Source organism: Arthrobacter bambusae, assembly GCF_022606295.1.
GTDB classification, from domain to species: Bacteria; Actinomycetota; Actinomycetes; order Actinomycetales; family Micrococcaceae; genus Arthrobacter; species Arthrobacter bambusae_A.
The window spans coordinates 57,672-113,145 of the sequence record NZ_JAHHZS010000004.1 but is presented as its reverse complement, the minus strand read 5'-3'; the positions used below and the strand labels follow the sequence as shown (position 1 = coordinate 113,145).

Sequence of the window (55,474 nt, the reverse complement as noted above, 5' to 3'; positions counted from 1 at the left end):
CGGCCAACCCGAGTCCGCCGTCGAACTTTCATCGGAACCAGCCGTCGATGCCAAAGCAGGCACCGCCGAACCAGAGGAGTCCTAAGTGAACCCTGCAGCCAAACTCTCCCGGCCACAGCTCTGGATCATGCGTCACGGCGAGACCGAATGGTCCAAGAGCGGCCAATACACCGGTTTGACGGACCTTCCCTTGACGGTCGAGGGAGAGCAGCAGGCCGTGGAAGCGCGCAAAATCCTGGAAGGCATCGACTTCGACCTGGTCCTGACATCGCCGCTGCGCCGGGCCCGCCGTACCGCGGAATTGGCGGGCTTCCCCGACGCCGTTCATGAGCCGCTGGCTGTGGAGTGGAACTACGGCGATTACGAAGGCATCAGCTCGGATCTCATCCGCAAGGACAACCCGGATTACCTCATCTGGACCGACGGCGTTCCCAACGGCGAGACACTCGACTCTGTGGCGGCCCGGGCCGACAAGATCATTGCCCGCGTCCTCGAGTCCGGAATGGACAACGTCCTGATTGTCGCGCACGGCCATTTTTCCCGCATCCTCACGGCCCGTTGGCTCGAATTGGACGCGAGGGAAGGACGCCACTTTGTCTTGGGAACGGCCAAAGTTTGTACCTTGGGATGGGACAAGCGGACGCCGGCCATTCTCCGCTGGGGATTGTAAGAATTAATTTCTAAATTGTTTGTAATTGGCTGGTCAACAGTGCGATTCATGGTGTAACTTTATTTTTGATCCCAGAGCAATCTGCCGGGATTGAGGCGTGCGCTACCCAGTCAGTCATCTGCGGTAGCGCCAAAACAGAAAAGGAGGTTGGGAAAATGATTACTTTGACTAGCGGATGGAAGATGACCGTTGCTGGCACCCCGGCCTTCGCTGTTCGACGCCGTCCTGCGGCCTAACTTCTCCTGATTTCCTTCTTCCCCCTGATGTTTCAGGGCTGATCAAGGGGCAATCAGGCTCCGAGTTGGGCCTGCCATTGAGCGGTATCACGCGATTGACGTGGTGCGCAGTTTCCTCATAGTTCGGAACCAGCTTCTTGTTGGGGACGGCTGCCCCTGGATACCCCTATCGGAGTTCCATGCTCCGGTACGGACACGGTCGTTCGAGAAATCCGCTTAATCCACCCCTCATTGCCTGGCATTCACGCGCCTAATTCCGCCGCTGTTTTCTTCGAATTCAGGGGGCTTAATTGTCATGCCTGAATTCCGGCAATTCTCTTCAATAACGAAAGGAGGTGAACCCTTGGCCAAGCGCCTCAGGGACTTGATGGTCTTCAACAGCAAGCCCGTCGTCAAAGACAAGACCCTCTTCAACGGACAACTGTTGGATCAACGCCGGGAAGACGTCTACGTCGTCCTGCATCAAATGGGCATCATCCGCTGAGTGTCCCCACCACTGCACTACAGGAGGGACTGATGGCACACATCGGACCGTTCGCCCCGGAAGCCCGCGCGGCTACGCGTGGGCTTCCGCCCTTTAAAGCGGGGGCTTAGGGAGGAGCGCCCCGTGCCTGAAGGTAAGCTCGATTCCATGCAGGAGACAAAGCCGCACATCCAGCAAAAGCGTGCGCGCTTTGTGGTTCCCAGCCGTAGTGATTACTTGCTCAGGAACTTCACCGAGTTGATCGGGGGACCCCTCGGACGGCGGTCCTCCCCCGGGGCCATCTCCCCCGGATTCTTCACCGTGGAGCGGGTCCTGGTCATCCTCACGATCGTCGCCGCCATCGTGTCGATCATGATCAAGGGCTATTGCCGCGTCAACGGCTGGCACACCCCACAGCAGTTCTATGCCACCTGCTACTCGGATTTCCCCGAACTTTTCAGCAGCAGGGGCTTCGCCGACGGCGTCTTCCCGTTCCTTGATCCGAAAAGCATGTTCGAATATCCGGTGATCATCGGGCTGATAGCCGGTGCTACCGCACGGTTGGTCCCGGGCCATGGCGCCACCCCCGATCGGATCCTGGGCTACTTCGACGTGAACGCCACCCTGATTGCGGCCATGTGGATCGTGGTGGTTCTGGCTACCGCGCGCATCAATCGTCGCCGGCCTTGGGATGCGGCAATGGTGGCCCTCGCGCCCGGGATTGTCCTGGCCGGAGTCATTAATTGGGACATGTGGGCAGTTGCCATGCTCGCCGTGGGGATGTACTTCTTCTCGAAGGACCGTCTCGTCATGGCGGGCCTGTTCATCGGCCTCGGAACGGCCACCAAGCTTTATCCGCTGCTTATCCTCGGCGCGATCCTCCTGCTCGCCTTGCGAAGCGGCCGCCTGCGGGGCTTCTTTGTGACCACCGTGTCAGCCGCGGTCGCTTGGCTGGCAGTCAACGTCCCGATCGCGGCCATCAACCCAGCCGGTTGGCGCTACTTTTTCGATTACACCCGTGATCGCCCCGCGGGGTACAGCTCCTTGTGGTTCGCGTATAACCTCGTTGCCGAACGCCTCCGACTGGCCAAACTTGGCCCCGACGCCATCAATGCCTTGGCGATGGACATGTTCCTCCTTGCGTGCGTTCTGATTGCCGTATTGGCATTGGCGGCGCCGCGGCGCCCGCGGCTTGCCCAGTTGACCTTCCTGATCGTGGCAGCCTTCGTGCTGAGCAATAAGGTCTATTCCCCGCAATATGTGCTCTGGCTGGTGCCCTTGCTGGCATTGGCCAGACCCCGCTGGCTCGACTTCCTGGTCTGGCAGGCAGCTGAGGCGTTGCATTGGGCTGCCACCTGGATGTATCTGGGTCAGGTCAGTAGCGGCGGGGCGGCGCAGAACAACATCGATATGCCGTACTACGTCATGGCCGTGGTGCTGCATATGGCCGTAACGGCATATTTGATGTTGAGGGTTGCATGGGACATCTGGGATCCACACCTTGATCCCCTCCGGGTCCAGGGTGTGGACGATCCCCACGGTGGCCTGTTCGATGGCGCGAAGGATTGGTTTCGGGTGGACCTCAAGAATCCGACGGCCTCGGTGCTCCCCTGGCGGCGCGTTGAGGTGAACTCCGCTGAGGACCGTTCCGGGCGCGAGCCGCAATCCGGGCGCGACACCTCCGGAACTCCCCGCGACTCAGTGAGCTCCACGCAAGGCGACGGCGAACGCCATGGCTGAGGTCGCCGTCGTCGGCTCCGGACCGAACGGTTTGGCCGCCGCGGTAGTGATGGCCCGGGCGGGCCTGGCTGTCCGGGTGTACGAGGCCGCCGAGACGATCGGTGGTGGAACGCGGACGACTGAACTGCTGGAGCCGGGGCATATCCACGACGTCTGCTCCGCTGTGCACCCCATGGCGCTGGCTTCGCGTTTCTTCCGGGATTTTGAGCTCGAACGGCGTGTGGAGCTGCGTTTGCCGGAGGTCCAATACGGAACACCGCTCGACGGCGGCAGGGCAGTTCTCGCGTATCGCTCGCTGGAGCGGACGGCTTGTGAACTCGGGGCCGATGGAGCAGCATTTACCCGCCTCATGGGACCGTTGGTGGAGCATCTGGGCGGCGTTCTTGACGTGACGCAGAACCAGTTGCTGCGGATGCCGGCCCGTCCGATCGCCGCGCTACGCCTCGGCCTGGCAACCTTGGAGCAAGGTTCACCGTGGTGGAACCGGCGGTTCATCGGGGATGCGGCGCCCGCACTGCTGACAGGTGTGGCGGCGCATGCTTTGTCTCCCCTTCCTTCTCCCACAGCCGCAGGGGCGGGACTCCTCCTGGGTGCGCTGGCCCATGCCGGTGGCTGGCCCATTCCGGTTGGTGGATCCGTGGCCATAGCGGACGCGATGGTGCGGGACATCGAGGCCCACGGCGGAGTGGTCGAGACCGGTGTGCGGATCGATTCCTTGGAAGAGCTGCGTCCCGCGAAGGCCATCCTGCTGGATGTCGCACCACCAGGACTGCTGCGCATGGCGGGCGCCGCGCTTCCCGCCCGCTATAGGAAGTCGCTGGAAACATTCCGTTTTGGGAATGCGGCATGCAAGGTGGATTTCATCCTGTCCGGGCCGGTGCCTTGGACGGCTCCAGGTTTGGCCGACGCCGGGACGGTGCATGTGGGCGGCACGCGTGCCGCCATGGCGGAGGCCGAGAACCTTGTAGCTGCGGGCCGGCATCCCGCGAAGCCGTATGTCCTTGTGGCCCAGCCATCCATAGTGGATCCGGGGCGCGCTCCCGTAGGGCGGCACATTCTCTGGTCCTATTGTCATGTTCCCAAAGGTTCCACGGTGGACATGGCCGAGGCGATCATGTCCCGGATCGAGGAATTTGCGCCGGGTTTCCGCGACGTGGTGGTCGGCTGGAAGACGACAACGGCGGCGGGCTTGGCCGACTACAACGCGAACTACGTGGGTGGCGATTTTAGCGCGGGGACCATGGATATCCGAGGACTGGTACAGCGTCCCGTGCTCTCCTCAGTGCCGTGGCGGACGCCTCTGCCAGGGGTGTACCTGTGTTCCTCGTCTACGCCTCCAGGACCTGGAGTAACAGGAATGCCCGGGTACCATGCTGCTGAATATGCCCTGAAAGACATGTTCGGCCTGCCGATACCCGGGCTTGGCCTAGGCGCATGACCCCTGCGACGCCCGCTCACTTATGTCGCCAAAATCCGAAACGCTCGCTCACTTGCGTACAGGAGCGGCCCGCGTTTTCCGTCAGAGGTGAGCGGGTGTTGGTGAATGTGCCGTCATAGGTGAGCGGGCGTTGGGCTAGTTGGCTGCCGTGAAGCGTGCCCGGCGGTGGGCAGGAGTTTCGATTTCGTCCAGCATGGCCACAGCGTAGTCCTGGGTGGAGATGGTGTTGCCGGCCGGAGAATCCTTTGCAGTGGAGTAGTTCCCGGTGCGCTCACCCGGCTGGATGACCGGCGCAGGTGCGAGTACGGTCCAGTCCAGGCTCTCGGGAGCTTCCTTGACGGCGGCGAAAGCGGCCGCGGCCGTGGTTGCTTCGGCCTTGTATGCCTCAGGGAAGTCGGGCGAATCGAGGAGGCGGACGCCGTCGATCTCCAGGGTGCCTGCGCCGCCGACGATCATGAGACGTGTACCTTCCGCGTTGCTGTACGCGGTGTCCATTGCCGCCAGCCACTCCCCGTGGTCTCCGCCGGTGCGGCTGGGACCGGTGGCGAGGATGACGGCGTCGTGCTCTTTGGCGACCTCCGCGAAGCTCTGGCCATCAGCGAGGTCGGCGGCGAGGGCCTTCGCTCCAGCAACCTCCGAGCCCTTACGGGAGATCGCGGTGACTTCGTGGCCGCGGGTGAGGGATTCGTTGACGATCTGGCTTCCGACCATGCCTGTTGCGCCGTAAACTGCGATTTTCATGACTCTCCTTGGGTTGCTATTCTTGCGATATCAAAACAGTATCTAATTGATACTGATAGCTTCAAAGGAACTTAGTTACCTCATGGATACCAGCGACCTGCCAGCAAACATCCTCGACCCGGACTGCCCGTCGCGGGTGATCTTTCAACGCATCGGCGACAAGTGGGCTTCGTTGGTGGTCCAGGTCCTCGCGGACGGCCCGATCCGGTTCTCCGAGCTTCGCAAGATGGTCCATGTAGTGACGCCGAAGGTGCTCACCCAGACCCTTCGAACCCTGGAGCGGGACGGTCTCATCACCAGGACCGTCCACGCGCAGGTACCCCCTCGCGTCGACTATGAACTGACCGAGCTCGGAGCTTCCTTGCTGGAGCCCTTGACCCTTTTGCGTCTCTGGGCGGAGGATCACGTGCCCAGCATTCTCAAGGCCCGCGACGCCTATGACGATGCCCAGGACGAGGCCGTGATCCGGGACTGACCCTTCCGGCCTTCGCCAACTGGCTCGCAGTAAGTGTCGTTTTGAGGCCTCAGAACGACAACAAATGCGAGTCAGTTGGGTGTGCCGACAGGGACGCGCGCACTGAGGCGCCCGTCCCGCATAGTGGCGACGGAGTCGGTGAGCGGGAGGAACTCGGTGTCGTGCGTGACCATGACGGTCGCCGTCGCGAACTCGTCGGTGACTTGACGCAGTAGCCGCACGATCGATTCACTGCGTTCGTGATCCAATGCCGCGGTCGGCTCGTCGACAAGCAGCACCCGGGGTTGGCCCATGAGCGCCCTCGCGATGTTTACCCGCTGCCGCTGCCCTCCGGAGAGCTGGTGCGGCCTCTTGTTGAGCGAACTCCCGAGCCCGACGACGTCGAGCAGTTCCGTAGCGCGCTCACGTGCCGCTTTGGCAGGCTTTCCCCGGAAGTGGTCGCCGATGATCAACTGCTCGACGGCGGTCAGCGACGGCAGGAGGTTGGGTTGCTGGAAGATGATGCCCACTTTTTCCCGGCGCAGGGAAGTGAGTTCGGGGTCCTTGAGTCCAGTGGCATCCGTGCCGTCGATGATGACGAGCCCGGAACCCGGCCGAACGAGTGTTGCCGCCACGGCAAGAAGCGAGGACTTCCCGGAGCCCGACGGGCCCACGAGGGAAAAGAACTCGCCGGCGTCCACGCTGAGATCCACGGCGTCCAGGGCCTTGAGGGTGGAGTCTCCGTCCGGGTACTCCAGGGTGGCGTTGACGAGGTTCAGTACGGGGTTCATTGATATGCCTTTCATGGAATATTAGGTTTTGGCGTTGGCCTAGTTGCCGCCAAGGGCGATGAGCGGATCCACCTTGGTGATGCTGCGTACGGCCAGCGCCGCACCGCCAAGCCCGAGGATCACGATTCCGGCAATCGGGACGAGCGTCGTCAGTGGAGTCACGAGGAACGGGGCAGCCTTGGCAGCAAAGAAGCCGCCAACCACGCCAACGCCGCCGCCCAGTCCCGCCCCTGCGAGCAAAACGATTCCCGCTTGGACCAAGGCGTCGCGCACGACGTAGCCGGACGAAGCGCCCATGGCTTTGAGCACCGCGATATCGCGTGTGCGCTGCACAGTCCAGACGGTCAGGAACGCCACGATGACAAGCGCCGAGATACCGTAGAGGAAGGCCTGCATCAGCATGAGGGAGCCGTTTTCGCTCTTGTAGGAACCGAGGGCCTGGAACGAGCCACTAGGCGTGGCGCTCACCGTGCCGGCTGCTGCGTTGGCGGCGTCGGGGTCCACGGAGGCTCCGGCGTCGTAGGTCACCGCGAGGACCGTCCCAATCGATTCCCCGGCAGGAATATGTGCGAGCTTTTGCCACGTCGCCCGGGAAGTCCAGACAACCCCGGTGTGCGAATACCACTCATCCTGGGTAACGGCGGAAACCGTCAGGCTGGTACCGCCCACGGTCACGCTGCTCCCGGTACTCAGCGCGAGTTCCTTCGCCAAGGCCTCCCCGACCACCACCTCGCCGTCCCTGACCGCCACTGGCGAGATGCCGCCGTCGGCCCCGAAGACCGCGACGTTGGCAGTGCCGGCGGCATTATTGGAGGAATCGAGGGATTGGAACCGCGTCTGGGTGATACCCACCGCTTCGACAGAAGCAACACCCGGCTGGTTCCGCCAGGCTTCAAGCTGCTTGTTGGAGACTTCCGATTCCGTGTAGGAGGCCTTGGCCTCGCCCCCGGCTGGGGCGCCGAAGGCGATTTGCTGCGCCGGAAGGGCTGAGATGGCCGACGTGGACTGGTCACCGAGGCCCGCGGTCAGTCCGGAGAGCATGACGAGGAGGAGTGTGATGAGGGCGACGACGCTTCCCATGAGGGCGAAGCGGCCCTTGGCGAAGCGGATGTCGCGCACTGCGAGAAACATGGAATTCCTTTGGTTCGGAGGCGATTTTCTGGTCCTGCTTCAACTTTCCCGGCAGTTGGCGGCTGAAGCATCGTGAAGTGGATGGACCCATCCGATCGCCTTGGTTGACCGCGGGATCAACCGTTTGGTTGATTGGAGCCGAATACGGCGGAACCGGGGCAAAAGTGTCGGAGGGCGAGGCTACGCTGGAGGGCATGCAGGGAGACGATTCGCAGCAAGTCGCCGCGCCGCCTGCGCCGCGGCAGCAAACAGGTGACACGGCGCAGCCCAATGACACGCAGCCCATTGGTTCCGCCGTGATTTTGCGTGTCCTGCGCGTCAGCCTGCACGTCGGTTTTGCGGTGCTCTTGTTGGTGGCGGTCGTCAGGCTTGCAGTCGCGGGCCTTTCGCCTTTCGCCACCGGGGCAGGCCTCGGCCTGTCGCTGCTACTGACTGCTGTCTACCTCGCAGGGACGGTTCTCGAGAAGCGGCACGCCGGCCATTCCGAGCGTTTCAATCCGAAGCCATACGCGCGCTGGTGGCTCGCCGTCGTCGGATTCCTATGGCTGCTGCTCATGCTCATCAGTCCGGACTTCGCGTGGATAGCTTTCCCGCTGTTCTTCCTGCAGCTGCATATCCTGCCGCGGCGTTTCGCTCTTCCCGCGATCGCTGCCAGTACCGCGCTCCTGATCGCGGCGATGTGGTTCCATAACCGGGGTGCCGGGGCGGATGCCCTGCAACTTGCCATGGTCCTCGGGCCTGTTTTCGGGGCCGCCTTCGCGGTTGTCACCGGCCTGGCTTATCGGGCGCTTTACGTCGAGGCGGAGAACCAACGCCTTGCCGCCGAGGAATTGCGCCGAACCCGGGCCGAATTGGCACGAAGCCAACACGACGCCGGTGTGCTGGCAGAGCGCGAAAGGCTCGCCCGCGAAATCCACGACACCCTGGCGCAGGGATTCTCGAGCATCGTCCTGATGGGGCGCTCGGCGGAGAAGGCCCTCGACGCCGGTGACAACGCCGCGGCCCGCGACCGGCTCAGGACCGTCCGTGAGACAGCAGCCAGCAACCTGGCGGAGGCTCGCAACTTTGTCCGCGGTCTTGGATCCCCCGAACTGGATGAGTCTGAGCTGGCGGACACCCTGCGGCGCCTCTGCACCAAGACCGAGGCCGAGGCTTCCGCCCGGGGAGCCACGCTGCGCTGCCGCTTCGAGCTCCAAGGCACGCCGGTGCCGCTGCCCAACCCTTACCGGACCACCCTGTTGCGCGCGGCTCAGTCTTCCCTGGCGAACGTGTGGGCGCATGCCCAGGCGGGCGCCGCCGTCGTGACCCTTTCCTTCCTGGACGCCGAGGTGACCATGGATGTGTTCGACGACGGTGCGGGCTTTGATCCCGAAGCGGCGGCTGCCGCAGCAACCCGCGACGACGGAACCGGCGTCGGGCTCAAAAGCCTGCGCGAGCGGCTCGCTGCCCTCAACGGAACGCTCGACGTCGAGTCGGCTCCCGGGGAGGGGACCGTGGTGGCAATCCGGCTGCCGCTGGGGACCGGCAACGCAGCCCTGGAGGGGACCCCGTGACCACCATCAGGGTCCTGCTTGTTGACGATCATCCCGTGGTCCGCGCTGGGCTCCGGGCCATGCTTTCCGACTTCGAAGGCGTCCGCGTGGTGGCGGAAGCCTCCGACGGCACCGCCGCATTGGCGGAACTATCGAAGCTCCACACCCTCGGCGAACCCGTCGACGTGGTTCTCATGGACTTGCAAATGGGCTCGGGCATGGACGGCGTCACCGCCACGGGCAAGATCAAAGCCGGGGAAGCCGGGACTCCCCCGCCGCCGGTCCTGATCCTGACCACTTACGACAACGACGCCGACATCCTCGCCGCGGTAGAGGCCGGTGCCAGCGGATACATGCTTAAGGACGCGCCACCTGAGCAAATCCGGCAGGCCGTGGTGTCTGCGGCGGCGGGTCAGACGGCCCTTGCACCCGAGGTTGCCGCCCGGCTCATGGGGCGGATCCGCAATCCGGTGAACGCCTTGAGTGCCCGTGAAGTGCAACTCGTGGAGCTCCTCGCCACTGGGATGAGCAACCGTGCGATGGCGAGGCAACTCTTCATTTCCGAGGCAACGGTCAAGACCCATTTGGTGCACATTTACGGCAAGCTGGGCGTCGACAACCGGACCGCGGCCATCGCGGCGGCGACGCAGCGCAGGATCATCCGCAGTCAGTAGAGTCGGCGCGCGCACCCCGGGTGCCTCGCGGACCCAAATGACTGGCAGTAGGTGTCGTTCTGGGGGTCGAAAACGACACCTACTGCGCGTTACTTGGGGAAAGTGGCTACGCGCTGTTCTCGAACCCCTGAAGCATCACAAAAGCGCAACGTGCTGTGATTTGGATCATTCCTGTCGGTCCAAGAAGGCATAATGGCGCGAATGGGGAAAACTAAAAACATTGTCCTGGGGCTTGCCGCCCTGATGATTGCCGGGTCGCTGACCTCTTGCGATGACGGCCGCTCCGGGGCGGAGGGCGCGGCCAAGCAGCTCGCCTCCTCTTTGGCGGCGTTCGACGTCGGATCGCTCGCCGTTGACGGCAAGGATGCCTCGGCGGCAAACGAGCAGCTCAAAGCGGTGTTCGCGGCCCTTGATCCGGCCAAGCCTTCCGTTGAGAGCGGCGCGGTGACGCTCGACGGCGACAAAGCGTCCGTCCCGCTCAACTTCACATGGAAGATCGGGACCGCGGAGTGGAAGTACACCTCCCAGGCTGCACTGAAGAAGTCCGGCGACAAATGGGCGGTCCAATGGAATTCGGCACTCCTGGAGCCGGACCTTAAGGACGGCGAGGTCCTGGACAAGACCGTCAATTCGCCATCCAGGGCCGACATCCTCGGCGCAGGGGACGCGAAATTGGTCAGCTACCGTCCGGTGGTTCACGTGGGGATCGACAAGACAACGATTGGATCGGCCGATCCTGCAGCGTCCGCGGCGAAGCTCGCGCAACTGGTGGGCGTGGACGAAGGCGCGTATGTGAAACAGGTCCAGGCTTCCGGCCCGCAGGCCTTCGTCAGTGCCATCACGCTGCGCGAGGACGGCAGCCGGACGGTCACAGACCAGCAGATTGCCGCGATTCCCGGCGCCCGTGGCATCCGCGATTTTCTGCCTTTGGCACCAACCCGCACCTTCGCCCGCGCCGTCTTGGGGACCGCGGCCGAGGCAAGCGCCGAACAGATCCAAAAGTCCGGGGGCGCCCTCAAGGTGGGAGACACCGTCGGATCCGGTGGCCTGCAGGAGCAATATGACACTCAACTCCGAGGCCAGGACGGGGTCTCCATCAAAGCCCGGCCGCAAGGCATGACAGACGACCAGATCAAGGCAGCAAATCCGGATCCGCGCCGAGTGCTTTTTGCCGTCGATGCGAAGCCCGGCGACCCGTTGAAGACCACCCTGGATCCGCGCTTGCAGCAGCTCGCCGAAGACACCTTGGCCGGTGTTGGGCCGGCCTCGGCAATTGTGGCACTCCGTCCCTCCACCGGCGCCGTCCTCGCAGCGGCCTCCGGTCCCGGCAGCAACGGCTACAACACGGCCATGCTCGGCCAGTACGCGCCGGGGTCCACGTTCAAGATCGTCGATTCCCTCGCCTTGATCCGCAATGGAATGACGCCGGATTCCAAGGTTGAGTGCACGCCCACAATCACGGTGGATGGCCGGACCTTCAAGAACGCCGAAGGCTACCCGGCGTCGTCCCTGGGTTCTGTTGAATTGCGGGACGCTTTTGCGCATTCGTGCAACACGGCCTTCATCAGTTCCCGCGACAAAGTGAGCCAAGCCCAGCTCGAGTCTGCGGCAACCTCGCTGGGGGTGGCAGTCCAAGCCCCGAAGCTGGGGGCTGACGCCTTCCTGGGCTCCGTACCGGGAAACGCTGATGGCACCGAGCACGCAGCTTCGATGATCGGCCAGGGCAAAGTGCTTCTTTCGCCGCTCGCGGCGGCCATCATGGCAGCATCGGTGGCCCACGGCGCGCCGGTGTCGCCGCAACTCGTCCTGAACCCCGGCGCAGTCCCGCCCTCCGCAGGTGCCACGCCGACGCCGTCCGGCCCGCCGTCGTCGGCGTCCCCCGGTGCCTCGGAGTCCCCCATCGCGGCAGCGTCCGACAAACCGGTCACCCCGGCTGAGGCAGCCGCGCTGACCGACATGATGAGGGCGGTGGTGACCTCCGGCCATGCCGGTTTCCTGGCGTCAGTGCCAGGGGCGCCCGTTGGCGCGAAGACCGGAACGGCCGAATTCGGAAATGACAACCCGCCCAAGACTCACGCCTGGATCGTTGCAGTGCATGGAGACCTGGCGGTCGCAGTGTTCGTGGAAGACGGCGGCCTCGGTGCGACTACCAGCGGTCCGCTGCTCAAATCGTTCCTGACCGCCGCCGGCTGAACTCGCGGCCCGCAGACCGCTGGTGTTCGTCCTCTGGATGGACGTGTTCTCAGGCTGTCCCGCCGCGCCTTCTGCTGGAAGGTAAAGCCAAAGAGCAACAGCATCAAGGGGAACCCACGTCGACGCCGCAGCAAGGATTTCAGCCCCGCTTACCCACCACCGTCCGATCGCGCCCCCGTCAGCATGGGGCAGTTGCAGCGGCCCAGGAGGGAAAGATTCTCGGTTGGTAACGTGGCTCGGTATGTGAGCGGGCGTCGCAGCCTCTGGACACGACCGCGAGGCGGGTGCACACTTAATTCAACGCTTGTTGAATTAGTTGCGGAATGAAGTTCAACTCCGGGAGTGGCCATGGACCAGCCTGAAAGCACCACATGCGTCATCGCGGGCGGGGGACCCGCCGGGGTGATGCTCGGACTCCTCTTGGCGCGGGCCGGCGTCGAGGTCACGATCCTTGAAAAGCACGCCGACTTCCTGCGCGACTTCCGCGGCGACACCGTCCATGCCTCCACCATCCGACTGTTGGATGAGCTTGGGCTGGGCGAAGGATTCCGGGCCTTGCCCCAAAGCAAGCTCGGCAATTTCAAACTCCCCACGGGCGGCAAGGAGGTCACCCTGGCCGACTTCGACCGCCTCAAGCCACCCTACGATTACGTAGCCATGGTTCCGCAGTGGGACCTCCTGAACTTCCTGGTGGACGCCGCACAGCAAGAGCCGGAGTTCACGCTCCGGATGAACACCGAGGCCACGGATCTGCTGTACGACGACGGCGGGAAAGTCGCCGGGGTGGCGTACCGCACCCGGGACGCGGCGTCCGGCGTCGAAATCGGAACGGGGGAGCTTCGCGCGACGTTGACGGTGGCATGTGACGGCCGCAGCTCGGTGCTCCGGCAGAAGGCGGGCCTCGTCCCCCGTGAGTTCCCCGTGCCGTTCGACACGTGGTGGTTCAGGCTGTCCCGGCGTGCGGATGAACAGGAACAGTTGGCTTCGATCGTGCCCCGCTTCTCCGGCGTCGATGTGCTCCTCAGCCTGACCCGCAAGGACTTCTACCAGATCGCCTATATCGCGGAGAAGGGCAAGGATCCGAAATTGCGGGCCGAAGGGGTGGAGAGTTTCCGTGCACGCGTGGCCCGCATCCGCCCGGACCTGGCGGACCGCGTGGACGAAATCAGGTCCATGGACGATCTCCATTTGCTCGACGTGAAGCTCAACCGGATCAAGCCATGGCACAAACCCGGGCTGCTCCTCATCGGAGACGCGGCCCACGCCATGTCGCCCGCAGGCGGTGTGGGGATCAACCTGGCCATCCAGGACGCAGTCGCGGCAGCCCAGCGCCTTGCCCGCCCTTTGCTTCAGGGCACCCTGGGCGAAGCCGACCTGGCCTCGGTGCAGAAGCGGCGATGGTTCCCCACGGTGGTGATCCAGAATGTTCAGCTCCTCATCCAGAAAGCCGTTTTCGGCCCCGCAGTGAAAGGCCAGTTGATGGGCCCGCCCAGTCCGGTGGTCTTTATCGCCCGCCACGTGCCGTGGTTCCGGAAACTTCCAGCCCTCATGATCGCTTTCGGGCCGCGGCCGGAACACGCCCCGGACTTTGCGCGCCGGAAGGCCGCCGCGAACCGGAAATCGCTGTGAACAGAGGGCGGCGGCCCGGACGCGTGAGCAGCCGGGACGCGGTTCTCAGTGCGGCTCGCGAACAGTTCAGCCGTAAAGGATATGACGCCGCGACTGTCCGGGCCATCGCGGCGGAGGCCGGCGTGGATCCGTCCATGATCAACCACCATTTCGGAACCAAGGAGCAGCTGTTCATGGCTGCGCTTGAGTCCCCCGTGGACCCCAAGGACCACATCACGGCGGTCCTCAGCGGTCCGCCGGAAGGGGTCGGGGAGAGGTTGGTAATGCGTGTCCTGACCGTGTGGGACTCGCCCGCGGGGGCAGCCGGCGTCGCGGTTCTGCGGACGGCGATGCAACATGAGTGGAGTGCCGCGCTGGTCCGCGAGTTCATCCTCAACCGCGCCATCAACCCGCTTCTGGCCGGCCTCGGGGTGTCCGCGGAAGAGGCGTCGTGGCGCGGAAACCTGGTGGCGTCGCAGATTTCCGGACTTATCCTGACCCGCTACCTGATCAAGCTGGAGCCGATCGCTTCGACGCCGCACGCCGTCGTCGCCCGAGCGCTGGGGCCGACCATCCAGCGATATCTCACTGGTGCCGTCGGTGCGGACCACCTGGGCGGCTGAGGAGCCCCCCGCGGTCCGTGGGAAGATTGAACGCGTGGCCCATATTGACGTTTCAGGCATCGACTACTTCCTCTCCGACGGCACCCAACTGCTCAACGGCGTGACCTTCAAGGTCCCGGACGGCAGCAAAACAGCCCTGATCGGGCCCAACGGAACGGGAAAGACCACCCTGTTCAAGATCATCGCCGGCGATCTCACGCCTGACGAAGGAGTGGTGGGACGCTCCGGCACCATGGGCATCATGCGCCAATTCGTCGGCCAGGTCCGCGATGAATCAACCGTGCGGGACCTGCTCGTCTCCGCCGCGCCGCCAGCTCTCGCCGCCGCCGCGAAGGCGGTCGAGGACGCCGAGCTCGCCATGATGGAGCACGACGACGAGCCCACCCAAATGCGGTACGCCCAGGCGATCGTGGACTGGGGAGACGCCGGAGGATACGACGTCGAGACCGTCTGGGACGAAGTCTGCATGGCAGCGCTGGGCATCCCCTTCGACCGCGCGCAGCACCGACCGGCGTCGAGCCTTTCGGGCGGCGAGCAAAAGCGCTTGGTGCTCGAGGCACTGTTCTCCGGACCGGATCAGCTCCTGCTCCTCGACGAGCCGGACAACTACCTCGATGTTCCGGGCAAGCGATGGCTCGAAAGCAAGCTCAATGAATCCAAGAAGACGGTCTTCTTCATCAGCCACGACCGCGAGCTGCTCAACAACGCCGCTGGCCGCATCGTGACGCTGGAACCCGGCATCAACGGCGCCGGGGCCTGGGTGCACGGCGGCGGCTTCGGCACCTACGTGGACGCGCGCATCGACCGCAACGCGCGCTTCGAGGAACTGCGCAAACGCTGGGACGAGGAGCACTTGAAGCTCAAGGAACTCGTCATCATGTACAAAACCAAGGCGGCGTTCCGCTCGGACATGGCCAACAAGTACCAGGCTGCCCAGACGCGGCTCGCCAAGTTCCTGGAGGCCGGGCCGCCCGAGGCCTTGCCGCTGGAGCAGAACGTCAACATGCGCCTCAAGGGAGGCCGGACGGCCAAACGAGCGGTGGTGGCTGAAAAGCTTGAACTTACGGGCCTGATGAAGCCGTTCTCCACCGAAATCTGGTTCGGCGACCGCGTGGGCGTGCTGGGTTCCAACGGTTCGGGCAAGAGCCACTTCCTGCGGCTCCTCGCCGCTGGCGGCACCGACCCGGAGCGCGAGCACTTGCCCGTTTCCGACGTCGAGATCGCCGAAGTTCCGCACGAAGGAACCGTCAAACTGGGTGCCAGGATCCGTCCCGGATTCTTCGCGCAGACCCATTCCCGCCCGGACCTCATCGGCCGGACGCTCCTGGACATCCTGCACCGGGGTGACGAACACCGTTCCGGGCTGGGCCGCGAGGCTGCTTCCGGCGCGCTCGACTCCTACGGGCTGGTGGGCTCGGCGGAACAGAAGTATGAGTCGCTCTCCGGCGGCCAGCAGGCGCGTTTCCAGATCCTGCTCCTCCAACTGTCGGGCGCCACGCTCCTGCTCCTCGACGAACCGACGGACAACCTGGACCTGCACTCGGGCGAAGCCTTGGAACGTGCCATCGACGCGTTCGAAGGCACCGTCCTGGCTGTCACCCACGATCGCTGGTTCGCGAAGTCCTTCGACCGCTTCCTCGTCTTCGGATCCGACGGCAAAGTCTACGAGTCCGCAGAGCCCGTCTGGGACGAGTCCCGGGTAGAGCGGGCGCGCTAGCCTCCAGGCGCCACCGACGCCCGCTCACCTTTGGTGGTTTTTTCGGGAACGTCCGCTCACGTCTTGAATGGGTGAGCGAGCGTCAGCTTGAAACCCCGCATAGGTGAGCGAGCGTCTACCGGAAGTGCCGCATAGGTGAGCGAGCGTCTGAGCCGGTGTCACGCAGGGCGAGTTCCACATCCACTCCGCGCCCCGCTCTCGCGCCGGGCACGTCCAAACCACTCGCCCATATGATCACGACTGATGATTAAATGCTCATTCTTGGATAGCATATGAGCATGAGAACTGCTGACCGCCACCGGCTCATTGGCGAGCTGCTGCGTGAGCGTGAAGAGATCACGGTTGACGAGCTCGTTGCCGAATGCGGAGCCTCGGGGGCCACTATTCGGCGCGACCTGGAAATCCTCGCTTCCCACGGCGTCCTGCGCCGCGTGCATGGCGGGGCCCGCAGCCTCGTGGACCGCGGTGACAACCCGGGCTATGGGCAGCGCGAACTCGAGGACCAGGACGCTAAGGAGAGAATCGCCGTCGGCGTCGAACGGCTGCTCCGCGACCGCGATCACGTGTGGCTGGACAGCGGTTCCACGGCAACGGAAATCGCGCGCCGGCTCGCGCAGCGGGAACTGACCATCATGCCGATGTCCCTTCGTGCGGTGGAATTCCTGGCCGCCGACATTCCCTCTGGACGGCGTCCCGGTCTCTTGTTGCCTGGCGGCAGCCTGGTTCCCGGCGAGCAGTCGTTCCGTGGGCCGATGGCAGAGGCCAACATCCGCTCCTTGCGTTTCGACGCCGCAATCGTCACGCCCTGTGCCATCAACCTCAAGGACGGCCTGCTGGCGCACGATCTCGAGGACGCCGCGATCAAACGGGCAGGCCTGGAATCGGCCGGCCGGGTAATCGTGGCCTGCACGGGAAGTAAATGGAATGCACAGGCCGTGGCTCTGGTTGCAGCCATGGATGCGGTAGATGTCATTGTGACGGACCGGAAGCCAAGCACTGAAGAACGCACCCTACTTGAAAATCTCTCCGTGGAAGTTGTGACCGTATGACCACCAGCACCCGAACCGCCCCGAACGTCAAAGCCGCAGCAATCGCCACCTTCCTGGTCTTCGGAATGAACGGGCTGGTTTTTGCCAGTTGGGCGGCCCGGATACCCGCCGTCACCCAGACCCTGCACCTGACGTCAGGCCAGATGGGCACCCTGCTGCTGTGCACCGCCGTCGGGTCCCTTGTGGCGCTGCCCTCCGCGGGGTGGGTTGTCGGCAGGATCGGTACGGCCGATACCGTCCGCGCTGCCGGTCTGCTGGCCGCCTCTGCCGGAGCGGCCATCGCGTTCTCCTTGATGGCCGGCTCCGTGGCCGCCACCGCGCTTGCGCTGTTTTTCTTCGGCGTGGGGGTCGGGCTATGGGATGTGTCGCAGAATATCGAAGGGGCCGACGTCGAACATCGCCTCGGGCGCACCATCATGCCGCAGTTCCACGCGGCTTTTAGCGGGGGCGCCTTTGTGGGTGCGGTGGTTGGTGCGTGGCTTTCCCAGATCGGCGTTGGACTTCCGGAGCACTTGCTGGTCATCGCCGGCGTCGTGGTTCTTCTCACCTTGATCGCACCCCGTTACTTCATGCCCCACGAAACCACGGGAACGATGCCCGACGACGGCGCGCCCGCCGTGAAGGGCCCCTCGGCCTGGCGGGACTCCCGCACCCTGTTGATCGGCGTCGTGGTCCTCGGGGCGACCCTCACGGAAGGCGCCGGAAACGACTGGATCGCCAAGGCGTCGGTGGATGGCCTGAATGCTTCCGAATCGACGGGCGCTCTTTTGTTTGCGCTCTTTGTGGCCGCGATGACACTCATGCGTTTCTTCGGCGGCCGCGCGATCGACAGGTTCGGGCGCGTATCCGTGCTGCGGGTCAGCATGGCCGCCGCTGCAGTGGGCCTGACGCTCTTCGTCTTCGCGGGAAACCTGGTCCTTGCCGGGGCGGGTGCGGCCCTTTGGGGCATCGGCGCAGCCCTGGCCTTTCCGATGGGCATGTCCGCTGCTGCGGATGATCCGAAACGCGCAGCCGCACGCGTGTCGGTGGTCTCGACCATCGGTTATGTCGCGTTTCTCGCCGGTCCGCCGCTCCTCGGTTACTTGGGCGACCACACCGGAATCCACATGGCCCTGCTTGCCATCGGTGTTCCGATCCTGATTGCCCTGTGGTTGGCAGGCGCCGCGAAGCCCCTCGGTAAAAGCAACTGACTCGCAGTTGTTGTCGTTATGAAGCGTCAAAACGACAACAACTGCGAGTCAGTTGGGTGGCTACGGCGGCGGTAGTTACGGAGCCGAGGTGGCGGGTGCCGAAGGAATGGCGGTCGGCGATGCCCCGTTGGTCGGAGCGCCGCTCTGCCGGTTCCGGCCCTGGCCGCCGTTGAAGTTCTGGAACTGGCCGCGGCCGGGACGGGCCTGGCCCGCGTCCATTGCCTTGGTGACGCCGACGCCCGCAAAGAACCCGACGGCAACCAGCAGCACTGCAAGGAGGATCTGCGTCAAGCGACCCATCTTGAAGCGCTTCTTGGGCACGAACGGCTCCGACGGCTGGGGCTGGCCCCAGCCCTGTCCGCTGGGTTCCTGGCCGGTGGCTTGCAGGACCGCGGTCGGCTGTCCGGCGTGCGGCTGCTGGGTGTAGGGCGGCTGGGGTTCCGGCTGGTTGGTGGTGCCGGGCTCCGGTGCTGAGTAGGACATTTAGGGATCTCCTGTTTGGCTGTTTTCTTTAGTTGCTGGGGAGTGGAACTGTGGGCGGCTATTCGTACCGCAGGGCGTCGATCGGCCGGAGTTTCGCCGCCTTGTTGGCCGGGTAGATTCCGAATACCAAGCCGATCGCCGCGGATACCAGGAACGACAGCCACACGGTCCACCACTGGACTTCGGGCTGTGTTCCCAGCAGGGGGAAGGCGCTGCCGATATAGCCGGCGGCGATTCCGAGCACTCCGCCGATCAGCGAAATGATGAGCGATTCGATCAGGAATTGGCTCACGATGCTGCCCCGCGAAGCTCCGATCGCCTTGCGGATGCCGATTTCGCGGGTACGTTCGGTGACCGTGACGAGCATGATGTTCATGACGCCGATCCCGCCCACCAGGAGCGAAATGCCGGCCACGGCTCCCAAGAGCACGGTCAGCGTCGCCGTCGTGGTGGTGGCGGTCGTGAGGATCTGCGCCTGGTTCCGCACTTGATAGTCACGGTTGGCGGAGGTGACGTTGTGCCTGGCATCGAGGATCATTTGAACCTCGTTCTGGGCCTGGTTCATCACGTCCGCTGACTTCGCCTGGACCGTGATCGAGGCGAGGGACGGCGAGTACCCCGTGAACTTGTCCTGGGCTGCGCTGTAGGGGATTACCACAATGTCATCCGGATCGTTGAGGCCCGAGGACCCCTTTTGAGCCAAGACGCCGGAGACCACGAAGTTCTGGCCATTGAGGGCGATGGTCTGCCCCACGGCCGAGGTCACCGAGCTGCCCACCAGGTCCTGCGCCACGGTGTTGCCGATCACGGCCACTGCGGTGCCGCTGCTGGCGTCACCATCGCTGAAGTAGGATCCCGCCGCGAGCGTGTCGTTCGAAATGGAAAAGTACGACGGCGTGGTCCCCACGAATGTTGCGACCGCGTGGGTTGCGTCCTGGTAAGTACCCGTGACGTTCTGTGCCGTGACCACCGGCGCCGTTGCGGCGACGTCGGGGGCCATCACGGGATCCGTCAGCGCTGCCATGTCCTGGAGCGTGAGGTTGGTGCCACGGGACCGCGGACCGGTGACGGCTTGTCCGCCTGCGGCTCGGCCGCCGGCTGTCGTCTGGCGGCTCACGGTAAGCACGTTGGTTCCCAGCTTGCCGATCTGGGTCTTGATGGCGTTGGAGGTTCCGGCGCCTACGGCCAGCAGGATGATGACGGATGCGATGCCGATCAAGATGCCCAACGTGGTGAGGATGGAGCGCATCTTGTTGGCCATCACCCCTGTCAGGGCGAAGCGGACGGATTCGGCGATCATCATGCCGGCACCGCCGTGGCTACCGGGTGGGCGTGGACGTCCCGAAGCCGGTGGTCCTCAATGATGTGTCCGTCCTGGAATCGCACAACACGGTTGGCCCGCGCCGCGACGTCCGTCTCGTGGGTAATCATCACGATGGTCCGGCCGTTGGCGTGCAAGGACTCGAAGAGATCCAGTATTTCGTGCGAGGACTTGGTGTCCAAGGCTCCCGTCGGCTCGTCGGCCAACAACAATACGGGGTTGGTCACAAGCGCCCGGGCGATGGCAACGCGCTGCTGCTGTCCACCCGAGAGCTGCGAAGGCTTGTGGTCGGCGCGTTCCGCCAAACCCACCGAAGCGAGCACTTCCAGGGCCCGCTCGCGCCGTTCCTTGCGGTGCACCTTTGCGTACGCGAGCGGCATGGAGACGTTGTCCACGGCCCGCGTGCGCGGTATCAGGTTGAAGTTCTGGAAGACGAAGCCGATCTTCCGGTTGCGGATCTGGGCGAGCTGGAATTCGTCCAAGGTCCCGGTATCGATGCCGTCCAGGTGATAAGTCCCCTGGGTGGCGCCGTCGAGGCAACCGATGATGTTCATCATGGTGGACTTTCCGGAGCCCGAGGCACCGATGATGGCTACGAAGTCGCCCCGGTCAATGGAGATGCTGACGGAATCAAGCGCCCGTACTTCGGCCTCCCCTTTGCCATAGATCTTGCTCACGGAGTCCAGTTGGATGACAGCGTCGTTCACGGCTGATTACCCGCCATTTCCGCGTGTGCCACCGGTGCCGCCGCCCGTAACTCCGGCGCCGCCTGTTCCACCGAATCCACCCGTGCCGCCGAATCCGCCCGCACCGGTTCGTCCGGTGGTGCCGGTGGTGTCAAGAGTTGAGGAGATGGCCGGGAGCTCAATCTGATCGCCCGCGCTGAGCCCGGTGAGCACCTGGGTGCGGCCGTTGTCCGTGATCCCGGTGGTGATGGTCACCGCCGTCGTGGTCCCGTTCTTCATGACATTGACGGTCTGCTTGGTTCCGGTGGTGGTGATCGCCAGCGAAGGCACCGCCAAAGCGTTCTTGGCGGTCGCCGTGGTCACGGAGATATTTGCGCTCTGGCCGAGCCGGAGGTCAGCCGGGGGGTTCTTGATGGAGATCGTCACGGGATAGCTGACAACGTTGTTGGTGGTTGTGGCGTTCTGGGCGATTGCCGTGATGGTACCGGTGACCGGTGCCGCGGACGGGTCGGTCTTGAGTGCCGGGAAGGTGAAGGTGGCCGAGTCGCCGGTCTTCATGGCGGCGATGTCCGATTCGGCGAAATTGGCGATGACCTGCAGGTGCGCCGTGTCGCTGATCGTGATCAGCCCGGAGGACGAGGTGCTCGCGGCGCTTGTGGAAGCGCTGCCGGAGGAAGCGGACGCCCCGGAAGAGGAGGATCCGGAAGCGGATGAACCGGAGCTGCCACTACCGGCGTTGCCTCCGACGACGGCGTTCACGGCGGTGACCGTACCTGAAACCGGGGCCGCGAGTGAGCAGGCCGCCAGGTTCTTGGTCGCAGTGTCGACCGCAATCTGGGCAGAAGTCGTGTTGGACGTGGCGCCGCCGCCGCTCTGGGCGGAATTGAGGGCGGTCGCGGCCGAGGCGACCTGCTCTTTGTCCTTGAGGGCCGAGCTGGCTTGCTGGTTGGCTGCCTGGGTCAGTGCTTGGTTGTCCTTCGCCAGCTGGGCCTGTGCAGCGCTGAGGGCGGATTGCGCGGGTTGGCTTTTCGGCTGGGCACTGGCGGTGGCCTGCGCAGAAGCGACGGTTGCATTGTCATTGTTCACGGCCGTCTGCGCGGCGGCCACGGCACTGGCTTGCTGGCTCGCGTCCAGGTTGGCCGTTTGCTGGGCGTTGGTGAGGCTTTGGCTCGCTGAAGCTACCTGGTTGCTGGCTGAGGCCTGCTGTTGGTTTGCCTGCGCCGCGGCGGAATCCAGCTGGGCCTGCGCAACCGCCAGGGCGTTTTGCGCGTTCGTCGGATCAATGGTGACGAGTACCTGCCCGGCCGTGACCTGCTGGCCTGTCACCGCGGAGACCGTGGCGATGGGCCCGGTGCAGTTCTGCGCGTTGATGACCGTGGTGCTCGCGGGCGAGACGTTTCCGCTTGCGGTAGATACTGCGGTGAGGTCCGCTGCGCTGACCGAGACCGTGCGGGCGGTGGTGTCTGAAGCCGTCTGCGGCACGCCGTTCAGCACGAAGAAGGCACCGGCGGCAAGGCCGACAACGACCACCCCGATGCCGCTGTTGATGAGTTGAGGTTTTGAGAGCATGCCCGAAGACTATGGTGGCTGTCTTGGAGCATGCCGAGTGCTACCTGATGGTTTACCCTATGTGACGCCCTGCCAGGCGTGTCGCTTGAGCCATGCCCGCGGGGGGCTGCGAGACGCGTGCACGGGTAAATGACCACCGGCCATCCCACCAGACTATCCGACCCGCCGATAGTCTGGTGGGATGCGAAGCATGCTGCGATGGGGGCCGGACCGGATAGCGCGATTGGATCGGGCGGCGGTCCGGGCGGTCTCGCGGTGGCCGGAAGGCCCGCATGACGACGTGTGGAAAACCCTCTCGCGGGCCGCAACCAAGGGCAAGCTCTGGTTTGCCGTGGCTGGCGTTTGTGCGGCATTTCCGGGGAAGCCCCGCAACGCAGGGATCCACGGACTCCTGGCCCTCGGCATTGCGTCGGCGGTCACCAATCTCGGGTTCAAGGCGCTTCTTCCGCGGACGCGTCCATTGCCCGAACTCCTTCCGGCATTCCGGTTTGTCAATCCGCAACCCACAAGCTCCTCGATGCCTTCGGGCCATTCGGCGTCCGCGGTTGCGTTCACTCTTGGCGTCGCGCTGGTGAGCCCCCGCCTCGGAGCGACCTTGGCTCCGGTTGCGGCAGGTGTGGCGTATTCCAGGGTTCATACCGGCGCCCACTGGCCCTCCGACGTGATGCTCGGCTCGGCAATCGGCGCAGGAGCGGCGCTGCTCACGCGAAAGTGGTGGCCTGCCCGGCCCCCGGTTCCGGACACGGACCGTTCACCGGCCGACGCGCCTGCAGTCGGCGACGGCGAGGGGCTCAGCATTGTGGTCAACGCACTTGGCGGTTCCTACTCGCCGGAGACCGAGGCCCAGCTTCGGGAAATATTCCCCAAATCGCATATAAGACTGATTTCCGACGGCGACGATGTAGTTGCCGAAGTCCGGGCCGCGGCAGGGCGCCCCGGGACGAAGGCCCTGGGCGTGTGGGGTGGTGACGGAACTGTCGGCGCCGCCGCTGCCGCCGCCGTCGAGCACGATCTGCCCTTGCTGGTGCTGCCTGGCGGGACGCTCAACCATTTCGCGCGCGACGTGGATGCCCGATCCCTCGAAGGGGCCCTCAAGGCTGCCAAAACGGGAGCAGCAGCATGGACGGACCTGGGCCATGTGAGCGCGGGCCGCGGCATCGACGGCAAGGACGAAACCGCCGAACTCATCATGCTCAATACCGCGAGCGTCGGTGTCTACCCCAACCTGGTGCGACGACGCGAACGGCTGCAGCCCGCCTTGGGGAAGCCCCTGGCGGGACTCGTCGCCGGCTTGCGGACGTTCGGCGCGGCACGGCCCACCACTCTCCGGATCAACGGTGTCCCCCACAAGTTGTGGATCCTCTACCTGGGCCGCGGCCGTTACTACCCGCGGGACCTGGCGCCGCTGACCCGTCCCGTGCTCGACGACGGGGTGCTGGACATCCGCATGGTGACGGCCGATGAGCCTTTCGCACGGTTGCGTCTGCTGTGGGCGGTCCTCACCGGAACCGTGGACACGTCCAAAGTCACCCATCTCAGCGAAGCGGCGGAGCTCAGGATCGAGGCGTCCGGAGAACCGCTCGTGATCGCGGTCGACGGCGAGCCGTTGCCCGGCGTGCGGACCGCCGACTTCACCGTGAAGCGCCGGGCGCTACGGGTGTATTCACCGCTTTACTAATGCTTTCCCAGCGGTGGGATCCCTGGCCCAAGCCGGAGTCATCCATAGGGACTACCCTGAGTGACCCCTGAATCATCCCTGAGACCGGCGAATTCGGCCCTCCCGGTAGCTAGCGTTGTACCTACAGTCACCACCTAGCTGCAGCAAGCGGAGGGAACGCTTCCATGATTGAGGCAACAGGCTTGAGGAAGGTCTACGGCGCAAAGACAGCCGTGGACGGAATCAGCTTCACCGTACAGCCCGGGAAAGTCACGGGCTTCCTTGGCCCGAACGGCGCCGGCAAATCCACCACCATGCGCATGATCATGGGCCTGGACCGCCCGACCTCGGGCGACGTCATCGTCAACGGCCGGCACTACTCCCAGCACAAAGCCCCGCTCCACCAAGTGGGAGCGCTGCTCGATGCCAAGGCGGTGCACACCAGCCGCAGCGCGTACAACCACCTGCGCGCCATGGCCGCAACCCACGGGATTCCGAACTCACGCGTCGAGGAAGTCATCGAGATGACCGGCCTCACCGCGGTAGCCAAGAAGAAGGCCGGAGGGTTCTCCCTCGGCATGGGCCAGCGGCTTGGCATCGCCAACGCACTCCTCGGTGATCCCCAGACGCTCATCCTCGACGAACCGGTCAACGGACTCGATCCCGAAGGCGTCCAGTGGGTCAGGAACCTCGCACGCTACCTGGCAAGCCAGGGCAAGACCATCTTCATCTCCAGCCACCTCATGTCCGAGATGGCCCAGACCGCGGACCACCTCATTGTGATCGGTCGCGGCAAGATCATCGCCGACACCACGGTGGATGCGCTGATCGAGAGCCAGTCCCGCAAGCGCACTTTGGTCCGTACCTCGGAGACGACGCGCTTGTCCGAGTTGCTGGCACGCGACGGTGTCCGCGTGGAACAGAACGAACGGGAAACCCTGGAGGTATACGGGGTGGAGCCGCTCCGCATCGCCGAACTCGCCCTCGACAACCGGGTGCTGGTTTACGAGCTCACGCCGCTCACGTCGTCGCTGGAAGAGGCCTATTTCCAGCTGACCAAGGACGAGGTGGAGTACCACTCGCACATCACCGGTGGACCGACGGCACCAGGCGGGCCGCTGGACGCAAACCCCGCCGGCGTCGGCGCCACCCCCGCTGCCACCATGGAAGGGATCCAGTCATGAGCACCACCACCGTCAGCAAGAAACATGCGGTCCCGTCAGCCGGGACCGGTGGCGTCACTTTCCTCAGGGTGTTGAACTCCGAAGCCATCAAGTTCCGGACCCTCATGAGCACGAAACTCCTGTTGGTCCTGACCTTCGTGGCCATTGTCGGCATCGGCCTGCTGTCCGCCTTGGTCCGCTGGAACTTCATCAACCAGATGGTCGAAGTCGGCCGGCAGGGTCACAAGGAAACGGTGCAGCAGGCCGTTGACTCCTTCCCTCCCGGATCGGGGTTCAGCCTGTACAACCTGCCGAACGCCGGACTCAACATCGGCATCCTGGTCATGGGATCGCTGGCCGTACTCTTCATCGCCTCTGAGTACGCCACCGGCATGATCCGGTCGACCATGAACGCGGCTCCGGGCAGGCTCTCCACGTTCGGCGCCAAGGCCGTGGTCCTGGTTGTGGTCTCCTACGTCCTGTCGGTCGTGGCCGGCGTGGTGACCTTCCTGTTGGCGTCACCCATGTTCGCCAACTTCTCCCTTGACCTCGGCTGGAACACGGACGGCGTCCTCTACAGCGTTTTCACCGGCGGCCTGTACGTCTCCGGTGTTGCGCTGATCGGCCTCTCCCTCGGAACACTGCTGAAGAACCCGGCCGGCGGAATCACCGTCCTGGTGGGCATCATGTTCGTCCTCCCGTTCGCCGGCCAGTTCCTCAGCCTCGCGCCCGGTGACTTTTGGAAGTACGTCCCGCAGTACCTGCCCAGCGAGGCCGGTGGCCGCTTCCTGTCGATCGGCCACGTAGACGGCACCCTGGATCCGTGGGCGGGCGGCCTCGTGTTCCTCGGCTACGTCATCCTGTTCATGGTTCCTGCCCTCATTGCCCTCAAGAAGCGCGACGTCTGATTCGCACTTCAGGGACACCCGCTCAAGGCAAGGCCACTAGGCTCAAGCCATGAGTGAAGAGTTGCCAGCACAGGACGCGTCGGCCCACGGAGCCGACGCGTCCTTTGCTGAAATCACGCTGCGCCGCCGTGGCAGGATCCGCCGCTATCTCTTCGAGCACCCGCGGGTCATGGACGCGGTGGTGGTGCTTTGCTATTCGTTGCTGGCACTGGCCACGTTCATCAGCTCCATCGTGGACGGCAAGTGGTTCGCCGCACTGCTCCTCGTTGCCATCGCCGCCATCCTGTTCCTTCGGCGCCGCAATCCGCTCAGTGTCACTGCGGCCGTTGCGGTCCTCGAAGTGGCTGTGACGCTGCTGAATCCATGGGGTTCGAACGTCTCGGCGGGACTATGGTTTGCGCTATATTCCGTGGCCGTGGGGAGGGCGCGGACCTTCGCGTTGATAGTGTTTGGCGCCGCAAGCCTGCCGCTGACCCTCGTGTACCTTTTCATGTGGACCAGCCCGGTTGCCCCGTCCAATGGAGAGGCGATTCCGGAGAACTTCCACCTCATCAGCAACATCGCGGCCGCGGTCAGCATATTGTTGTCCAACCTGATCGCCACCGGCATCGGCATTTCCGTTCGGCAGCGACGTGAGCATGAGAGCGAAATCAGGGCGTGGGCAGCCCGCACGGCCCGCCTGGGGTCGGTCACCGAACGGAACCGGATCGCCCGGGAGATGCACGACGTCGTGGCCCACTCCCTGACGGTCATGATCAGCCTCTCGGACGGCGCCGCCGTCGTGGTCAAGAAGGATCCGGAGCGCGCCGGCGAGGTGCTTGGCGAACTGTCCCGCACCGGCAGGACTGCGCTGGCCGATATGCGCCGCGTCCTCGGCGTGCTGCGGGACGACACTCCCAGGTCGGCGCCGCTGGAGCCCTTGGTTTCCGGGCACGACCTGAGCAAGCTGCTGGATGGATTCCGGACGGCGGGGTTGCCGTTGCACTATTCGCACACGGGACCAGCCCTTCCTGAAGACCCGGCGTTCCAACTCACCGTGTACCGGATCGTGCAGGAATCCCTGACCAACGTGCTCAGGTACGGGCGCTCCTTAAGCCAAGTGGAGGTGCGGATCGTGCGGGAGGGCGACTCGGTCACCATCGACGTGCTCGACGACGGCCGGGGCTCCCGGGATCCGGGAACCGAAGAGGCGGCGCTGGGAACGGGCCAGGGAATCGCGGGGATGCGTGAACGTGCGGGAATTTATGCTGGATCCGTGGATGCCGGTCCCGGCACTCCCGGCGGGTGGCGTGTCCATGCGGAACTGAAGTGGAACGGCGACAAGGTGAAATCATGAGTGACAACGCTCCCACCAGGGTTCTGCTGGTGGACGACCAACCCCTGCTGCGCATGGGATTTCGGCTCATCCTGGAAGGCGAAGGCGACCTCGAGGTGGTGGGCGAAGCGTCGGACGGCGCCGAGGCTGTGCGGAAGGTGGCGGAACTGGAACCGGACGTGGTGCTCATGGACGTCCGGATGCCTGCCATGGATGGAATCGAAGCCACGCGGCGGATCACGGCTTCGGCCTCCAATGCCCGGATCATCATCCTGACCACTTTCGACCTCGATGAATATGCGTTCTCCGGCCTGCAGGCAGGCGCCTCCGCCTTCCTGCTCAAGGACGTTGCGCCTGCCGAGCTCGTCCAGGGCGTCCGGCTCGTGGCGAGCGGCGATGCCGTGGTGGCTCCGAGGGTCACCCAGCGGCTTCTGGAGACCTACGTCCGCGGAGGCCGTGTGCCCGGCCAGCCCACGGCGCAGCCCCGCGATCCATTGCTCGAAGAATTGACGCCCCGCGAAACCGAGATGCTCGAGGCGATCGCCGGAGGGCTGTCCAACGCGGAAATCGCGCACAAGTTCTTCCTGTCCGAGGCCACGGTCAAGACCCACGTAAGGCGGATCCTCACCAAGCTGCACTTAAGGGACCGGGTCCAAGTGGTGGTCTACGCGTACGAAACAGGGCTCGTGATCCCGAGCAATCCGGATTATTAGGACGCGGATACTGCGTGGCCGGCGTCATCCGCGGCCGCGGCTAGACTCGGAGCCATGCCTTCGAACTCCGCTGCAGAACACATCCAGGACCTCGGCGCGTATGTGAGCGCATCGCCGTCGAGCTTTCACGCCGTCCACGAGGCCGCGCGCCGGCTCGATGTGGCCGGTTTCACGGCCCTTGATGAACTTCAGCCATGGGAAGGCGGCGCGGGCAGCTTCTACGTGATCCGGGACGGCGCCCTCATCGCTTGGGTGACACCGGAAGGCGCCACCGCCACCACCGCATTCAACATCCTTGGCGCCCACACGGATTCTCCGTCCTTCAAGCTCAAGCCCAAGCCGACAACGGGCAAATTCGGCTGGCTCCAGGCGGGCGTGGAGGTGTACGGCGGTCCCTTGTTGAACTCCTGGCTTGACCGTGAGCTGCGGCTCGCCGGACGGCTCGTGATGATGGACGGCACCCAGCACCTCACGGCTACCGGGCCGCTCCTGCGTTTTCCGCAGTTGGCCATCCACCTGGACCGGGCCGTCAATGACGGCCTCACGCTGGACAAGCAACAGCACATGAACCCGGTGTTCGGCCTCGGTGATCCCGATAGCGCGGACGTCCTGGCCATCCTGGCGGACTCCGTGGCCGGGGCTTCCGTGGATCCGGCGCGGATCGGCGGTTATGACATCGTGGTCGCGGACACGCAGGCGCCTGAGCAGTTCGGTGCCAAAGGCGAGCTCTTCGCTTCGGGACGCCTCGACAACCTCTCTTCGACACACGCCGGTCTCGCGACCCTCATTGCGCACTCCGCCTCGGGAGCGCCGGCCGATGGCCCCATCGCGGTCCTGGCCGCCTTCGACCACGAAGAAATCGGCTCCGCCTCGCGTTCAGGCGCCTGCGGACCCATCCTCGAAGACATCCTCACCCGGATCTCCGACGGATTGGGCGCGACGGTGAGTGAACGGCGCCAGGCGTTGTCGGCGTCGTTCTGTGTTTCCGCGGATGCCGGCCACGCCGTCCACCCCAACTACCCCGAGCGGCACGATCCCGCCAACCGTCCCATCCTCAACGGCGGACCGCTCCTCAAGATCAACGCCAACCAGCGCTACGCGACGGACGCTACCGGCGCGGCATTCTGGGCGCGGCTGTGCGGCGACGCGGGCGTCCCCTACCAGGAGTTCGTTTCCAACAACGACGTCCCATGCGGCTCGACCATCGGCCCGCTGACGGCTACCCGCCTGGGGATCCGGACGGTCGACGTCGGAGTGCCTCTTCTGTCGATGCACTCGGCACGCGAGCTATGCGGCGTTGAGGACCCGCGCCACCTGGCCACGGTGGCCGAGTTGTTCTTCCGCACGGCAATCTAGCTCAGGATGCGAGGCTCACCACGAGGTTGATGGTGGTGGCGAGGATCCCGACGCCGAAAACGTAGGCGAGCAGGCTGTGCCGCAAGGCTGCAGACCGCATTGCCCTGGTGGTGATCGACGTATCCGAGACTTGGTAGGTCATCCCGAGGCTGAACGCCATGTAGGCGAAATCCGTGTATTGCGGCGGTTCTTTTTGGTTGAATTCGATGCCTTGGGGCGGATCCGACGTGTAGTACACCTCGGCGTAGCGCAGCGTGAAGAGGGTGTGCACCAGGAGCCACGACGCCACCGCACCGCCCAGGGCCAGCAGGGCGAGCATGAATTTGTCGAGACCGTGCGCATCCTTGGCCCCCAGCATTACCAGGACGAAGGCTGCCAGGGAGCCGACGGCGGCACACAGGATGAGAAGATCGGCGGTGGAGCGCCGCGGATCTTCCTCCCTGGCATGGGTTCTCGTCTGATCGGCCTTCATCGGGGTGATGACCGTCCACACGGAAATGTTGTAGACCGCCGCTGCCACTGCCCAACCCGCGGCCGGCGCGTAGATCCACTGACCCCAGATCCCGGTCGCCACCGCAGCTGCAATGCCGGTGAGGAGCATGAGCCCGAATCGCAATCGGGAGCGTTTGGCACGGGCAGACTTCGGACGCTGGTTCTTTGCTGCGGCGTTCATAGTCCGATCATGGCACGCCCGACTGCGGGCTCCGGCGTCACGCCACGCAGACTTTTGGCAGCCTGTGGGGAGCCGCGTCCCGGAAAACCTGAAGATCCCGACGTCGGACGGTCCCGAAAGTTGCGCGGCGTGACGGCTTAGCTGCCCGGCCGGGGCGCGAACATGATGACGGCGACGCCCAGAAGGCAGATCAGGGCGCCGATGATGTCCCAGCGGTCCGGTCGGAATCCATCAAGGAGCATTCCCCAAGCCAATGATCCGGCGATGAACACCCCGCCGTATGCTGCGAGGACACGGCCAAAGTGTGCGTCCGGCTGGAACGCCGCCACGAAGCCGTAGATGCCCAGCGCCGCAATCCCCAGGCCTGCCCACCACCATGGTTTGGCCTCCCTGATCGATTGCCACACGAGCCAGGCCCCGCCGATCTCGGCGATGGCCGCGAGGACAAAGAGCGCGACGGATTTGAGGACGGTCATGGGTTCAGTCTGCCTGAGCCTGGCGTCGCCGTTCCACGCGGGTTATCCACATACCTGGGTTATCCACATAGGCGATGCGGCTCATTCCACCTTGTCGACACGCCGAATAGGCTTAGACACGGGAAATAGACTAAGATATTGAAGTCTGTGCTGCGCCCTGCTTCCGCTTCTGGAAGCGGTCACCAGCACTGTTCATCGCAAATGAACCTCCTGTTACGGAAATGCCGTAACCGCTTAGCCCAAAGGAGGTGGGTTCACATATGCGTCCTTACGAATTGATGGTAATCATCGACCCCGAGGTCGAAGAGCGTACCGTAGAGCCGTCGCTTCAGAAGTTCCTCAATGTCATCACCACCGATGGTGGAACCATCGAGAAGGTTGACATCTGGGGCCGCCGTCGCCTCGCTTACGACATCAAGAAGAAGTCCGAAGGTATCTACGCTGTGGTGAACTTCACCGCCAAGCCGGAAACCGCCAAGGAACTTGACCGCCAGCTGAGTCTCAATGAGACCATCATGCGCACCAAGATCACCCGCCCCGAAGAGCAGAAGGTCGTTGCTGAGTAATCTCAGCTCCAAGCTTTCATTCTTTACCCCGCAGGAACGAACAAGGAGGCAGTAGATGGCAGGCGAAACCACTATTACGGTCATCGGTAATCTCACCAATGACCCCGAACTGCGGTTCACACCGTCAGGCTCGGCGGTAGCGAACTTCACCATCGCTTCTACTCCCCGGACCTTCGACCGCCAGTCCAACGAGTGGAAGGACGGGGAAACCCTGTTCCTCCGCGCTTCGGTCTGGCGCGAAGCAGCCGAAAACGTCGCCGAATCCCTCACCAAGGGCATGCGCGTGATCGTTTCGGGCCGCCTGAAGAGCCGTTCCTACGAAACCAAGGAAGGCGAGAAGCGCACCGTTATCGAGCTCGAAGTCGATGAAATCGGCCCGAGCCTGCGTTACGCCAACGCCAAGGTCAACCGCACCCAGCGCTCCGGCGGTCAGGGTGGCCAGGGCGGCTTCGGCGGCGGCAACAACAGCGGCGGCTTCGGAGGTGGCGGCGCTGGTGCAAACCAGGGCGGCAACTCCGGCGGAACATGGGGCGGCGGCCAATCCGCACCGCAGGAAGACCCCTGGGCTACCCCGGGCGTCAGCAATGCGGGCGGATGGGGCAACGGCCCGGATTCCGAACCTCCCTTCTAAACACCCATAAAAGCTCGACGCCGGAACCCGCCGACGTGCCGCGAGGCACCCGGGTGGCGACCGCCGTCGGGCACCACCATCCCGTGGATCCATTCCACGGGCTCCATAGAAAAGGAGCTCCACGATGGCTAAGGCTGAACTCCGTAAGCCCAAACCAAAGTCCAACCCCTTGAAGGCCGCTGACATCACCGTCATCGACTACAAGGACGTAGCATTGCTGCGCAAGTTCATCTCCGACCGCGGAAAGATCCGCGCCCGTCGCGTCACTGGCGTCACGGTGCAGGAACAGCGCAAAATCGCCCAGGCAATCAAGAACGCCCGCGAAGTTGCTCTGCTGCCTTACTCCGGCGCTGGCCGCGGCTAAGGAAGGGATTAACTAACATGGCAAAGCTCATTCTGACCCACGAAGTAACCGGTCTCGGTGCTGCTGGCGATGTTGTCGAGGTCAAGGACGGTTACGCACGTAACTTCCTGCTGCCCCGCGGCTTCGCTCTGACCTGGACCAAGGGTGGCGAGAAGCAGGTTGAGTCCATCAAGGCTGCCCGCGCTGCTCGTGCCCACGCTTCGGTTGAAGCTGCACAGGCCCAGGCCTCTGCGCTTTCTTCCAAGAAGGTCAAGCTCGTAGTGAAGGCCGGCGAGTCCGGTCGTCTCTTCGGCACCGTCAAGCCGGCTGATGTCGCTGCTGCAGTTGAGGCCGCTGGCCTCGGCTCCATCGACAAGCGCAACGTTGAACTGCCGAACCACATCAAGTCCCTTGGTTCGTACCAGGCCAACGTCCGCCTGCACGAGGATGTTTCCGCTGTCATCGACCTCGAGGTCGTTGCAGGGAAGTAGTCTCTGACATAGCTCGAAGGACCCCCGTTCCCGGTTTCCGGAGGCGGGGGTCCTTTGCTTTGCTCCCGGGTATGCGGTGGTAGCCTGCAGCGGTGAACCTTGAAACCATGCGCACCAGGCCCTTCTCGCAAGTGGATGTCTTCACGGACGTGCCGTACCTCGGCAATCCGCTTGCCGTCGTCGTCGATGCTGAGGGGCTCAGCGCCGGGCAGATGCAGCACTTTGCCAACTGGACCAATCTGTCCGAGACCACCTTCCTGCTGCCGCCGAGCGACCCCATGGCCGATTACCGCGTCCGGATCTTCACGGGCAGCGAGGAATTTCCTTTCGCGGGACATCCGACGCTCGGCTCGGCGCACGCTTGGCTCGCGGCCGGCGGAGTGCCGAAACAGGACGGGATGCTTGTCCAGGAATGTGGCGCAGGATTGGTCAAGGTAAAGCTCGACGGCGGCCGGCTCGCCTTCGCGGCGCCGCCGCTGACCCGCTCCGGGCCCGTGGGCGAGGCAATCATGGAACAGTTGGCCGCCGGACTCCGCCTGCCCCAAGCGGCGCTCTTGGATGCCTCCTGGCTGGTCAACGGCCCGCAATGGATCGGTGTGCTGCTCGAATCGGCTGAGCAGGTCCTGGGCCTTGAGCCTGACCTTGCGGCGTTGGGGGATCTGAAGGTCGGCGTGATCGGTCCCCATGAAGCGGGTGCCGGCGTCGATTTCGAAGTCCGGACGTTCATTCCCGGAGACGCCATGGTGGAGGACCCGGTCACGGGAAGCTTCAACGCCGGGGCTGCCCAGTGGCTGATCGGCAGCGGCCGGGCACCGGAGCAATACCTCGCCGCGCAGGGGACGGCGCTGGGCCGGGCGGGACGCATCCACGTCAAAGCGGAAGACGGCGACATCTGGGTGGGTGGAAGCTCGGTCATGTGCATCCAGGGGACCGTCCGTCTGTAGCAGGGAATAAAAGGGGATGGGCCACGGTTTGGGAGTATAGATGCAAACGCATGTACTCTGGTTTGAAGCCATCGAACCGCCCAGCAACAGGAGATCGCCATGGAGACCCGCCGCATAACCGTCCTTTCCGCCGGACTTGGCGTACCGTCGTCGAGCAGGCTTCTTGCAGACCAGCTCGCCGCGTCCGCCAAGCGCCAGCTACGGGATGCCGGGTACGAGGTGCGGGTGGATGTCATCGAACTCCGGGACCTGGCGGTGGATATCGCCAACAACTTCGTCACCGGCTATGCCGCACCGCGCCTCGCGGAGGTGATCGCCGGCGTCGAGGATTCCGATGGCATTATCGCCGTCACGCCCGTCTTCAGCGCGTCTTACAGCGGTCTGTTCAAGTCCTTCATCGACGTTCTGGACCCGAAGTCCCTGGACGGCAAAGCGGTCCTTCTCGGTGCCACGGGCGGCACCGATCGGCACCAGATGGTACTCGACTACGCCATGCGGCCGCTCTTCACCTACCTCCGCACCCGGATCACGCAGACGTCGGTTTTCGCGGGACCCCAGGACTGGGGAAACACCGACGACGGCGCGTCGCCGCTGTCGGTCCGCGTGGACCGGGCGGCGGGCGAGCTGGCCCGGCTCCTGAGCGGCGAACAGCCGCACCGCAAGGCGGACGCGATGGAATCCCTGCCTTTTGAGCAGCTGCTCGCGGGGATCACCGCGGGACGCTAGCCGAGCCTGGCCTGCGCACGCTCCTGGCGCTAGTCGTCCAGCAGCTCGATGAACTCCCGGGCCTGCTTCATGCTGATGTCGGAATGCTTGGTGAGGGCCAAGGCTGCCGCTTCGACGTCGCCGCTCTTGGCCAGGGTGCGGATCCGTCCGTAGATCTCGTCGTTGAGCATGTTGCTGCTCACTTCGCGTGTCACGTCGCCCTTGCTGACGATTGCGCGGTAACGGTACGGGAAGTGCTCTGGTTCGTCGTCGTCAGGCATGAGGTCCTGCGGGGCCGGTTCGGGCTTGCGGAAAGGCTGTGGGTGCGCCGCAAGGGCGCCGACGGCGTCCCGTGAGGCGCGCAGGCCTTCTCCGGTGGCGCTGAGGTACAGCTTGATGGCCGCCATGGCCTGACCTTGGGCGATCAGGGAGTACAACTGCCGGTGTTGATCTTCCGTGAGCTTCGCAGCGGCCTCGCGGGCCAGTTCGACAGGGTCCACGGCCGCTTTGTCCGTGGCGGCAGTGCCGCGGAGCTCCGCGGAGCGGCGGGAGAGGACGCGGCTGATCAAGAGCACCCCGACGACGACGGCCGCCAGGATCAAGACCGGAACAAGTAGGGATGACATGCGCTAAAGCCGATCTATATAGTTCTTGGCGGTCAACAAGTCCGAGTGGGTTTGCTGGCGCAGGAGCTTGATGGCCTGAATCTTCTGCCCGCTGCGGACCATGCCCTGCAATTGCAGGGCGAACTGTGGGTTCAACTGCCCGTTGGGCAGGATAGGGGTGTTGTAGCCTGCCTGGCCGACCCCCGGGCCTGCCCCGGCTTGCGCCCTTAGTGCCGCCCGCGACTGGCTGTCCTGCTGGGACTGCTGCTGCGCGTTCTGGCTCGGCCTGGTGGACGCATCGATGCGGGCGCGTGCCGCCGTTGCGGCCTGCACTTGGGCGGCCTGGTGGGCTGCCGAGCGGACAGCCAGCTCCCGTTGATAGCGCTCAGCGTCGGACAACCCGGAGTTACGTGGTTTGAATGCCGCCGTCAGGGCCCAAATCACAGCCACAAGGATGACAACAGGCGTTGCGACCAGCAGTACATCCCCCACAGTGAAACCCATACCTAGAGCTTATGTCAGAACGCAGTTATCCACAGCACATTCCTGCTTTGGCATAGCTTCTGAGAGCCGTCTGTCAAATTCCGGAAGGCATTGTGGGGAGTATCACTTTTCTGGCATATTTACGGCCCTCCGGGCCGTTGGGTACGGGGCCGGGTGTGGATTGCGCATATAGGCCTGTGGATGATCCGCTGAAGAAAATACTTTTGTTCCACATGCAACGAAAAACGTTTTCCCAGCTCAGAGGCTATTTGCGGCCAAAAGAATTTCTCTTTCCACAGGGTCATGCACAGACTGTGCACAAGTAGGGGTACGTATTCCACACTTTATCCACAGGCCCGGCTTGGTGCCCCGGAAAAGCAGGGCTAACGTGGCTGAGTACCTGCTTTAGGTACTTGGAAAACCCCTGTTTCTCATGGACTGCGCGTTGGTGCTGTCGGTAAGCAGCGCGCCCGCGGACCCGTCTGTGGATAAGTTGTGGAAATCTCGGGGAAACCAAAATTGTCGGTGCCTTGAGGGACAGTTTGGACCAGCCGGCATCAACGGCGCGGTCGGAGCAACCCATACCGGGGCATTGGCCTACCGCACCGCCGGAAACAGTTATCTGCCGCGGTACAAATGGAGGACGGCTTTGTCAGTTACGCACTTGGATTCGATCGAGGGCGGCCGGACATCGGACGCCAGCCGCAAACCTCCCCAGGACATTCCCGCTGAACAATCGGTTCTCGGCGGCATGATGCTGTCCAAGGACGCCATTGCCGACGTCGTGGAGATTGTCCGCGGCCACGACTTCTACCGTCCGGCCCACGAAACGATCTACGAGTCCATCATCGATCTCTACGGCCGCGGCGAACCCGCCGACGCCGTCACAGTGTCCGATGAGCTGACCAAACGCGGCGAGATCAACAGGATCGGCGGCCCCGCCTACCTGCACGAGCTCATCCAGACCGTGCCTACGGCGGCCAACGCCGGCTACTACGCAGAAATCGTGGCTGAGCGCGCTGTCCTGCGCAGGCTCGTCAACGCCGGCACCAAGATCGTCCAGATGGGCTACGGCCAGGACGGAGAGGTGGAAGACCTCGTCAACCAGGCCCAGGCCGAGATCTACGCCGTGGCTGAACGCCGTACTGCGGAAGACTACGTGGCGCTCAAGGACGTCATGGAATCCACCGTTGACGAGATCGAGGCATCCGGCCACCGCGGAGAAGGCATGACGGGCGTCCCCACCGGGTTCTACGAACTCGATGAGCTCACGCACGGTCTGCACCCGGGCCAGATGATCGTCATCGCCGCGCGCCCCGCCGTCGGTAAGTCCACGTTCGCGCTTGACTTCGCCCGTTCCGCCGCGATCAAGAACAACCTCGCCACCGTGATGTTCTCCCTGGAAATGGGACGCAACGAAATCGCGATGCGCCTGCTGTCCGCGGAAGCCACCATTGGCCTCCAGGACCTGCGCAAGGGCACCATCAAGGACGAACAGTGGTCCAAGATCGCCACCACCATGGGACGCATGAACGACGCCCCTCTGTTCATCGATGACAGCCCCAATATGTCCCTCATGGAAATCAGGGCCAAGTGCCGCCGCCTGAAGCAGCAGCACGACCTCAAACTGGTGATCCTTGACTACCTCCAGCTCATGAGTTCCGGCAAGAAGGTGGAATCCCGTCAGCAGGAAGTCTCCGAATTCTCGCGTGCGCTCAAGCTGTTGGCCAAGGAGCTCCAGGTTCCGGTCATCGCGCTCTCGCAGCTCAACCGTGGGTCCGAACAGCGCCAGGACAAGCGGCCCATGGTCTCGGACCTGCGTGAATCGGGCTCCATCGAGCAGGACGCGGACATGGTCATCCTGTTACACCGCGAAGACGTCTACGACAAAGAGTCTCCCCGTGCCGGCGAGGCCGACATCCTCATCGCCAAGCACCGTAACGGTCCCACCAAGGACATCGTGGTTGCGTTCCAGGGCCACTACTCCCGCTTCGCCAACATGGCCGGCGAGACTGGCGGCGGGTTCTAGCTCCGCTCGAGTCCTAGTCGAAGTGTTGTGTCGCAGGCGTTCATGAGGGCCTCATCGTGGGTGGCAATAACGACAGCGGCGCCGCGGGCGGCCTCTTGCTGGAGGAAGCCTGTGACGAGGTTCCGGTTATCCAAGTCGAGGGACGCGGTGGGCTCGTCGGCGAAAATGATGTCGGCGGAGCGGAACATCGCCCGGGCCAGGCCGACGCGTTGCTTTTCGCCGCCGCTGAGGGTTGATACTTTCTCCTTGCCGCGGCCGGTGAGCCCTACTCGTTCGAGCGCCTCCCCGACGGCGGCTTTCTGGCGCCGCTGAAGTCCGAGGAGTGAAAGATGTGAGAGGGCGACGTTGTATTCGACTGATTCTTCGTCAATGAGCCCGTAATCCTGGAAGACGAACGCAGCGTGTTGCTGCCAAAAGCGGCGCCTGCGCCGGTCATCCCATTTGGTGGCGTCTTGCCCACCGACGGTTACGCGGCCACCATCGACGCGGAGGAGTTGGCCGAGAACGTTGAGAAGGGTGGTCTTTCCGGACCCGCTAGGCCCGATCAGCGCCAGAGTCTTTCCAGGCAGGCCGTGGGCGCTTTGTCCGTCCAAGACCTTTTTTCCTTCGATGGTGACGGTGACATTGTCTGCTTTGATGTCCATGAGAACCTTTCGAATGGTCGTGGTGGCGGTCAGGCTGCCCGGGAAAGGAGCCGTCTGAACACTCCTCGTGCCGAGCTGATATGCATGGTGAGACTGATGAGCACATAGAGCGGGACGGCGATCAAGGCCCACCAAACGTCCGGACGGGCGCCGGCGCCGAGGGTGAAGTACATGGCGACTGCCAGCACCAGGGCCAGCGCGCCCTCCCACGCCAGGCGGCGGGTGAGGGATTTGAGCCACGTCCAGCCTGAAGTGCGTTGCACGAAGATGCGCCGGGCTTTGGAGAGGGCGTAGACGAGGGCCGAAACCGCAGTGCTCATGGTGAGTGCGAGGAGGACCAGGGTGAAGGATAGTGTCTTCATGCCCGCGGACTGGTTTTGGAGCTGGCTGTTGTAGAGGGCGGCGTCCGAAATGCGGTCCACCGAGAGAACCACGCTCCCCAGGGAATGTCCGGCGAGGTAGTCACGGACCCAGCCTGCGTCGTTGAAGGTGAGATTCGCCGTGGTAAGGAAGCCGCCGATGGTGCTGTTGTTGAAAGTCTTGGCGGGGTCGGCCACGACGATGACGAGAGGGTTCCGGAAATGGGTCATCTCGCCAAGAACGGGCGCAAGTGCAGGGAATTCTTGCTGCCCCGTGTATCGGTAGATTTGGAGCGACTGGTCCAGCCCGTTGAGGTTGTCGCCGGCTCGATTCCACAGTGGGAACTGTCTGGTCAGATAGTCCTTGAGGGTTGCCGGGAGTTCATCGAAGGAAACCTTCGTACCTTGCGCCCCGAGCGGGTCGCCCGTGGAAGGATCAGAAGCGATGAGCGGCGAGATCGCCTTGAGGTAGTTGGGATTTGCGATGACCACTCCGTCGTAGCCGCCGAGGTCGGCCGACCCGGTCTCGTCCTGTCTGACAAGGTATTCGGGCTTGATGGCGTAGGAAAGGGTCAGCTTGCCGGTGCTGGAAGCGGCGTCGGCAAGGTTGTGCAGTTCTGCTTGCCGGCTCTGAAACTCGGCATCCGAACGGACGCCTACGCGCAGTGAGACCTGGTCTTTCAAGACCTCCCACTGGGCGCCTTGGTTTGAAAGGTTCGTCGCCTCGGCGATGGATGCTCCGACGACGGGCAGCGTCACAGTCACCAAGACAAGGGTCGCTGCCTTGAGTAGTTCGCTGATCCGCTGGAAATGTCTCTCGGGAGGCTGGCGCGAAGCGATACCGTCCACGGACGGCCACGTCAACGCACTCACCAGCAGCGCACACAGGACCATCATGGCCAGGGCGCAGCTTAGGAACGCGGCGCTAGTGAGCGTGAAGGAGGTCAGATAGGAGGCCTTGCCTTGGGCAGTAAGGACGACAAGGGCTACAAGGACGCCGACGACCGCGGGAATCGCCACGACCCGGAACAGGGAGAGGAGGTCCTCGAGGACGATCTTGCTGGCGGGGGTACCGCATAAGACCTTCAGTGTGCGTGCCTTGGCACGCAGGACGTACCACGCGATCACCAGGGTAATGAGGAGGACCAGACACGTCAGGAAGGTCAGCCAAGCGCCCGTGCCCAACAGTGCCTGTTGGAGGACACCGACGGTGTCCTTTGCGGAAATGTTGCGCTTCACAAGGTGGGTGTCCAGCCATTGCGTCAGATGCAGCGTCGCGCTCTCGGACCCCGAGTAGACGTAGGGGCCGCTCAGGGAGGCGGTACCGAGTTCATGCGCGGACCGTAGCTGACCATGCATGCCGGGTTTGAACCATTCAAGCTCCTGCGCGGTCAGCGGCGCTTCCTTGCCGAAGGCGTACAGCGATCGTGAATTGAAGAAGTCCTCAGGATCTGCAACGACTTTGGCCAGGTGAAGACCTGTTGCGTCCGCCAGTGAATCCAACTCGGAAATGACGTGGGCTTTGGGCATTTGCACTTGGGAGAAATCAAGGCTCGCCGTAAATTCGGAACCTCGGGGGAATGCTTCCTCGGCTGTCGATATATAGATTCCTGCCAACACCGACAAGAACACGGCTATGCCCAATGAGGTAATTCGTACAAGTAACTTTAACATTTAGGACGGGTCCTCAAAATGGTGGGGAATCCGCCCGGCGGGACGTGGAAGGTCCGCCGGGCGGCCATTAGCCAGGCAGGAATACCTTCCGGTTAGCAGACCCGGTAGTACCAGGAGTTGTGTGTCCAGATGTTTCCGGAGTGCCAAGCGTTCGCCCAGTAACCGCCAGCGGTATTAATACTGCTGTTGTAGCCCCAGTCGTTCCGAACCGATGAGCCATGGCACCGACTTCCGTGCATGTAATCGGAATAGATACCGGTGTTGTAGCCGTAGTTCCACGTGCCGCCTTCGGCGGGATACTGGGTGCCAGCGACCGCAGCTCCTGCCACGGAACACAGCGCACCCGTGAGCGCGATACCTGCCAACGTCTTCTTCAGATTCATACAAATTCCCCCGAATTTATTAATGCGAATGCGAGATGGGGGGAATGTCAACGTTCAGATATATCCCCCACAAAGAAAGCTATCAGGATACTCCCAGCATTCAACCCAAGATCAGTAACGACTCGGTAACAACAATTACTAAGTTTTAAACAGCAAGATTACTATTGCCGAAAGCAATCAATTACTGCGAAGTAAAGGCGTAAAGAATGCGGAGCATGTTCCTGCCTTCACACTCAGGCGTCTCAGCATCGAGCAGGGTAGGCGCCGAAGGTCCAATAAGCTCGACGCCCATGCTGGATGCATCCTGCGACACGGGAAGTACCTCCTCTACTGGACAGCCACAATCGGACAGTGCAACAAAGAGCGGCCGCTGGTCATCAGCGCATATCTTCCAGCACGTTTGTGACCCTCATTCCAACCGATCAATGTCGAGATGGGATCACTTCGACGCCTCGCCCAAGCCCAAGGTCTGACGGGTTCCCGCCCAGGGGCCTCCCGCTCGCACCGCGGATCGCCTACGTCACCGGTCGGGGCTACAAGGGGCACGAGGACCGCTGTCCTCCATACTTGGCGGCCATTCGGCAGGCCCGGGTTGAGTCTCCGGATCGTGATCGCTGACGACGACCCACGGCTTGCCGCCGGGGGTGCCGCGACGGCATTGCTGGAGGGTGCCGACCTGCCTAGCGCAGTGTTTGCGCGCAGCGACGAGCTGGCCCATGGCGTGCGCGAAGCCGCGCGGCCTAGGACGTCGCGGCGCCAGACCCTCGCGGAACGCCTACCCGCCGTTGAGCAAATGATCGGGCATCCGGTTTCCGGGAGCCCGTCCTCGGATCTCCAGGAGTTCGCGGGCGTGGGCGTGAAGGCGCCTGTCCTCGTCGGTTTCCGGCACCCAGGGTGGGATCGGTACGGACGTGCCGGTTTCATCCCTGGCCACCATGACCGTGAGGCAGTACGTGGTCAGGTTCATCTCACGGCTCTTCGGGTTTCCGGAGCGCACGTGCACAGCGATATGCATGCCTTTGTAGCCTGTGTAGACGAGACGGGCTTCTACTTCCACCACGTCGCCGATCAAGAGCGGCCGGTAGAAGCGCACGCCCCCGGAGAACACCGCCACGGTGTCCTTGCCGCAATACCGTGAAGCGCAGACGTAAGCGGCCTCGTCGATCCACTTCATGACAATGCCGCCGTGGACCTTTCCGCCCCAGTTCACATCGGTGGGGGCCGCCATGAAGCGGAGAACAACGCGCTCGGCAGTGCCGGCGTCCGTATATTCCTGCGCGTTCATGGCTTCGACGATTTTCTCCCGCACGGCGATCCGCGCGAGGGCGTTGTCGCGCTGCTCGACTTCCTCCGGCGTCGAGGGCTCGAACTGGGGGACTGAAACCGGGCGGCCGTCGGGACCAACCGCAACGAAGATCACCAGGCACTGGCTGCGCATCGTGGCTGGGCCGCCCTTGGGGTCGCCCGAGGACACGGTGGTCCGGATATGCATGGAAGAGCGGCCCGTATAGACGATGGTCGCTTCGACCTCGACCATGTCTCCGCTGTTGACCGGGTCGGCGAAATGGATGTTGCCCACGTATGCGGTGACGCAATAGGACTTCGCCCAGCCAACAGCTGCCGCGTAGGCGGCCTTGTCCACCCACTCAAGGACTGTGCCAGCGTCGACGGACCCGCTGTGTCCGACGTCGGTGGGAGAAGCAAGGAACCGCAGCGTGACGGAGTGGGAGGGAAGCTCGCTCATGACGAGAGTGTATCGACGGCGCGGATCCCGGCGCGTTGTATGACGGTGCGGACCCGGGTCGGCAGTGTCGGCGCCCCCCGCTAGTCTGGGAAAGTGCCCCAAACAGTGACCCGTCCCACCGCGCCCTCCACTGCCCGCGAGATCCTGCGCCTTGCTGTCCCTGCCTTCGGGGCGCTCATCGCCGAACCCCTCTTCCTCTTGGCCGACTCCGCCATTGTGGGTCACCTTGGAGTGCCTCAACTCGCCGGCGTCGGACTGGCCTCCACCCTGCTGTACACGGCGGTCGGACTTATGGTCTTTCTGGCATATTCAACGACTCCAGCGGTGGCGCGGGCCATCGGGGACGGAAAACTCGCCAAAGCACTGGCCGCAGGCCGCGACGGCGCTTGGCTGGCCTTGCTGCTGGGTGCAGTTCTGGCGGTGGCGGGCTTCCTCGCGGCTGAGCCGCTGGTGGGGCTGCTTGGCGCCAGTGGTGAGGTGCGGACATATGCGGTGGACTATTTGCGCTGGTCCATGCCGGGACTCGTCGCCATGCTCCTGATCTTCGCCGGCACCGGAGTGCTCCGCGGACTGCAGGACACCCGCACCCCCTTGGTCGTCGCGACAGTGGGATTCGCCGCGAATATTGGCCTGAACTGGATCCTCGTCTACGGGCTGCACTTGTCAGTGGCTGGGTCGGCCATCGGAACCAGCATCGCGCAATGGGCCATGGCTGCCGTCTATTTGGTGATGGTGGGACGGAATGCCCGGCGTCACGGCGTTTCGCTGCGCCCTGATTGGCGCGGAATCCGCACGATGACCACCGTGGGTTCATGGCTCATGCTCCGCACACTCAGCCTGCGCCTGGCTATCTTGGCCACGGTCCTGGTGGTCACCTCCCAAGGGTCCGTCAACCTCGCCGCGCACCAGCTCGCCATGACGATCTTCTCCTTCCTTGCCTTCGCCCTGGATGCCTTGGCGATTGCTGCGCAGGCCCTTATCGGCAAGGAACTCGGTGCCTCCCGCCCGGCGAGGGCGCGCGAACTCACCCGCACCATGATCCGCTGGGGTGCGGGCTTCGGCGTCGTGACCGGTGTGCTCCTCGCGCTGGCTGCGCCGTGGGCGGGATTCCTCTTCACCTCCGACGCCGGCGTCCAGTCCGCGCTCACCGCGGCGCTGTGGGTGCTCGCCGTCGGGCAGCCCCTCGCTGGTTACGTCTTCGTTCTGGACGGCGTCCTGATCGGTGCGGGCGATGCCCGCTACTTGGCGATTGCCGGCGTCGTGAACCTCGCGGTCTATCTGCCGCTTTTGGCGGCAGTCCACGCGACAAGGCCCGACGGCGCGGCGGGGCTCGTGTGGCTCTGGGTGGCGTTCGCGCTGGGCTACATGGCGGCCCGCGGGGTCACCTTGGGGCTGCGGTCCCGGTCTGACAAATGGATGGTCCTCGGTTCGCACTAAACTGGACTGGTGACTCTCCCCACCTCTTCAGCGACTTCATCCACGCCCATGGCAACCGGACTCTGGAAGCCCGTACTTCTCCGCGCCGGTGTTGCGCTGGTGTTTGGAGCCGTGACTGTCTTCTGGGGCTCGCCGTCCGTGCACGTTCTGGCCTGGGCTACCGGGCTCTATCTGCTCGCAACCGGGGGCGCGGCATTCCTGGCCGCGAGCATTCCGGCAGCGGCGGCCGTCCTCGTTGGCCTGGCAGGGGTAGGTGCCTTGATGACGCAGTCCGATACGGGCGTTGGTGTTTCAGCGCTCGTGGGATTGCTGGTGCTCGGGGCGTTCGAACTGGCCAAGGGATTCCGGCGGCGCGGACGCCACGTGCTCGCGCGCGACTGGATCATTTCCGGCGTGGTGGGCATCGGCACTGCTGTGGGCTTGCCGTTCTTCATCAGCTTGGGAGCCCACGCGCTTCTCGGCGTCGCCGGCGGCGGCGCCATCATCTCGGGAGTCTTGTGGGTGCTGTCCGGGTTGAGCCTGCGGCACGATGGGCAAACCCCCTCCGCCGAGGCCGTAAACTAGTAGTCGTACGTTCTACCCTGCGTAGAACTCTCAAGGCGCGTATGGCGCCAGCACCCACATTGGAGGAATGACCTTGGCTGACCAGAAACCAGGAGAGCCGCGCAAGATGCGGACCTCGGTTAAGGGACCGCTGATGTTCTCCGCGTTTTGGGGTGTCTTGGTCTTTTTCGCCGTGCTGATCTTCGCCTCCGGCGGCAGTGCCCGCACTCCGCGCTTTGACCTCGCCTTTACCGGTGGCGGCATCGCCTTCATTGTGAGCCTCGTCCTCGCCGCCATGCTTTCCATGAGCTACAAGGAAAACGCCGAGCACCTCGGCAAGGGCTCGGGCGTCAACCTAAGTTCCAGGAAGCCGGGCCAGAGTCACGGATCCGCGGCCCCCCATGCGGGCAGCGAAACGGAAACCCCCGACGCCAACTAGGCCGTCTTACTCCCCTCACTCCGTCCCCGATGCCTTTCGGGCCCGGTAGGCGGCCACGTGCGTCCGGTTGGCGCAGTTGCCGGTATCGCAATAGAGCTTGGATCGGTTGCGGCTCAAGTCCAACACGACGGCGTCGCAATCGTCTGCCGCGCACACCCGCAGGCGGTCCATTTCCTTGCTGCGGATGACGTCCACGAGCGCCATGGCGGCTTCGGTGCCCATGCGCTCCGCGAGGGGCGCCTCGGGGGTAGTGGCGTGCAAATGCCAATCCCAATGATCGTGCTTGACCAATTGGGGGAGGGCCCGCGCATCGATGAGGAGCTGGTTGACGGTCTCCACGGCCGCGTCTTCATCGGCCGTCCACAAGGAAGCCAGCTGGCTCCGGAGTCGCTTCACGCTGGCTAATTCGGCCTCGTTTCCTTCCCTGGCGCCAGTGAATTCTTCCGCGTCGAGGAAGGCATGGAGCTCGGCGACACCCGGGAGGGATTCGGTGCCGTTGGCAGCCGTGTTGATCAAATTGACCACACTTCGAAGCGCCACTTCAGTGTCAGGTGCAAAAAGCACTTTGACTCCTTACATCTCTCGGAGGTAGTGTCAGCAGCGTAACCCATTTTACTCCTGACAGGAGGCTGCTGTGTCAGCTGCAACAAACCGGGCTGGTGCTGCGGGCTTCATGGCGTCGGGCCTGGGGCTCGCGCTCTTTTCTTCAGCGGTCTTCGGCTTGTCAGGCTCGTTCGCCAAGTCCCTCCTGGAAACGGGGTGGACCCCCGGTGCGGCAGTTGCCATCCGATTGAGCGGCGCTTCGCTCATCTTGGTGATCCCGGCCGTCGTCGCCCTCCGGGGCCGTTGGCACCAACTCAAGGACAACTGGCTCACCATCCTGTTGTTCGGCGTCATCGGTGTTGCGGGGTGCCAGCTTTTCTACTTCAACGCGGTGTCCAGGCTGTCCGTGGGCGTCGCCCTCCTGCTCGAATACCTCGCGCCAACCATGATCGTCCTGTGGCTGTGGGCCGCGAGCCGACGCCGACCCCGGGCCCTCACGGCCATTGGAACGCTGCTGTCCCTCGGCGGACTCGTCCTGGTGCTTGATCTCACCGGTTCCGTGAAGGTGGACTTCGTCGGCGTCTTGTGGGGCATGGCCGCGGCCGTCTGCCTGGTCATCTATTTCTTCATCACGGCCAAGCAGAACGACACATTGCCGCCCATTGTCCTGGCTTCCGGCGGTCTCATGGCCGGTTCAATCCTCATTTGGATTGCCGGCGCAACCGGTCTGGTGTCCATGAATTTCGCTACCGCGGACACGCAGCTCGGGCCGTGGACCACGCCATGGTGGGTCTCGATCGCCGGCCTTGTCATCCTGTCCACCGTGCTGTCCTACGTCACGGGGATCATGGCAGCACGAAGCCTCGGTTCCAAAGTGGCATCCTTTGTCTCGCTCACCGAAGTGCTGTTCGCCGTGGTGTGGGCCTGGCTTTTGCTGGCCGAATTGCCGGGAGCCATCCAGCTCGTGGGCGGGGCGCTCATCGTGTGCGGAGTGGTGTTGGTTCGAATCGACGAGCTACGTGCGGACAAGCGCGATGCCGTGGAGTCCGGTACATTCCACGCGGCCCTGGAGCTTGACCACGCAAACGACGTCGAGCCGGTTCCATCCGAGCGGGTCCTCTAAAACCGAGCCTTGAGGGAGGGCCAGGGCCTAGCATGTTGATATGTGCCGGAATATCCACACCCTCCACAATTTCGAGCCACGAGCCACCTCAGCGGAGGTGGAAGCTGCAGCACTGCAATACGTGCGCAAGATCAGTGGCACGACGAAGCCGTCGAAGGCCAACGAGGAGGCCTTCGCCGAGGCCGTCCATGAGATCGCGCATATCACCCAGCATCTGCTCGATTCCCTCGTGACCCACGCGCCCGCTCGCAACCGCGACGAGGAGGCGGCCAATGCCCGGGCCCGCGCGGCTGTTCGTTTCGGAACGGCCTGACTTTCCCCAACTGGCTGGGCCAGCTTCCCCCAACTGACTGGCAGTTGTTGCCGTTTTGACGCCGCATAACGACAACAACTGCGAGTTAGTTGGGTGGGCCGTGAGTTGGGTGGGCAGGGGCTACTTTGCGAACGAGCGCAACCGGAGCGAATTAGCGACCACCAGGACCGAGCTCGCAGCCATGGCCGCACCGGCGATCATCGGGTTGAGCAAGCCAAAGGCAGCAACAGGGATGCCTATGGCGTTGTAGAAGAACGCCCAGAACAGGTTCGTCTTGATGGTGGTGAGCGTCTTCCGGGACAGCTCGATGGCTTGCACCAGCTGCCCGAGGTCACTGCCCATCACGGTCAGATCCGAGGCCTCGATGGCGACGTCCGTGCCCGACCCCATCGCGATGCCCAGGTCGGCCTGTGCCAGGGCTGCGGCGTCGTTGACCCCGTCCCCCGCCATGGCCACAGTGGACCCCTGGGACTGAAGCTTCCGGACTGCGTCCACTTTGCCTTCCGGCAGGACCCCCGCGAACACGTCTTCCGGGGCGATCCCGACGGCGGTGGCCACTTGGGCGGCGACGGCGGCGTTGTCTCCGGTCAGCAGCAGGGGACGGATCCCGAGTTCCTTGAGCTTCGCTATGGCCGCTGCCGAACCGGGTTTGACGGTGTCCCTGAGGGTCACGATCCCAGCGGGCTTTCCGTCCACAGCCACCCAGATGGCGGTAGCGCCACCGGCTTCCTCAGTTGCCAGTGCCTCGCGCTGTGCGTCGTCAGGGAAAATTCCGTTGAGTTCCAGCCAGCCGGTCCTGCCTGCCACGACCGTTCGTTCGGCGCCCTTTCCGGCTCCGTTCAGCGCGACCATTCCCCGGACTCCGCCGCCCGGGGCGGAACTGAAGTCCTTCACAGCGGGGAGCGGACCGGCGTCGGGCATTGCGGACTTGGCGGCAGCAGCAATGGCGTGGGCGATGGGGTGCTCCGACGCTGCCTCGACGGCGCCGGCGAGAGACAGGACATCGGCGGGGGAGTGGCCGTTCAAGGCCAGGGTGTGTCCAACGGCCAGCTTGCCGCTCGTGACGGTACCGGTCTTGTCCAACAGGATGGCATCCACCGTGCGCGTATCTTCAAGCACCTGGGGCCCCTTGATCAGGATGCCGAGCTGAGCGCCCCGGCCGGTCCCGGTCAGGAGCCCAACCGGCGTCGCGAGCCCAAGCGCGCACGGGCACGCAATCACGAGCACTGCCACAGCAGCGGTGAACGAGGTATTGAGGTCCCTGCTCAGGACGAGCCAGACTGCGAAAGTAACCACGGCGATGACCAATACGACCGGCACGAAGACGGCGCTGATGCGATCGGCGAGGCGTGCGATCGGGGCCTTGCCCGTCTGCGCCTGGCTGACCAACCGCCCCATCTGGGCGAGCGTCGTGTCGGAACCGACGCGGGTTGCCCGGACCAGCAGACGGCCCGAAGCATTGATGGTGGCGCCCGTGACCTGGCTTCCCGGGCCGACCTCCACGGGCACCGATTCACCGGTGACCAATGAGGCATCGACGGCCGACGAACCACTCGTCACCAAGCCGTCCGTGGCGATCTTCTCTCCGGGGCGGACCACGAAGATGTCCCCTGCTACGAGTTCCTCGGCCGGGATCTGGTGCTCGACGCCGTCGCGCACCACCGTTGCGTCCTTGGCTCCCAGGTTCAGCAGCGCCTTGAGGGCATCGCCGGCCTTCGCTTTGGCATTGGCCTCCAGAAAGCGGCCCAGGAGCAGGAACGTGGTGACCACGGCCGCAACTTCGAAGTACAGTCCGCCGCCCATGCCCCCCGTGGACTCCATGCCGGGGTGTTCAGTCATCATGGGGTTCGCGAAGAGCTGCCACGCAGAGTAGAGGTACGCGGCAAGGACACCAATGGAGACGAGCGTGTCCATGGTCGAGGCGAAATGGCGTGCGTTGATGGCGGCGGCGCGGTGGAAGGGCCACGCCGCCCACGTCACCACGGGAAGGGCCAGCAACGCGGCGACCCAACCCCAGTGCGGGAACTGCAAAGCTGGAATCATCGAGATGGCGAAGACTGGGACCGTCAATATGGCCGCGGCGATCAGCCGGGGACGCAATTTCGACGCTGCGGGTCCGTGGTGCATGTGGTCGTCGTGGGTGCCCGCATTGTGGTCGCCGGCCGCGGCGGCACCGGCGCCATGCTCTGCATGCTCGCTCGTGCCTCGCTTAGACGCATGCTGCCGCATACCACCGGCACCGTCGCTGTGGTCATGTTCCGTTGCACCGTTGTCACCGGCGCTGCCTTCAGCGCTGGCCGGGCTGGGCTTCGATGCGCGGATTCTGGCTTTGTAGCCCGTTGCGTTGACGGTGTCCACGATTTGTTGGTCCGTGACGTTGTCCGGGACGGTGACGTGGGCTGATTCGAGGGGGAGATTGACTGAAGCTTCCACGCCGTCGAGCTTGCCCAGCTTCCGCTCCACGCGGGCCACGCAGGATGCGCATGTCATCCCCTCGATGTCGAGCTCGATGATTCGCGTCCCCGTTTGGTGGAGGATATCGTGATTGCTCACATTGGCCCCTAGGCCTCGTTGGCGACTACCAGGTAGCCGGCTTCCGCGACAGCTTCGCCGATTTCCGACGGCGATAGTTCCTGGGTGGAGGTGATGGTGACCGTGGAGATTCCGCCGGCATTCAGGTCGATCTCGACATTCTCCACACCCGCCAAGGACTCGATTTCCTCGCTGACGGCTGAAACGCAGTGCCCGCAGGTCATGCCGGAAACGCTGACGTTCGTCTGGATGGTGGCGGTGTGGCCCATGGAGTGCTCCTTGGTCGTGATGTGAATTGTGTGGTGGGTGCTTGCGGGATTACCGCAGCAGGCGCCCTATTGCGTCGGCTGCTTCCTTGACCTTGATGTCGATTTGCTCGGCGCGCACGACGGGATCCGACTCGGAGGCAGCTCCGACAACGCAATGCCCGATATGTTCCTCCACGAGCCCAAGGCTCACGGCATGCAATGCCTTAGTGACTGCAGCGACTTGGGTGAGGATGTCGATGCAGTATTTGTCCTCTTCCACCATGCGCGCAATGCCGCGCACCTGGCCCTCGATCCGCTTAAGGCGTCGCAGGTATGCGTCCTTGTTGGGAGAGTAGCCGTGCTGGCCATTGTTCAAGTCAACCGGGTTGTTCAGGTCCACCGGATTCGCATCGATCGTGCTCATGGTGCAAATTTATACCCCCTAGGGGTATAAATCAAGTACCCCCTGGGGGTATAGGCGGGAACCGGCCGCCGCTACCCCCAGCTCGCCCAGTCCTCCGGGCTCAGCGAGGGGCGACCGATCAGATAGCCCTGGGCTGCGGTCATTCCGAGTTCGGTTACCGCGGCCAGCTCTGCCTCGGTTTCGATTCCTTCCGCCACCAAGGCGGCTCCGATTTCGGAGGAAAACCCGACCATCGCAGCGCCCAGGGCCCGCTGTGCCGGATCGGTGTCGATGCCGGCGATGATCTCGCGATCGAGCTTAATGAGGTCTGGTTTGAGCTGCAGGATGTGGCGCATCGAAGCGAAGCCGGCACCGGCGTCGTCGACGGCGATTCTCAGGCCCGCGCGCCGCAACGGTGCCAGTGCGTCCGCGAGCGGTCCGTAGTTGCCGACCTCATGGCGTTCCGTGACCTCCAGCACGATGCGCCGCGGGGGGACGGCCGACTCCACAATCGCAGCTGCCAAACGTGGGTCAAGGCATGCGCGCGGCGAGAGATTTGCCGCGACGTACAGCCCTGGCGGGAGCGACGCACCGGTAGTGAGTGCGGTCCGGAGTGCGAGGATTTCGAGTTCGACGTCCAGGCCGACCGAAGCAGCTTCAATGAACCGCACCTCCGGGGACAACTCCTGGTATCCACTGAACCTTGTCAGGGATTCGACTCCAACGACTTTGCGCGTTTCCAGGCACAGGATCGGCTGGAATGCTGTGATGACTGAACCGTCAGTGAGCAATTCCTGGATGCGGGCGCTGACTTCTGCACGCATGCGTGCTGTCTCTGGATTCAAGACACGGCAGGTGCCCTCGAAACCGCGATCCCGGCCCTCCCTGTCGCGCATTGGCCTTCCGGCAACGTCAACCAAGACGCGGCTGCCGTCCCGGTGCCGGCACACGGTGACTACCCGAGACCATGAGGAGTCACCGCTTTCCCTGGCTTTCCAGTCCAGCCGCGCATCCGCCAGATCCCAGGGGTCGATGATGCGTGTGATGTTCCTTCCCAGCAGTTCGGAAGGCTCGTATCCCGTGATGTCCTTGCACGCCGGGCTGCAGAATGTAAATCGCCCATCGGGCCCGGTGGCCCACAGCCAGTCCTGGCTCGTATGCAGCACCGTGTCCATCAAACGCGATGTCCGGAACGCTTGGGTGCGCTCCCGCTGCTGCTGCCGCATGAGACGCCATGCCGCCAACACCACCAGCGGCACAATCAACAGCGCTAGAAGGGCTGGGAATCCGGTTGATCCGTCCAGGCTGAGCCACGGTGGAAGCCCGAAAGCCAACGGCAGGCGGATAGACAAGGCGACCGCAGCTTCGATGAATACGACAACCAGAAGCCACCATCCAGTTGAGGCGGATGCCGGCGCGGTTGCTTGGCGTCCCTTGCGGGAAGACGCCCTCTTGAGCCTGGGAACGCGCATGAAGGGCATCACCCAATAGTGCCACCATGCCGTGGAATTCGCCGTAACAGGGAGCCGGTCGATCCAGAGGCGCACAACTCCGACGACGGCGCGTGGCGCCCCCCTGACGACGGCTCCCCGGAACCCGGCTTAAACAAAGAGCTCCGGAGTGCGTTATTGGGGGATACGCACTCCGGAGCGGACTTTGGAGCAGGTTCTTTGGGTTCCTGCTGACAATTAGCTTACGTGCCCCAACAGCACTCCGCTACCAATCTGAATAACTACTTTCACTTTACTTTTTCCAGCCCCGGATTCGCGCCGAAGTCCGGTGTCTGGTCGGCTCGGTGCCCCTTGTAGAGCACCCGGCGCGGGCCTAGCGTTAACATGCACAGGAAGGGGTGGTCCACGTGGAGATTTTCATGTGGTGGCTGGACATAGACCTCAAGAGCAAGGAATGGTTGCGCGAAAACCTGCGTGCCGCGGAGCTTCCGCTGGAAGTCCTGCAGCGCATTGCCGATGTCGGCGGCCCGCGCCTTGAGGAGCTGGCTGGCGGGCTGAGCGACGCCGACTGGGACTTCATCGAGACGCAGTCCGAGTTCGTGGACTGAGGCGGTTTCCTAGACCGGTTCACAAAACCGTTGCGGCTCCCGGGCGGGGATGGTTGCATGGGGTGCATGGCTACCGCAGAGAGTTATGTCTTGGCGATCGGGACCAAAAAAGGGCTGTGGCTGGCGCGCAGCACAGACCGCAAGGAATGGTCCCTTTCCGGTCCGCACTTCCTCATGAGCGAGATCCCCAGCATCGGGATTGATACGCGCGGGGACAAACCCCGGATCATGGTGGGCGTGCGCTCCGAACACTGGGGTCCCACCGTGGCCCACTCCGATGACCTGGGCGCCACGTGGACAGAGCCCGAGCAAGGGGCCATCAAATTCCCGGAGGGCACTGATGCCGCTCTGGAAAGGATCTGGCAGATCTACCCCGATTCCGCCTCGCGCCCCGGCGTCGTCTGGGCCGGTTGTGAGCCGATCTCCGTCTGGAAGTCCACCGACGGCGGCGAGCACTTCGAGTTGAACCGCGGCCTGTGGGATCACCCGCATCGCAGCGAGTGGGGAGCGGGGTACGGCGGGGCTGCAGCCCATTCGATTGTCGTCAACCCTTCCGGGGAGAACGTCCACGTCGCCATGAGTACGGGGGGCGTCTACCGGTCGCTCGACGGCGGAGCCTCCTGGGAGGCCCGCAACAAGGGGATCTCGGCTCGCTTCATGCCCGATCCGAATCCCGAGTTCGGCCAGTGCGTGCACAAGATCGCTGCGGATGCCGCCGTCGAAGGCCGGTTATATGCGCAAAACCACCACGGTGTGTACCGCACGGATGACAACGGTGAGAACTGGATCTCCATCGCGGACGGCCTCCCGGCGGATTTCGGCTTCGTCATGCTCACCCACCCGCGTCGCGAAGGCACCGCCTGGGTGATCCCGATCAAGGCCGATAGCGAGCGGATTCCGCCGGACGGCCGGCTTGCAGTGCATCGCACCGACGACGCCGGCGAGTCGTGGAAGCGCTTGGACGTGGGCCTCCCGGACCACGAATACAACGCCGTGCTCCGTGACGCAGCCGCGGTGGATTCTGCTGAACCCACCGGGGTGTACTTCGGAACGCGCGGCGGTTCGGTCTATGCCAGCGCCGACGAAGGCGAGTCCTTCATCGAAGTCGCCTCGCATCTGCCTGATGTCTTGTGCGTGCGGGCCGCGGTTGTCTCCGGCGTTGTTTCCCCGGATGTTGCGGCCGAATTCGCCGCTGCCGCCGCAGCTTCCGGTGTTCCGGCCTAGGACTGACCTTGCCCGATATCACTGTGCTGTTGCCCAGCGTTCTCCAGCCCCTCGCCGGCGGGCAGTCCTATCTGACTACGCCCGCCGACGGAGCTGTGACCGTGGAAAGCTTGCTTGATGCCGTGACCGGGAATTACCCGGTGCTGGCCCGGAGGCTCCGGGATGAAACCGGTTCGCTCCGCCGCTACGTGAATATTTACGTGAACGGCGAGGAGGTCCGGCGTCTGAAGGGTCTGGAAACTGAGGTTGCGGCCGGCCAGGAGGTCTTGATCATCCAGTCCGTGGCTGGCGGCTGAGCGGTTCGGGGCCAGGTCAGGCCACTCGCCAGACTGTGCACTCGTCGGTATTAATGGCCTTGCGCAGACCCGTCAGCTGATCCATGATCCAGACGACGCCGATGCCCGGGGCCGTTTCCTGGACGCGACCCCTGCGGATGACAACGTCATCGTAGGAGGGTCCGACGGAGAGGCGGGCTTCGATATGGTCGCCGCGGTGCAGCTGGTCAAGCGCGCGGATTCTTGTGGGGTGGGTTGATACTTCCTTCAACATGGTTGGCCTCCCTGGCTGGAGCTGCCAGCACTTGCCGGCTATTCCAGTGTGGCGGCCCAATGTTGCCGGGTGATTTCGGCCGGGTTAGCCGTGGGTAAGACTTCCGTTAGCAAAAAAATCCATTGCCCACCCCCGGCCTAAACCGTTGGGTGGGCAATGGATCCACGGGGAATCGGGGGAGGGGCTACTTCAGGCCGAGTTCCGCCGTCGGGGTCTTGAAGGATTCGCGCGCTGTCATCGCGGAGACCGCCGCGATCACGCAGATGACGCCGGTGAAGATGCTGATCTGGACCCAGCCGCCGGCCTTGGTGCCGCCCATCGCGGTGACGATGGTCGGGGCGAAGCCCGCCATGAGGAAGCCGATCTGCGTTCCGATGGCCAGGCCGGAGAAGCGGACCTTGGTGCTGAACATTTCGCCGTAAAAGGAGGGCCAGACTGCGTTTGCAGCGGCGTATCCGAGGGAGAAGTACACCACCGAGACCAGGAACATCAGGGGCACGTTTCCTGATTCGAGCGTCAAGAGGAACACGGGCGTCATGATGGCGCTGGCTACGGCGCCGTAGATGAAGACGGGCTTGCGGCCGATCCGGTCGGCCATCCTGCCGAATACCGGCTGGGTGCCGAGCGCGACGACGTTTGCCGCCACAACGAGCCACAGGGTGATGGTGCTGTTCACGTGGGCCACGTCCTTGGCGTAGGCGATGGCCAAGGTGCCGAAGACGGTGCTCACTGCGGAGATGAAGGCGCAGCAGACAACGCGCAGGACGTCGGCCCAGTGCAGCCGGAGGAGGTCGGCTACGGGAAGCTTGGCGATCTGGTTGTTCTTCTTGGCCTCGGCGAATGCCGGCGGCTCATGCAGGGTGCGGCGGATGAAGAACGCTACCAGGACCACCACGGCGCTGAGCCAGAACGGGATACGCCAGCCGATGCCGTACTTGATCTCGTCGGGGAGGGCGACGACGGGGATGAACACCAATGCTGCGAGGATCTGGCCACCCTGGGTTCCGGTGAGGGTCCAGGAAGTAAAGAAGGAACGGCGGTTGTCCGGAGCGTGTTCCAGCGTCATGGATGAGGCGCCTGCTTGTTCACCGGCGGCCGAGAGGCCCTGGCAGAGGCGTGCGAAGACCAGCAGCGCCGGCGCCCACCATCCAATGGCCTTGAAATCAGGAAGGCAGCCGATGATGAACGTGGCACCGCCCATGAGTACCAGGGTGAACATCAGCACGCGCTGGCGGCCGATGCGGTCGCCGAAGTGCCCCAGGATGATGGCTCCAACCGGCCTTGCCACGTATGCGAAGCCGAATGTCGCGAAGGACATGATGGCAGCGTTGGCGTCGGCGCTGGGGAAGAAGACATGCGGGAAAATCAATGCCGCGGCCGAACCGAAGATAAAGAAGTCGTAGTACTCGACGGCGCTACCGAGGAAGCTGGCGAGAGCGGCCTTCTTCGGCGTTCCCGCCGTGGCGGTGCCCGGCGTCGTAGACGGGATCGTGTGACTCATGGTGTTCCTTTGTGTGACGGCGATGTCGCATCTGGCTGAAATGTGCGTACCTGGAACGTCGGTGTGGGTCCGGCAGCGGCCTCACACTGTAGCCACATTGTGAGAGCTACTTGTGCGATACAGCAATGATGACTGTGAGCGCAGTCACTTGTCAAGATGTTTACTCACCATCTAGATATAGCTCTCACGATGTGGCAATCTTTAGTTATGGATGTGAAGGAAGACACAAAGACCGACATGATCGGCAAGGCCCTGGGCCTCCTCGTATTGCTGGGCAATGAGCCGAAGGGGGCCAGCGCCTCCGAGCTCGCGCGCCAGGCGGAGCTGCCGTTCAGCACTACGTACCGGCTGCTCGGATCCCTGACCCGCGATGGATTCGTCGACTATGA

Annotated in this window: 58 protein-coding genes (2 of these 58 only partly in view); 36 read left to right on the top strand and 22 right to left on the bottom strand. The window is 63.9% G+C overall.

All coding sequences use genetic code 11. The features are described 5' to 3' along the window. The 5 genes from KNN17_RS04195 to KNN17_RS04175 form a co-directional block, all read left to right on the top strand. Positions 1-85 carry the final stretch of a CCA tRNA nucleotidyltransferase gene (locus KNN17_RS04195; RefSeq protein ID WP_241707629.1) on the top strand. Its footprint begins 1,412 nt before the window's first position, so the window shows 85 of its 1,497 coding nt (coding positions 1,413-1,497); the start codon falls outside the window, past its left edge; it ends in the stop codon at positions 83-85. A 42-nt stretch (positions 86-127) separates the two neighbouring features. Further along, positions 128-670 carry a histidine phosphatase family protein gene (locus KNN17_RS04190; RefSeq protein WP_078107119.1) on the top strand — a complete coding sequence of 181 codons (543 nt, stop codon included), beginning with the start codon at positions 128-130 and terminating at the stop codon, positions 668-670. 579 nt (positions 671-1,249) lie between these two features. Further along, positions 1,250-1,390 carry a hypothetical protein gene (locus KNN17_RS04185; RefSeq protein ID WP_171983456.1) on the top strand — a complete coding sequence of 47 codons (141 nt, stop codon included), beginning with the start codon at positions 1,250-1,252 and terminating at the stop codon, positions 1,388-1,390. Positions 1,391-1,537: 147 nt separating this feature from the next. Continuing rightward, positions 1,538-3,109, top strand: coding sequence for a glycosyltransferase family 87 protein (locus tag KNN17_RS04180; protein ID WP_241707706.1), 1,572 nt, complete (start codon positions 1,538-1,540; stop codon positions 3,107-3,109). Beyond that, on the top strand, positions 3,102-4,547 hold the full coding sequence (locus KNN17_RS04175) for a phytoene desaturase family protein (RefSeq protein WP_241707628.1): 1,446 nt from the start codon (positions 3,102-3,104) through the stop codon (positions 4,545-4,547). The genes KNN17_RS04180 and KNN17_RS04175 overlap by 8 nt, the downstream gene beginning before the upstream one ends. Positions 4,548-4,682: 135 nt before the next feature. On the opposite strand, the gene KNN17_RS04170 is transcribed toward KNN17_RS04175, so the two are convergent. Continuing rightward, positions 4,683-5,288 (bottom strand): NAD(P)-dependent oxidoreductase, encoded by a 606-nt coding sequence (locus KNN17_RS04170; RefSeq protein ID WP_241707627.1) that lies wholly within the window; start codon positions 5,286-5,288, stop codon positions 4,683-4,685. 82 nt (positions 5,289-5,370) lie between these two features. Here KNN17_RS04170 and KNN17_RS04165 point away from each other — a divergent pair, with 82 nt between their 5' ends. Then, the gene (locus KNN17_RS04165) at positions 5,371-5,763 is read left to right on the top strand and encodes a winged helix-turn-helix transcriptional regulator (protein ID WP_241707626.1); all 393 of its coding nucleotides are present in this window, start codon (positions 5,371-5,373) and stop codon (positions 5,761-5,763) included. A gap of 71 nt (positions 5,764-5,834) precedes the next feature. On the opposite strand, the gene KNN17_RS04160 is transcribed toward KNN17_RS04165, so the two are convergent. Both KNN17_RS04160 and KNN17_RS04155 read right to left on the bottom strand, forming a co-directional pair. Continuing rightward, positions 5,835-6,533, bottom strand: a complete 699-nt coding sequence (locus KNN17_RS04160; protein ID WP_241707625.1) for an ABC transporter ATP-binding protein — start codon at positions 6,531-6,533, stop codon at positions 5,835-5,837. Between the two features lie 39 nt (positions 6,534-6,572). Continuing rightward, a complete protein-coding gene (locus KNN17_RS04155; protein ID WP_241707624.1) occupies positions 6,573-7,664 on the bottom strand; it encodes an ABC transporter permease in 1,092 nt (363 codons plus the stop codon). A 194-nt stretch (positions 7,665-7,858) separates the two neighbouring features. On the opposite strand from KNN17_RS04155, the gene KNN17_RS04150 reads away from it, so the two are divergent. From KNN17_RS04150 to KNN17_RS04115, 8 genes are all read left to right on the top strand, one after another. Beyond that, positions 7,859-9,217, top strand: a complete 1,359-nt coding sequence (locus KNN17_RS04150; protein WP_241707623.1) for a sensor histidine kinase — start codon at positions 7,859-7,861, stop codon at positions 9,215-9,217. After that, positions 9,214-9,870 carry a response regulator gene (locus KNN17_RS04145; RefSeq protein ID WP_284762379.1) on the top strand — a complete coding sequence of 219 codons (657 nt, stop codon included), beginning with the start codon at positions 9,214-9,216 and terminating at the stop codon, positions 9,868-9,870. The genes KNN17_RS04150 and KNN17_RS04145 overlap by 4 nt, the downstream gene beginning before the upstream one ends. Positions 9,871-10,071: 201 nt before the next feature. Then, a complete protein-coding gene (locus KNN17_RS04140; protein ID WP_241707622.1) occupies positions 10,072-12,063 on the top strand; it encodes a penicillin-binding transpeptidase domain-containing protein in 1,992 nt (663 codons plus the stop codon). Between the two features lie 348 nt (positions 12,064-12,411). Next, positions 12,412-13,692 carry an FAD-dependent oxidoreductase gene (locus KNN17_RS04135; RefSeq protein WP_241707621.1) on the top strand — a complete coding sequence of 427 codons (1,281 nt, stop codon included), beginning with the start codon at positions 12,412-12,414 and terminating at the stop codon, positions 13,690-13,692. Between the two features lie 23 nt (positions 13,693-13,715). Continuing rightward, positions 13,716-14,294 carry a TetR/AcrR family transcriptional regulator gene (locus KNN17_RS22315; protein WP_241707620.1) on the top strand — a complete coding sequence of 193 codons (579 nt, stop codon included), beginning with the start codon at positions 13,716-13,718 and terminating at the stop codon, positions 14,292-14,294. 34 nt (positions 14,295-14,328) lie between these two features. Beyond that, positions 14,329-16,011 carry an ABC-F family ATP-binding cassette domain-containing protein gene (locus KNN17_RS04125; RefSeq protein ID WP_241707619.1) on the top strand — a complete coding sequence of 561 codons (1,683 nt, stop codon included), beginning with the start codon at positions 14,329-14,331 and terminating at the stop codon, positions 16,009-16,011. 278 nt (positions 16,012-16,289) lie between these two features. After that, positions 16,290-17,060 (top strand): DeoR/GlpR family DNA-binding transcription regulator, encoded by a 771-nt coding sequence (locus KNN17_RS04120; protein ID WP_241707618.1) that lies wholly within the window; start codon positions 16,290-16,292, stop codon positions 17,058-17,060. Next, positions 17,057-18,250, top strand: coding sequence for an MFS transporter (locus KNN17_RS04115; protein ID WP_241707617.1), 1,194 nt, complete (start codon positions 17,057-17,059; stop codon positions 18,248-18,250). The genes KNN17_RS04120 and KNN17_RS04115 overlap by 4 nt, the downstream gene beginning before the upstream one ends. Before the next feature lie 75 nt (positions 18,251-18,325). On the opposite strand, the gene KNN17_RS04110 is transcribed toward KNN17_RS04115, so the two are convergent. The 4 genes from KNN17_RS04110 to KNN17_RS04095 are packed head-to-tail and all read right to left on the bottom strand — an operon-like array spanning position 18,326 to position 22,309. Further along, positions 18,326-18,733: a hypothetical protein gene (locus KNN17_RS04110; RefSeq protein WP_241707616.1), complete on the bottom strand. Its 408-nt coding sequence runs from the start codon at positions 18,731-18,733 to the stop codon at positions 18,326-18,328. Positions 18,734-18,791: 58 nt separating this feature from the next. After that, complete coding sequence (locus tag KNN17_RS04105) at positions 18,792-20,036, bottom strand: ABC transporter permease (protein ID WP_241707615.1); 1,245 nt, start codon at positions 20,034-20,036, stop codon at positions 18,792-18,794. Next, positions 20,033-20,761 carry an ABC transporter ATP-binding protein gene (locus KNN17_RS04100; RefSeq protein WP_078107090.1) on the bottom strand — a complete coding sequence of 243 codons (729 nt, stop codon included), beginning with the start codon at positions 20,759-20,761 and terminating at the stop codon, positions 20,033-20,035. The genes KNN17_RS04105 and KNN17_RS04100 overlap by 4 nt, the downstream gene beginning before the upstream one ends. A 6-nt stretch (positions 20,762-20,767) precedes the next feature. Next, positions 20,768-22,309, bottom strand: a complete 1,542-nt coding sequence (locus tag KNN17_RS04095; protein ID WP_241707614.1) for an efflux RND transporter periplasmic adaptor subunit — start codon at positions 22,307-22,309, stop codon at positions 20,768-20,770. Between the two features lie 181 nt (positions 22,310-22,490). Here KNN17_RS04095 and KNN17_RS04090 point away from each other — a divergent pair, with 181 nt between their 5' ends. From KNN17_RS04090 to KNN17_RS04065, 6 genes are all read left to right on the top strand, one after another. Then, the gene (locus KNN17_RS04090; protein WP_241707613.1) at positions 22,491-23,987 is read left to right on the top strand and encodes a bifunctional phosphatase PAP2/diacylglycerol kinase family protein; all 1,497 of its coding nucleotides are present in this window, start codon (positions 22,491-22,493) and stop codon (positions 23,985-23,987) included. A 164-nt stretch (positions 23,988-24,151) separates the two neighbouring features. Next, a complete protein-coding gene (locus KNN17_RS04085) occupies positions 24,152-25,150 on the top strand; it encodes an ABC transporter ATP-binding protein (RefSeq protein ID WP_241707612.1) in 999 nt (332 codons plus the stop codon). Then, a complete protein-coding gene (locus KNN17_RS04080; protein WP_078107094.1) occupies positions 25,147-26,037 on the top strand; it encodes an ABC transporter permease in 891 nt (296 codons plus the stop codon). The genes KNN17_RS04085 and KNN17_RS04080 overlap by 4 nt, the downstream gene beginning before the upstream one ends. Before the next feature lie 49 nt (positions 26,038-26,086). Beyond that, complete coding sequence (locus tag KNN17_RS04075) at positions 26,087-27,373, top strand: sensor histidine kinase (RefSeq protein ID WP_241707611.1); 1,287 nt, start codon at positions 26,087-26,089, stop codon at positions 27,371-27,373. Next, positions 27,370-28,065: a response regulator gene (locus tag KNN17_RS04070; RefSeq protein WP_078107096.1), complete on the top strand. Its 696-nt coding sequence runs from the start codon at positions 27,370-27,372 to the stop codon at positions 28,063-28,065. The genes KNN17_RS04075 and KNN17_RS04070 overlap by 4 nt, the downstream gene beginning before the upstream one ends. Positions 28,066-28,119: 54 nt before the next feature. Then, the gene (locus tag KNN17_RS04065; RefSeq protein ID WP_241707610.1) at positions 28,120-29,421 is read left to right on the top strand and encodes a M18 family aminopeptidase; all 1,302 of its coding nucleotides are present in this window, start codon (positions 28,120-28,122) and stop codon (positions 29,419-29,421) included. Position 29,422: 1 nt separating this feature from the next. Here the strand turns inward: KNN17_RS04065 and KNN17_RS04060 are convergent, their stop codons facing one another. Both KNN17_RS04060 and KNN17_RS04055 read right to left on the bottom strand, forming a co-directional pair. After that, entirely contained in the window at positions 29,423-30,094 is a 672-nt protein-coding gene (locus KNN17_RS04060; protein WP_241707609.1) for a DUF1345 domain-containing protein, read from the bottom strand. Positions 30,095-30,231: 137 nt separating this feature from the next. Then, a complete protein-coding gene (locus KNN17_RS04055) occupies positions 30,232-30,570 on the bottom strand; it encodes a YnfA family protein (protein ID WP_241707608.1) in 339 nt (112 codons plus the stop codon). 260 nt (positions 30,571-30,830) lie between these two features. On the opposite strand from KNN17_RS04055, the gene rpsF reads away from it, so the two are divergent. The 6 genes from rpsF to KNN17_RS04025 all read left to right on the top strand — a co-directional run bounded on the left by rpsF (position 30,831) and on the right by KNN17_RS04025 (position 34,271). Beyond that, the gene (gene rpsF / locus KNN17_RS04050) at positions 30,831-31,136 is read left to right on the top strand and encodes a 30S ribosomal protein S6 (RefSeq protein WP_028267876.1); all 306 of its coding nucleotides are present in this window, start codon (positions 30,831-30,833) and stop codon (positions 31,134-31,136) included. Positions 31,137-31,191: 55 nt separating this feature from the next. Continuing rightward, complete coding sequence (locus tag KNN17_RS04045) at positions 31,192-31,767, top strand: single-stranded DNA-binding protein (protein ID WP_078107100.1); 576 nt, start codon at positions 31,192-31,194, stop codon at positions 31,765-31,767. 124 nt (positions 31,768-31,891) lie between these two features. Then, positions 31,892-32,131, top strand: a complete 240-nt coding sequence (gene rpsR / locus KNN17_RS04040) for a 30S ribosomal protein S18 (protein ID WP_003800144.1) — start codon at positions 31,892-31,894, stop codon at positions 32,129-32,131. Positions 32,132-32,148: 17 nt separating this feature from the next. Beyond that, entirely contained in the window at positions 32,149-32,601 is a 453-nt protein-coding gene (gene rplI / locus KNN17_RS04035; protein WP_059388834.1) for a 50S ribosomal protein L9, read from the top strand. Between the two features lie 107 nt (positions 32,602-32,708). Beyond that, a complete protein-coding gene (locus KNN17_RS04030) occupies positions 32,709-33,545 on the top strand; it encodes a PhzF family phenazine biosynthesis protein (RefSeq protein ID WP_241707704.1) in 837 nt (278 codons plus the stop codon). A 99-nt stretch (positions 33,546-33,644) separates the two neighbouring features. Continuing rightward, positions 33,645-34,271, top strand: a complete 627-nt coding sequence (locus KNN17_RS04025) for an FMN reductase (protein WP_241707607.1) — start codon at positions 33,645-33,647, stop codon at positions 34,269-34,271. A gap of 29 nt (positions 34,272-34,300) precedes the next feature. Here the strand turns inward: KNN17_RS04025 and KNN17_RS04020 are convergent, their stop codons facing one another. Together KNN17_RS04020 and KNN17_RS04015 are read right to left on the bottom strand one after the other, a co-directional pair. Next, positions 34,301-34,876: a hypothetical protein gene (locus KNN17_RS04020; RefSeq protein WP_241707606.1), complete on the bottom strand. Its 576-nt coding sequence runs from the start codon at positions 34,874-34,876 to the stop codon at positions 34,301-34,303. Between the two features lie 3 nt (positions 34,877-34,879). After that, the gene (locus tag KNN17_RS04015; protein ID WP_241707605.1) at positions 34,880-35,359 is read right to left on the bottom strand and encodes a hypothetical protein; all 480 of its coding nucleotides are present in this window, start codon (positions 35,357-35,359) and stop codon (positions 34,880-34,882) included. Positions 35,360-35,987: 628 nt separating this feature from the next. On the opposite strand from KNN17_RS04015, the gene dnaB reads away from it, so the two are divergent. Further along, entirely contained in the window at positions 35,988-37,367 is a 1,380-nt protein-coding gene (gene dnaB / locus KNN17_RS04010; RefSeq protein WP_184739940.1) for a replicative DNA helicase, read from the top strand. Here dnaB and KNN17_RS04005 read toward each other — a convergent pair. The 4 genes from KNN17_RS04005 to KNN17_RS03990 all read right to left on the bottom strand — a co-directional run bounded on the left by KNN17_RS04005 (position 37,364) and on the right by KNN17_RS03990 (position 42,171). Beyond that, positions 37,364-38,011 carry an ABC transporter ATP-binding protein gene (locus KNN17_RS04005; RefSeq protein ID WP_241707604.1) on the bottom strand — a complete coding sequence of 216 codons (648 nt, stop codon included), beginning with the start codon at positions 38,009-38,011 and terminating at the stop codon, positions 37,364-37,366. The genes dnaB and KNN17_RS04005 overlap by 4 nt on opposite strands. Before the next feature lie 29 nt (positions 38,012-38,040). Continuing rightward, positions 38,041-39,900: a hypothetical protein gene (locus KNN17_RS04000; RefSeq protein WP_241707603.1), complete on the bottom strand. Its 1,860-nt coding sequence runs from the start codon at positions 39,898-39,900 to the stop codon at positions 38,041-38,043. 236 nt (positions 39,901-40,136) lie between these two features. After that, a complete protein-coding gene (locus KNN17_RS03995) occupies positions 40,137-40,427 on the bottom strand; it encodes a lactococcin 972 family bacteriocin (RefSeq protein WP_241707602.1) in 291 nt (96 codons plus the stop codon). Positions 40,428-41,202: 775 nt separating this feature from the next. Continuing rightward, positions 41,203-42,171: an acyl-CoA thioesterase gene (locus tag KNN17_RS03990; RefSeq protein WP_241707601.1), complete on the bottom strand. Its 969-nt coding sequence runs from the start codon at positions 42,169-42,171 to the stop codon at positions 41,203-41,205. A 93-nt stretch (positions 42,172-42,264) separates the two neighbouring features. Between KNN17_RS03990 and KNN17_RS03985 the strand changes: the two genes are divergently transcribed. The 3 genes from KNN17_RS03985 to KNN17_RS03975 all read left to right on the top strand — a co-directional run bounded on the left by KNN17_RS03985 (position 42,265) and on the right by KNN17_RS03975 (position 44,590). Continuing rightward, a complete protein-coding gene (locus KNN17_RS03985; protein WP_241707600.1) occupies positions 42,265-43,608 on the top strand; it encodes an MATE family efflux transporter in 1,344 nt (447 codons plus the stop codon). A gap of 9 nt (positions 43,609-43,617) precedes the next feature. Then, positions 43,618-44,172, top strand: coding sequence for a hypothetical protein (locus KNN17_RS03980; RefSeq protein ID WP_372489622.1), 555 nt, complete (start codon positions 43,618-43,620; stop codon positions 44,170-44,172). Between the two features lie 67 nt (positions 44,173-44,239). Then, positions 44,240-44,590 (top strand): hypothetical protein, encoded by a 351-nt coding sequence (locus KNN17_RS03975; RefSeq protein WP_078107111.1) that lies wholly within the window; start codon positions 44,240-44,242, stop codon positions 44,588-44,590. Positions 44,591-44,605: 15 nt separating this feature from the next. On the opposite strand, the gene KNN17_RS03970 is transcribed toward KNN17_RS03975, so the two are convergent. Further along, the gene (locus KNN17_RS03970) at positions 44,606-45,154 is read right to left on the bottom strand and encodes a CGNR zinc finger domain-containing protein (protein ID WP_078107112.1); all 549 of its coding nucleotides are present in this window, start codon (positions 45,152-45,154) and stop codon (positions 44,606-44,608) included. Between the two features lie 70 nt (positions 45,155-45,224). Between KNN17_RS03970 and KNN17_RS03965 the strand changes: the two genes are divergently transcribed. Together KNN17_RS03965 and KNN17_RS03960 are read left to right on the top strand one after the other, a co-directional pair. Next, complete coding sequence (locus tag KNN17_RS03965) at positions 45,225-46,256, top strand: EamA family transporter (RefSeq protein WP_078107113.1); 1,032 nt, start codon at positions 45,225-45,227, stop codon at positions 46,254-46,256. Positions 46,257-46,296: 40 nt separating this feature from the next. Then, on the top strand, positions 46,297-46,569 hold the full coding sequence (locus KNN17_RS03960) for a DUF2277 domain-containing protein (protein WP_241707599.1): 273 nt from the start codon (positions 46,297-46,299) through the stop codon (positions 46,567-46,569). 120 nt (positions 46,570-46,689) lie between these two features. Here the strand turns inward: KNN17_RS03960 and KNN17_RS03955 are convergent, their stop codons facing one another. From KNN17_RS03955 to KNN17_RS03940, 4 genes are all read right to left on the bottom strand, one after another. Further along, positions 46,690-49,122: a heavy metal translocating P-type ATPase gene (locus tag KNN17_RS03955; RefSeq protein ID WP_241707598.1), complete on the bottom strand. Its 2,433-nt coding sequence runs from the start codon at positions 49,120-49,122 to the stop codon at positions 46,690-46,692. A gap of 8 nt (positions 49,123-49,130) precedes the next feature. Then, positions 49,131-49,370, bottom strand: coding sequence for a heavy-metal-associated domain-containing protein (locus tag KNN17_RS03950; RefSeq protein ID WP_059388821.1), 240 nt, complete (start codon positions 49,368-49,370; stop codon positions 49,131-49,133). Between the two features lie 49 nt (positions 49,371-49,419). After that, positions 49,420-49,773 carry a metal-sensitive transcriptional regulator gene (locus KNN17_RS03945; protein ID WP_241707597.1) on the bottom strand — a complete coding sequence of 118 codons (354 nt, stop codon included), beginning with the start codon at positions 49,771-49,773 and terminating at the stop codon, positions 49,420-49,422. Positions 49,774-49,844: 71 nt separating this feature from the next. Further along, positions 49,845-51,233 carry a sensor domain-containing phosphodiesterase gene (locus tag KNN17_RS03940; protein WP_241707596.1) on the bottom strand — a complete coding sequence of 463 codons (1,389 nt, stop codon included), beginning with the start codon at positions 51,231-51,233 and terminating at the stop codon, positions 49,845-49,847. A gap of 377 nt (positions 51,234-51,610) precedes the next feature. On the opposite strand from KNN17_RS03940, the gene KNN17_RS03935 reads away from it, so the two are divergent. Genes KNN17_RS03935 through KNN17_RS03925 form a run of 3 tightly spaced genes read left to right on the top strand, consistent with a single transcriptional unit; the run spans position 51,611 to position 53,331 of the window. Next, positions 51,611-51,811 (top strand): hypothetical protein, encoded by a 201-nt coding sequence (locus tag KNN17_RS03935; RefSeq protein WP_078107243.1) that lies wholly within the window; start codon positions 51,611-51,613, stop codon positions 51,809-51,811. 57 nt (positions 51,812-51,868) lie between these two features. Beyond that, positions 51,869-53,035, top strand: a complete 1,167-nt coding sequence (locus tag KNN17_RS03930; protein ID WP_241707595.1) for a WD40/YVTN/BNR-like repeat-containing protein — start codon at positions 51,869-51,871, stop codon at positions 53,033-53,035. Positions 53,036-53,043: 8 nt separating this feature from the next. Next, positions 53,044-53,331, top strand: coding sequence for a MoaD/ThiS family protein (locus KNN17_RS03925; RefSeq protein ID WP_078107129.1), 288 nt, complete (start codon positions 53,044-53,046; stop codon positions 53,329-53,331). Between the two features lie 16 nt (positions 53,332-53,347). Here the strand turns inward: KNN17_RS03925 and KNN17_RS03920 are convergent, their stop codons facing one another. Both KNN17_RS03920 and KNN17_RS03915 read right to left on the bottom strand, forming a co-directional pair. Beyond that, the gene (locus KNN17_RS03920) at positions 53,348-53,584 is read right to left on the bottom strand and encodes a hypothetical protein (protein ID WP_078107130.1); all 237 of its coding nucleotides are present in this window, start codon (positions 53,582-53,584) and stop codon (positions 53,348-53,350) included. 184 nt (positions 53,585-53,768) lie between these two features. Beyond that, the gene (locus tag KNN17_RS03915; RefSeq protein ID WP_078107131.1) at positions 53,769-55,085 is read right to left on the bottom strand and encodes an MFS transporter; all 1,317 of its coding nucleotides are present in this window, start codon (positions 55,083-55,085) and stop codon (positions 53,769-53,771) included. A gap of 207 nt (positions 55,086-55,292) precedes the next feature. Here KNN17_RS03915 and KNN17_RS03910 point away from each other — a divergent pair, with 207 nt between their 5' ends. Continuing rightward, positions 55,293-55,474 carry the 5' end (the start) of an IclR family transcriptional regulator gene (locus tag KNN17_RS03910; protein ID WP_241707594.1) on the top strand. 589 nt of this gene lie beyond the right edge of the window, so the window shows 182 of its 771 coding nt (coding positions 1-182); the start codon lies at positions 55,293-55,295; its stop codon lies beyond the right edge, outside the window.

Bases quoted from the DNA above. Each gene is read 5' to 3' on its own strand.
- KNN17_RS04025 (WP_241707607.1), top strand. From the start codon at position 33,645: ATGGAGACCCGCCGCATAACCGTCCTTTCCGCCGGACTTGGCGTACCG.
- KNN17_RS04000 (WP_241707603.1), bottom strand. From the start codon at position 39,900: ATGCCCAAAGCCCACGTCATTTCCGAGTTGGATTCACTGGCGGACGCA.
- KNN17_RS04015 (WP_241707605.1), bottom strand. From the start codon at position 35,359: ATGGGTTTCACTGTGGGGGATGTACTGCTGGTCGCAACGCCTGTTGTC.
- KNN17_RS04070 (WP_078107096.1), top strand. From the start codon at position 27,370: ATGAGTGACAACGCTCCCACCAGGGTTCTGCTGGTGGACGACCAACCC.
- rpsF (WP_028267876.1), top strand. From the start codon at position 30,831: ATGCGTCCTTACGAATTGATGGTAATCATCGACCCCGAGGTCGAAGAG.
- KNN17_RS04095 (WP_241707614.1), bottom strand. From the start codon at position 22,309: ATGCTCTCAAAACCTCAACTCATCAACAGCGGCATCGGGGTGGTCGTT.
- KNN17_RS04110 (WP_241707616.1), bottom strand. From the start codon at position 18,733: ATGTCCTACTCAGCACCGGAGCCCGGCACCACCAACCAGCCGGAACCC.
- KNN17_RS03950 (WP_059388821.1), bottom strand. From the start codon at position 49,370: ATGGGCCACACCGCCACCATCCAGACGAACGTCAGCGTTTCCGGCATG.
- rpsR (WP_003800144.1), top strand. From the start codon at position 31,892: ATGGCTAAGGCTGAACTCCGTAAGCCCAAACCAAAGTCCAACCCCTTG.
- KNN17_RS04135 (WP_241707621.1), top strand. From the start codon at position 12,412: ATGGACCAGCCTGAAAGCACCACATGCGTCATCGCGGGCGGGGGACCC.
- KNN17_RS03975 (WP_078107111.1), top strand. From the start codon at position 44,240: ATGACCTTGGCTGACCAGAAACCAGGAGAGCCGCGCAAGATGCGGACC.
- KNN17_RS03990 (WP_241707601.1), bottom strand. From the start codon at position 42,171: ATGAGCGAGCTTCCCTCCCACTCCGTCACGCTGCGGTTCCTTGCTTCT.
- KNN17_RS04165 (WP_241707626.1), top strand. From the start codon at position 5,371: ATGGATACCAGCGACCTGCCAGCAAACATCCTCGACCCGGACTGCCCG.
- KNN17_RS03920 (WP_078107130.1), bottom strand. From the start codon at position 53,584: ATGTTGAAGGAAGTATCAACCCACCCCACAAGAATCCGCGCGCTTGAC.
- KNN17_RS04155 (WP_241707624.1), bottom strand. From the start codon at position 7,664: ATGTTTCTCGCAGTGCGCGACATCCGCTTCGCCAAGGGCCGCTTCGCC.
- rplI (WP_059388834.1), top strand. From the start codon at position 32,149: ATGGCAAAGCTCATTCTGACCCACGAAGTAACCGGTCTCGGTGCTGCT.
- KNN17_RS03940 (WP_241707596.1), bottom strand. From the start codon at position 51,233: ATGCCCTTCATGCGCGTTCCCAGGCTCAAGAGGGCGTCTTCCCGCAAG.
- KNN17_RS04005 (WP_241707604.1), bottom strand. From the start codon at position 38,011: ATGGACATCAAAGCAGACAATGTCACCGTCACCATCGAAGGAAAAAAG.
- KNN17_RS04105 (WP_241707615.1), bottom strand. From the start codon at position 20,036: ATGATGATCGCCGAATCCGTCCGCTTCGCCCTGACAGGGGTGATGGCC.
- KNN17_RS04090 (WP_241707613.1), top strand. From the start codon at position 22,491: ATGCGAAGCATGCTGCGATGGGGGCCGGACCGGATAGCGCGATTGGAT.
- KNN17_RS04045 (WP_078107100.1), top strand. From the start codon at position 31,192: ATGGCAGGCGAAACCACTATTACGGTCATCGGTAATCTCACCAATGAC.
- KNN17_RS04150 (WP_241707623.1), top strand. From the start codon at position 7,859: ATGCAGGGAGACGATTCGCAGCAAGTCGCCGCGCCGCCTGCGCCGCGG.
- KNN17_RS03960 (WP_241707599.1), top strand. From the start codon at position 46,297: ATGTGCCGGAATATCCACACCCTCCACAATTTCGAGCCACGAGCCACC.
- KNN17_RS04120 (WP_241707618.1), top strand. From the start codon at position 16,290: ATGAGAACTGCTGACCGCCACCGGCTCATTGGCGAGCTGCTGCGTGAG.
- KNN17_RS03995 (WP_241707602.1), bottom strand. From the start codon at position 40,427: ATGAATCTGAAGAAGACGTTGGCAGGTATCGCGCTCACGGGTGCGCTG.
- KNN17_RS04055 (WP_241707608.1), bottom strand. From the start codon at position 30,570: ATGACCGTCCTCAAATCCGTCGCGCTCTTTGTCCTCGCGGCCATCGCC.
- KNN17_RS04140 (WP_241707622.1), top strand. From the start codon at position 10,072: ATGGGGAAAACTAAAAACATTGTCCTGGGGCTTGCCGCCCTGATGATT.
- KNN17_RS04080 (WP_078107094.1), top strand. From the start codon at position 25,147: ATGAGCACCACCACCGTCAGCAAGAAACATGCGGTCCCGTCAGCCGGG.
- KNN17_RS04065 (WP_241707610.1), top strand. From the start codon at position 28,120: ATGCCTTCGAACTCCGCTGCAGAACACATCCAGGACCTCGGCGCGTAT.
- KNN17_RS04030 (WP_241707704.1), top strand. From the start codon at position 32,709: ATGCGCACCAGGCCCTTCTCGCAAGTGGATGTCTTCACGGACGTGCCG.
- KNN17_RS04190 (WP_078107119.1), top strand. From the start codon at position 128: ATGCGTCACGGCGAGACCGAATGGTCCAAGAGCGGCCAATACACCGGT.
- KNN17_RS03915 (WP_078107131.1), bottom strand. From the start codon at position 55,085: ATGAGTCACACGATCCCGTCTACGACGCCGGGCACCGCCACGGCGGGA.
- KNN17_RS04085 (WP_241707612.1), top strand. From the start codon at position 24,152: ATGATTGAGGCAACAGGCTTGAGGAAGGTCTACGGCGCAAAGACAGCC.
- KNN17_RS04180 (WP_241707706.1), top strand. From the start codon at position 1,538: ATGCAGGAGACAAAGCCGCACATCCAGCAAAAGCGTGCGCGCTTTGTG.
- KNN17_RS04115 (WP_241707617.1), top strand. From the start codon at position 17,057: ATGACCACCAGCACCCGAACCGCCCCGAACGTCAAAGCCGCAGCAATC.
- KNN17_RS04075 (WP_241707611.1), top strand. From the start codon at position 26,087: ATGAGTGAAGAGTTGCCAGCACAGGACGCGTCGGCCCACGGAGCCGAC.
- KNN17_RS04020 (WP_241707606.1), bottom strand. From the start codon at position 34,876: ATGTCATCCCTACTTGTTCCGGTCTTGATCCTGGCGGCCGTCGTCGTC.
- KNN17_RS03945 (WP_241707597.1), bottom strand. From the start codon at position 49,773: ATGAGCACGATCGATGCGAATCCGGTGGACCTGAACAACCCGGTTGAC.
- KNN17_RS04160 (WP_241707625.1), bottom strand. From the start codon at position 6,533: ATGAACCCCGTACTGAACCTCGTCAACGCCACCCTGGAGTACCCGGAC.
- KNN17_RS04060 (WP_241707609.1), bottom strand. From the start codon at position 30,094: ATGAACGCCGCAGCAAAGAACCAGCGTCCGAAGTCTGCCCGTGCCAAA.
- KNN17_RS03930 (WP_241707595.1), top strand. From the start codon at position 51,869: ATGGGGTGCATGGCTACCGCAGAGAGTTATGTCTTGGCGATCGGGACC.
- KNN17_RS04170 (WP_241707627.1), bottom strand. From the start codon at position 5,288: ATGAAAATCGCAGTTTACGGCGCAACAGGCATGGTCGGAAGCCAGATC.
- KNN17_RS04175 (WP_241707628.1), top strand. From the start codon at position 3,102: ATGGCTGAGGTCGCCGTCGTCGGCTCCGGACCGAACGGTTTGGCCGCC.